Source organism: Amycolatopsis deserti (assembly GCF_014653945.1).
GTDB classification, from domain to species: Bacteria; Actinomycetota; Actinomycetes; order Mycobacteriales; family Pseudonocardiaceae; genus Amycolatopsis_E; species Amycolatopsis_E deserti.
This window is the reverse complement of the sequence record NZ_BNAU01000004.1, coordinates 173,015-228,425: the sequence shown is the minus strand read 5'-3', so window position 1 is coordinate 228,425 and position 55,411 is coordinate 173,015. Positions and strand designations below refer to the sequence as shown.

At 70.7% G+C, this 55,411-nt stretch carries 58 protein-coding genes (2 of these 58 cut by a window edge); 24 read left to right on the top strand and 34 right to left on the bottom strand.

The window, feature by feature from the left end:
- Positions 1-122: the 5' portion of an MBL fold metallo-hydrolase gene (locus tag IE290_RS19000; RefSeq protein WP_191245972.1), read on the bottom strand. The gene continues 709 nt to the left of window position 1, outside the view; only the first 122 of its 831 coding nucleotides appear in the window; it begins with the start codon at positions 120-122; the stop codon falls past the left edge of the window.
- Positions 119-694 carry a TetR/AcrR family transcriptional regulator gene (locus IE290_RS18995; protein WP_191245971.1) on the bottom strand — a complete coding sequence of 192 codons (576 nt, stop codon included), beginning with the start codon at positions 692-694 and terminating at the stop codon, positions 119-121. Before IE290_RS18995 ends, IE290_RS19000 begins: the two co-directional genes overlap by 4 nt.
- 67 nt (positions 695-761) lie before the next feature.
- On the opposite strand from IE290_RS18995, the gene IE290_RS18990 reads away from it, so the two are divergent.
- The 4 genes from IE290_RS18990 (at position 762) to IE290_RS18975 (ending at position 5,317) form a co-directional block, all read left to right on the top strand.
- Positions 762-1,670 (top strand): aldose 1-epimerase family protein, encoded by a 909-nt coding sequence (locus IE290_RS18990; RefSeq protein ID WP_191245970.1) that lies wholly within the window; start codon positions 762-764, stop codon positions 1,668-1,670.
- The gene (locus tag IE290_RS18985) at positions 1,663-2,127 is read left to right on the top strand and encodes a GNAT family N-acetyltransferase (protein WP_191245969.1); all 465 of its coding nucleotides are present in this window, start codon (positions 1,663-1,665) and stop codon (positions 2,125-2,127) included. The genes IE290_RS18990 and IE290_RS18985 overlap by 8 nt, the downstream gene beginning before the upstream one ends.
- Positions 2,128-2,431: 304 nt before the next feature.
- Complete coding sequence (locus tag IE290_RS18980; RefSeq protein ID WP_191245968.1) at positions 2,432-4,033, top strand: sialidase family protein; 1,602 nt, start codon at positions 2,432-2,434, stop codon at positions 4,031-4,033.
- 72 nt (positions 4,034-4,105) lie between these two features.
- Positions 4,106-5,317, top strand: a complete 1,212-nt coding sequence (locus IE290_RS18975; RefSeq protein ID WP_191245967.1) for an amidohydrolase — start codon at positions 4,106-4,108, stop codon at positions 5,315-5,317.
- Positions 5,318-5,360: 43 nt separating this feature from the next.
- On the opposite strand, the gene IE290_RS18970 is transcribed toward IE290_RS18975, so the two are convergent.
- A complete protein-coding gene (locus tag IE290_RS18970) occupies positions 5,361-6,497 on the bottom strand; it encodes an acyl-CoA dehydrogenase family protein (RefSeq protein WP_191245966.1) in 1,137 nt (378 codons plus the stop codon).
- A gap of 68 nt (positions 6,498-6,565) precedes the next feature.
- On the opposite strand from IE290_RS18970, the gene IE290_RS18965 reads away from it, so the two are divergent.
- The 3 genes from IE290_RS18965 (at position 6,566) to IE290_RS18955 (ending at position 9,592) form a co-directional block, all read left to right on the top strand.
- Complete coding sequence (locus IE290_RS18965) at positions 6,566-7,171, top strand: TetR/AcrR family transcriptional regulator (RefSeq protein WP_191245965.1); 606 nt, start codon at positions 6,566-6,568, stop codon at positions 7,169-7,171.
- Positions 7,168-8,088, top strand: coding sequence for a carbohydrate kinase family protein (locus tag IE290_RS18960; protein WP_191245964.1), 921 nt, complete (start codon positions 7,168-7,170; stop codon positions 8,086-8,088). Before IE290_RS18965 ends, IE290_RS18960 begins: the two co-directional genes overlap by 4 nt.
- 193 nt (positions 8,089-8,281) lie before the next feature.
- Positions 8,282-9,592, top strand: coding sequence for a citrate synthase (locus IE290_RS18955; RefSeq protein ID WP_191245963.1), 1,311 nt, complete (start codon positions 8,282-8,284; stop codon positions 9,590-9,592).
- A 489-nt stretch (positions 9,593-10,081) separates the two neighbouring features.
- Here the strand turns inward: IE290_RS18955 and IE290_RS18950 are convergent, their stop codons facing one another.
- From IE290_RS18950 to IE290_RS18925, 6 genes are all read right to left on the bottom strand, one after another.
- Positions 10,082-11,269, bottom strand: coding sequence for an ABC transporter permease (locus IE290_RS18950; RefSeq protein WP_191245962.1), 1,188 nt, complete (start codon positions 11,267-11,269; stop codon positions 10,082-10,084).
- Positions 11,266-12,174, bottom strand: coding sequence for an ABC transporter ATP-binding protein (locus IE290_RS18945; RefSeq protein ID WP_191245961.1), 909 nt, complete (start codon positions 12,172-12,174; stop codon positions 11,266-11,268). The genes IE290_RS18950 and IE290_RS18945 overlap by 4 nt, the downstream gene beginning before the upstream one ends.
- Before the next feature lie 14 nt (positions 12,175-12,188).
- Positions 12,189-12,842, bottom strand: a complete 654-nt coding sequence (locus IE290_RS18940) for a TetR/AcrR family transcriptional regulator (RefSeq protein WP_229874594.1) — start codon at positions 12,840-12,842, stop codon at positions 12,189-12,191.
- Between the two features lie 218 nt (positions 12,843-13,060).
- The gene (locus IE290_RS18935) at positions 13,061-14,245 is read right to left on the bottom strand and encodes a C39 family peptidase (RefSeq protein WP_191245960.1); all 1,185 of its coding nucleotides are present in this window, start codon (positions 14,243-14,245) and stop codon (positions 13,061-13,063) included.
- Positions 14,246-14,291: 46 nt separating this feature from the next.
- Complete coding sequence (locus IE290_RS18930; protein WP_191245959.1) at positions 14,292-14,699, bottom strand: PaaI family thioesterase; 408 nt, start codon at positions 14,697-14,699, stop codon at positions 14,292-14,294.
- A 136-nt stretch (positions 14,700-14,835) separates the two neighbouring features.
- The gene (locus tag IE290_RS18925; RefSeq protein WP_191245958.1) at positions 14,836-16,458 is read right to left on the bottom strand and encodes a long-chain fatty acid--CoA ligase; all 1,623 of its coding nucleotides are present in this window, start codon (positions 16,456-16,458) and stop codon (positions 14,836-14,838) included.
- A 260-nt stretch (positions 16,459-16,718) separates the two neighbouring features.
- Between IE290_RS18925 and mihF the strand changes: the two genes are divergently transcribed.
- Positions 16,719-17,030: an integration host factor, actinobacterial type gene (mihF, locus tag IE290_RS18920; RefSeq protein ID WP_026153534.1), complete on the top strand. Its 312-nt coding sequence runs from the start codon at positions 16,719-16,721 to the stop codon at positions 17,028-17,030.
- A gap of 82 nt (positions 17,031-17,112) precedes the next feature.
- The gene (locus tag IE290_RS18915) at positions 17,113-18,240 is read left to right on the top strand and encodes an isochorismate synthase (RefSeq protein ID WP_191245957.1); all 1,128 of its coding nucleotides are present in this window, start codon (positions 17,113-17,115) and stop codon (positions 18,238-18,240) included.
- Here the strand turns inward: IE290_RS18915 and IE290_RS18910 are convergent.
- Positions 18,221-18,925: a 4'-phosphopantetheinyl transferase family protein gene (locus IE290_RS18910; protein ID WP_191245956.1), complete on the bottom strand. Its 705-nt coding sequence runs from the start codon at positions 18,923-18,925 to the stop codon at positions 18,221-18,223. The genes IE290_RS18915 and IE290_RS18910 overlap by 20 nt on opposite strands.
- A gap of 66 nt (positions 18,926-18,991) precedes the next feature.
- Here IE290_RS18910 and IE290_RS18905 point away from each other — a divergent pair, with 66 nt between their 5' ends.
- Together IE290_RS18905 and IE290_RS18900 are read left to right on the top strand one after the other, a co-directional pair.
- Positions 18,992-19,837: an alpha/beta fold hydrolase gene (locus IE290_RS18905; protein ID WP_191245955.1), complete on the top strand. Its 846-nt coding sequence runs from the start codon at positions 18,992-18,994 to the stop codon at positions 19,835-19,837.
- 33 nt (positions 19,838-19,870) lie between these two features.
- Positions 19,871-21,040 (top strand): acyl-CoA dehydrogenase family protein, encoded by a 1,170-nt coding sequence (locus tag IE290_RS18900; protein WP_191245954.1) that lies wholly within the window; start codon positions 19,871-19,873, stop codon positions 21,038-21,040.
- Positions 21,041-21,100: 60 nt separating this feature from the next.
- Here IE290_RS18900 and IE290_RS18895 read toward each other — a convergent pair whose 3' ends face one another.
- The 8 genes from IE290_RS18895 to IE290_RS18860 form a co-directional block, all read right to left on the bottom strand.
- On the bottom strand, positions 21,101-21,430 hold the full coding sequence (locus IE290_RS18895; RefSeq protein WP_026153533.1) for a hypothetical protein: 330 nt from the start codon (positions 21,428-21,430) through the stop codon (positions 21,101-21,103).
- 43 nt (positions 21,431-21,473) lie between these two features.
- Positions 21,474-22,115 (bottom strand): TetR/AcrR family transcriptional regulator, encoded by a 642-nt coding sequence (locus IE290_RS18890; RefSeq protein ID WP_191245953.1) that lies wholly within the window; start codon positions 22,113-22,115, stop codon positions 21,474-21,476.
- On the bottom strand, positions 22,106-23,593 hold the full coding sequence (locus tag IE290_RS18885) for an ATP-dependent acyl-CoA ligase (RefSeq protein ID WP_191245952.1): 1,488 nt from the start codon (positions 23,591-23,593) through the stop codon (positions 22,106-22,108). Before IE290_RS18885 ends, IE290_RS18890 begins: the two co-directional genes overlap by 10 nt.
- A gap of 231 nt (positions 23,594-23,824) precedes the next feature.
- Entirely contained in the window at positions 23,825-24,532 is a 708-nt protein-coding gene (locus tag IE290_RS18880; RefSeq protein ID WP_191245951.1) for an enoyl-CoA hydratase/isomerase family protein, read from the bottom strand.
- Positions 24,533-25,141: 609 nt separating this feature from the next.
- Positions 25,142-25,888, bottom strand: a complete 747-nt coding sequence (locus IE290_RS18875) for an ESX secretion-associated protein EspG (RefSeq protein WP_191245950.1) — start codon at positions 25,886-25,888, stop codon at positions 25,142-25,144.
- Between the two features lie 4 nt (positions 25,889-25,892).
- The gene (locus tag IE290_RS18870; protein ID WP_191245949.1) at positions 25,893-27,137 is read right to left on the bottom strand and encodes a PPE domain-containing protein; all 1,245 of its coding nucleotides are present in this window, start codon (positions 27,135-27,137) and stop codon (positions 25,893-25,895) included.
- 41 nt (positions 27,138-27,178) lie between these two features.
- Positions 27,179-27,829 (bottom strand): DUF3558 domain-containing protein, encoded by a 651-nt coding sequence (locus IE290_RS18865; protein WP_191245948.1) that lies wholly within the window; start codon positions 27,827-27,829, stop codon positions 27,179-27,181.
- A gap of 4 nt (positions 27,830-27,833) precedes the next feature.
- Positions 27,834-28,262 (bottom strand): hypothetical protein, encoded by a 429-nt coding sequence (locus tag IE290_RS18860; protein WP_191245947.1) that lies wholly within the window; start codon positions 28,260-28,262, stop codon positions 27,834-27,836.
- A 103-nt stretch (positions 28,263-28,365) separates the two neighbouring features.
- On the opposite strand from IE290_RS18860, the gene IE290_RS18855 reads away from it, so the two are divergent.
- From IE290_RS18855 to IE290_RS18835, 5 genes are all read left to right on the top strand, one after another.
- Positions 28,366-28,809, top strand: coding sequence for a GNAT family N-acetyltransferase (locus IE290_RS18855; protein ID WP_191245946.1), 444 nt, complete (start codon positions 28,366-28,368; stop codon positions 28,807-28,809).
- 42 nt (positions 28,810-28,851) lie between these two features.
- The gene (locus IE290_RS18850) at positions 28,852-29,538 is read left to right on the top strand and encodes a metal-dependent transcriptional regulator (protein ID WP_191245945.1); all 687 of its coding nucleotides are present in this window, start codon (positions 28,852-28,854) and stop codon (positions 29,536-29,538) included.
- An 80-nt stretch (positions 29,539-29,618) separates the two neighbouring features.
- On the top strand, positions 29,619-30,431 hold the full coding sequence (locus tag IE290_RS18845) for an LLM class flavin-dependent oxidoreductase (protein ID WP_191245944.1): 813 nt from the start codon (positions 29,619-29,621) through the stop codon (positions 30,429-30,431).
- A 19-nt stretch (positions 30,432-30,450) separates the two neighbouring features.
- Entirely contained in the window at positions 30,451-31,491 is a 1,041-nt protein-coding gene (locus tag IE290_RS18840; RefSeq protein ID WP_191245943.1) for a zinc-dependent alcohol dehydrogenase family protein, read from the top strand.
- Complete coding sequence (locus tag IE290_RS18835) at positions 31,488-32,327, top strand: MurR/RpiR family transcriptional regulator (protein WP_191245942.1); 840 nt, start codon at positions 31,488-31,490, stop codon at positions 32,325-32,327. The genes IE290_RS18840 and IE290_RS18835 overlap by 4 nt, the downstream gene beginning before the upstream one ends.
- 56 nt (positions 32,328-32,383) lie before the next feature.
- Here the strand turns inward: IE290_RS18835 and IE290_RS18830 are convergent, their stop codons facing one another.
- The 11 genes from IE290_RS18830 to IE290_RS18780 form a co-directional block, all read right to left on the bottom strand.
- Positions 32,384-35,137: a PQQ-dependent sugar dehydrogenase gene (locus IE290_RS18830; protein ID WP_191245941.1), complete on the bottom strand. Its 2,754-nt coding sequence runs from the start codon at positions 35,135-35,137 to the stop codon at positions 32,384-32,386.
- A gap of 146 nt (positions 35,138-35,283) precedes the next feature.
- The gene (locus IE290_RS18825) at positions 35,284-36,453 is read right to left on the bottom strand and encodes an acyl-CoA dehydrogenase family protein (RefSeq protein ID WP_191245940.1); all 1,170 of its coding nucleotides are present in this window, start codon (positions 36,451-36,453) and stop codon (positions 35,284-35,286) included.
- Positions 36,450-37,298, bottom strand: a complete 849-nt coding sequence (locus tag IE290_RS18820; RefSeq protein ID WP_191245939.1) for a 3-hydroxyacyl-CoA dehydrogenase NAD-binding domain-containing protein — start codon at positions 37,296-37,298, stop codon at positions 36,450-36,452. The genes IE290_RS18825 and IE290_RS18820 overlap by 4 nt, the downstream gene beginning before the upstream one ends.
- Positions 37,295-38,035 carry an acetoacetate decarboxylase gene (locus IE290_RS18815; protein ID WP_191245938.1) on the bottom strand — a complete coding sequence of 247 codons (741 nt, stop codon included), beginning with the start codon at positions 38,033-38,035 and terminating at the stop codon, positions 37,295-37,297. Before IE290_RS18815 ends, IE290_RS18820 begins: the two co-directional genes overlap by 4 nt.
- Positions 38,032-39,174 (bottom strand): CaiB/BaiF CoA transferase family protein, encoded by a 1,143-nt coding sequence (locus tag IE290_RS18810; protein WP_191245937.1) that lies wholly within the window; start codon positions 39,172-39,174, stop codon positions 38,032-38,034. The genes IE290_RS18815 and IE290_RS18810 overlap by 4 nt, the downstream gene beginning before the upstream one ends.
- A 100-nt stretch (positions 39,175-39,274) precedes the next feature.
- On the bottom strand, positions 39,275-40,180 hold the full coding sequence (locus tag IE290_RS18805) for a LysR family transcriptional regulator (RefSeq protein ID WP_191245936.1): 906 nt from the start codon (positions 40,178-40,180) through the stop codon (positions 39,275-39,277).
- Between the two features lie 10 nt (positions 40,181-40,190).
- The gene (locus IE290_RS18800) at positions 40,191-40,730 is read right to left on the bottom strand and encodes a hypothetical protein (protein ID WP_191245935.1); all 540 of its coding nucleotides are present in this window, start codon (positions 40,728-40,730) and stop codon (positions 40,191-40,193) included.
- Between the two features lie 107 nt (positions 40,731-40,837).
- Positions 40,838-41,404 (bottom strand): TetR/AcrR family transcriptional regulator, encoded by a 567-nt coding sequence (locus IE290_RS18795; protein WP_191245934.1) that lies wholly within the window; start codon positions 41,402-41,404, stop codon positions 40,838-40,840.
- Positions 41,405-41,433: 29 nt separating this feature from the next.
- Positions 41,434-41,691, bottom strand: coding sequence for a glutaredoxin family protein (locus tag IE290_RS18790; protein ID WP_191245933.1), 258 nt, complete (start codon positions 41,689-41,691; stop codon positions 41,434-41,436).
- 16 nt (positions 41,692-41,707) lie between these two features.
- Entirely contained in the window at positions 41,708-42,763 is a 1,056-nt protein-coding gene (locus tag IE290_RS18785; RefSeq protein ID WP_191245932.1) for an SDR family oxidoreductase, read from the bottom strand.
- A 68-nt stretch (positions 42,764-42,831) separates the two neighbouring features.
- Complete coding sequence (locus tag IE290_RS18780; RefSeq protein WP_191245931.1) at positions 42,832-43,662, bottom strand: phosphoribosylaminoimidazolesuccinocarboxamide synthase; 831 nt, start codon at positions 43,660-43,662, stop codon at positions 42,832-42,834.
- Positions 43,663-43,760: 98 nt separating this feature from the next.
- On the opposite strand from IE290_RS18780, the gene IE290_RS18775 reads away from it, so the two are divergent.
- From IE290_RS18775 to IE290_RS18765, 3 genes are read left to right on the top strand one after another with little or no spacing between them, the layout of a single operon-like run.
- On the top strand, positions 43,761-45,155 hold the full coding sequence (locus IE290_RS18775; RefSeq protein ID WP_229874593.1) for an MDR family MFS transporter: 1,395 nt from the start codon (positions 43,761-43,763) through the stop codon (positions 45,153-45,155).
- A 9-nt stretch (positions 45,156-45,164) separates the two neighbouring features.
- A complete protein-coding gene (locus tag IE290_RS18770; protein ID WP_191245930.1) occupies positions 45,165-46,064 on the top strand; it encodes a LysR family transcriptional regulator in 900 nt (299 codons plus the stop codon).
- A gap of 60 nt (positions 46,065-46,124) precedes the next feature.
- Positions 46,125-46,589, top strand: a complete 465-nt coding sequence (locus IE290_RS18765) for a MarR family winged helix-turn-helix transcriptional regulator (RefSeq protein WP_191245929.1) — start codon at positions 46,125-46,127, stop codon at positions 46,587-46,589.
- On the opposite strand, the gene IE290_RS18760 is transcribed toward IE290_RS18765, so the two are convergent.
- Positions 46,586-47,515: an NADP-dependent oxidoreductase gene (locus tag IE290_RS18760; RefSeq protein ID WP_191245928.1), complete on the bottom strand. Its 930-nt coding sequence runs from the start codon at positions 47,513-47,515 to the stop codon at positions 46,586-46,588. The genes IE290_RS18765 and IE290_RS18760 overlap by 4 nt on opposite strands.
- A 118-nt stretch (positions 47,516-47,633) precedes the next feature.
- Between IE290_RS18760 and IE290_RS18755 the strand changes: the two genes are divergently transcribed.
- The gene (locus tag IE290_RS18755) at positions 47,634-48,026 is read left to right on the top strand and encodes a winged helix-turn-helix transcriptional regulator (protein ID WP_191245927.1); all 393 of its coding nucleotides are present in this window, start codon (positions 47,634-47,636) and stop codon (positions 48,024-48,026) included.
- Here the strand turns inward: IE290_RS18755 and IE290_RS18750 are convergent.
- Positions 48,014-48,802, bottom strand: a complete 789-nt coding sequence (locus tag IE290_RS18750; RefSeq protein WP_191245926.1) for an alpha/beta fold hydrolase — start codon at positions 48,800-48,802, stop codon at positions 48,014-48,016. The genes IE290_RS18755 and IE290_RS18750 overlap by 13 nt on opposite strands.
- Before the next feature lie 72 nt (positions 48,803-48,874).
- On the opposite strand from IE290_RS18750, the gene IE290_RS18745 reads away from it, so the two are divergent.
- The 3 genes from IE290_RS18745 (at position 48,875) to IE290_RS18735 (ending at position 52,028) form a co-directional block, all read left to right on the top strand.
- Positions 48,875-50,188 carry an aminotransferase-like domain-containing protein gene (locus IE290_RS18745; RefSeq protein ID WP_191245925.1) on the top strand — a complete coding sequence of 438 codons (1,314 nt, stop codon included), beginning with the start codon at positions 48,875-48,877 and terminating at the stop codon, positions 50,186-50,188.
- A gap of 143 nt (positions 50,189-50,331) precedes the next feature.
- Complete coding sequence (locus tag IE290_RS18740) at positions 50,332-51,372, top strand: ABC-2 transporter permease (RefSeq protein ID WP_191245924.1); 1,041 nt, start codon at positions 50,332-50,334, stop codon at positions 51,370-51,372.
- The gene (locus IE290_RS18735) at positions 51,369-52,028 is read left to right on the top strand and encodes a rhomboid family intramembrane serine protease (protein WP_191245923.1); all 660 of its coding nucleotides are present in this window, start codon (positions 51,369-51,371) and stop codon (positions 52,026-52,028) included. Before IE290_RS18740 ends, IE290_RS18735 begins: the two co-directional genes overlap by 4 nt.
- On the opposite strand, the gene mca is transcribed toward IE290_RS18735, so the two are convergent.
- Positions 52,000-52,824: a mycothiol conjugate amidase Mca gene (gene mca / locus IE290_RS18730; protein WP_191245922.1), complete on the bottom strand. Its 825-nt coding sequence runs from the start codon at positions 52,822-52,824 to the stop codon at positions 52,000-52,002. The two genes, IE290_RS18735 and mca, sit on opposite strands and share 29 nt — an antisense overlap.
- A gap of 94 nt (positions 52,825-52,918) precedes the next feature.
- On the opposite strand from mca, the gene IE290_RS18725 reads away from it, so the two are divergent.
- Entirely contained in the window at positions 52,919-53,488 is a 570-nt protein-coding gene (locus IE290_RS18725; RefSeq protein WP_191245921.1) for a TetR/AcrR family transcriptional regulator, read from the top strand.
- Between the two features lie 372 nt (positions 53,489-53,860).
- On the opposite strand, the gene IE290_RS18720 is transcribed toward IE290_RS18725, so the two are convergent.
- Together IE290_RS18720 and IE290_RS18715 are read right to left on the bottom strand one after the other, a co-directional pair.
- Positions 53,861-55,129 (bottom strand): RNA polymerase sigma factor, encoded by a 1,269-nt coding sequence (locus IE290_RS18720; protein ID WP_191245920.1) that lies wholly within the window; start codon positions 55,127-55,129, stop codon positions 53,861-53,863.
- A gap of 23 nt (positions 55,130-55,152) precedes the next feature.
- Positions 55,153-55,411, bottom strand: partial view of a YciI family protein gene (locus IE290_RS18715; RefSeq protein ID WP_191245919.1) — the 3' portion only. It continues 164 nt past the right edge of the window; the window shows 259 of its 423 coding nt (coding positions 165-423); the start codon falls outside the window, past its right edge; the stop codon is at positions 55,153-55,155.

The window sequence follows — 55,411 nt, the reverse complement described above, 5'->3', positions numbered from 1 at the left end:
CCGGTGTCGACGAGCAGGCAGTGGCAGACCAGCTCGGCGCGGTGCAGGAACCCGCCGCGGCCGTCGATCAGCCGCCCGCCCAGGGGGCGCATGGTGCCGCAGTTGAGGTGGTGGACCTTCATGTCAGCTCCCGTTCGAAGCTGGCGCGCAGGTGCTCGCCGACCGCGTGCAGCGGCGCGAGGTCGTGCTGGGTTCTGGCCAGGAGCAGGGCGCCCTCGATGGCGCTGAGCGCGATGGTGCCCAGCGTCGCCGCCGTCGCGGGATCGGCGCCCTGCCCGCTGAGGTACTCGGTGAGGACGGCGTGCCAGGACGCGTACCCGTCGGTGCAGGCTTGGCGAATCGGTTCGCTGTCCGCGGCGTCGAGCGCGACCGTCGAAATCGGGCAGCCGGACCGGTAACCCGAGTCGGCGAGGTTGCGGCCGAGCGCGTCGATCACGCGGGTGACGGCTGTCCCGGCGTCCGGTGCGGCGTCGAGCGTCGAGCGCAGCAGCGCCGCCATGTTCTCGCTGGAGAACGCGATCGCCTCGGCGGCGAGCTGCTCCTTGCCGCCCGGGAAGTGGAAGTACAGCGAGCCCTTCGGCGCGCCACCGGCGCTGACCAGCTGGTTCAGGCCGGTCGCGTGGTAGCCCTGCGTGCGGAACAGCTCCGCGGCCGAGTTGACCATGCGGCGGCGGGTGTCGGTTCTCCGGACCATGACGATCACCGTAACGCAAACTATGACGACCGGTCTAGTTAGTTTCGGAGGCGCTAAGTTCGACGGCATGGCCAACCCCACCGGACAGCAGTTCGAGATCACCCGCGGCAACGCGCGCGCCGTCGTCACCGAGATCGGTGCGGGCCTGCGGGCGTTCGAGATCAGCGGCGTGCCCTACCTGGAGACCTTCGCCGAGGACGCCCACCCGCCGAAGGGCGCCGGGCAGATCCTGCTGCCGTGGCCCAACCGCACCAAGGCCGCCCGGTGGACCTACCGGGGCGAGGAGCAGCGGCTGGAGGTCACCGAGGAGGCGCGCGGCAACGCCATCCACGGCCTGACCCGGCACCGCGAGTGGACGCTCGTGGAGCACGCCGAATCGTCGATCACCTTCGAGATCGAGGTCGAGAAGCAGCCCGGCTGGCCGGTGCCGCTGCAGGCGCGGATCACCTACGACCTGGCGCCGCGCGAGCTGACCGTCACCCACGAGATCCGCAACGAGGGCGAGTCGGCCATCGGCGTCGGGGTGGGCGCGCACCCGTACTTCCGCATCGGTGACGTCCCGACCGACGAGCTGACCCTGACCCTGCCCGCCACCCGCGTGCGGCCGTACCTCGGCGACCAGCAGCTGCCCTACGGCGACGAGCAGGACACCGCGGGCACCGAGTACGACTTCCGCGACGGCCGCGTCCTGGCCGAGGTCGACCTGGACACCGCGTTCGGCGGTCTCGTCGCCGGCGACGACGGCCGGTTCCACCACGTCCTGTCCCACGGCGAGCGCAGCGTCGACGTCTGGGCCGGGCCGGACTTCAAGTGGGTGCAGGTGTTCACGCCGGCGGACCTGGTCGGCCGCGGCCGTGCGGTCGCCATCGAGCCGATGACCTGCCCGGCCGACGCGCTCAACTCGGGCACCGACCTGATCGAACTGGAGCCGGGCACGTCGTGGACCGGCGGCTGGGGCATCCGGGTCCATGGCTGACCCGGTCAGACTCGGCGCGGCGGACGCGGGCGAGCTGCTCACCCTGCAGCGCGCCGCGTTCGTCACCGAGGCGCGGGCGCACCGGAGCTTCGACCTGCCGCCGCTGGTCGAGACGCTCGGCGAGCTGACCGCGGTGCTCTCGGATCCCGAAGTGGTGACGTGGGGCATCCGGGAGTCGGGGCGGTTGGTTGCGAGTGTCCGGATCCGTCTGCGGGGTGAGGTGGGCGAGGTCGGCCGGTTGGTGGTCGCGCCCGACCGCCAAGGCGCGGGACTCGGCTCGGCGCTGATGAAGGCCGCCGAGGACCGGCTGCCACCGGAGGTGCGGGTGCTGCGGCTGTTCACCGGTGAGCTCAGCGAAGGCCCGCTGCGCCTGTACGCCCGGCTGGGATACGTCGAAACCGGACGAACCCCCGAGGGGGATTATCAGCTCGTGCACTTTGAGAAGCGCATTTCCTGACGTAAAGTTCCTCTGCTCTTCGCCGCGCAACGGGGCGCGGCGGTCGGGGAGAGCGGCGGGCGGCACGGTGATCCCGTGCCGGAAGGGAACTTCCATGCGCCGAAATGTTCTTCGAAGAATGGTCGCCGGTTTCGCCGGATTCGCCCTGATCGCCACGCCCGGCATCGCCGGCGCGGCACCCGGGGACGTCGCCGTGACGGTCGATTCTCCTTACGTGAAAGCGAATGGCCGTCCGATCACCGGTACGGACGCGATTTCCCGCTGTGGGAACAACCGGAGGCAGCAAAACGAACCGTCGGTCGCGATGAATCCGGTCAAACCCAACATTCTGGTCGCCGGATCCAACGACTACTGCACGGTGGAACTGGCCGGTGGGACGTGGGCCGGTTTCTACCGGTCGACCGACGGGGGCGGCAGCTGGGTGAATTCACTGTTACCCGGATATCCGACCGACACCTCGCCGGAAGGGCTGGCGAGTCCCCTGCACCAGAAGGGCATCACGAACGCCGGTGATCCCGTGCAGGCGTGGGACAACCAGGGCCGGCTGTTCTACATGGGCAACGCGTTCAACCGCGAGGCGCCGCAGAACGCGTCCGTCTGGGTGGCGACCTACGACGCCGACGCGAGCCGCTACGTGCGCACCGTTCTGGTCGGCACCGGCACCCCGGCACTGACGGGGCGGTTCAACGACAAGACCGCGATCGAGGTGGACCGGGGCGTGGACAGCCCGTACGCCGGCAACGTCTACGTCGCCTGGAGCCTGTTCCAGGGCGCCGGGAACAACGCGATCTACTTCGCCCGCTCGACCGACCACGGCGCGACCTTCTCCCACCCGGTGAAGATCTCGGAAGGCAGCAAGGACAACCAGTTCGCCGACATCACCGTGTCGCGGACCGGGACCGTGTCGGTGGTGTGGCGGCAGTTCGCCACCTTCCGCGGGCAGCAGCGGGACGCCGTCATGTACGTGAAGTCGACCAACGGCGGCGCCACCTTCACCAAACCGGTCGAGGCGGTTCCGTTCACCTCGTTCGACGCCGCCGACTCGGCCAGCAACCCGGCCGCCGCCGCGGAAGCTCACGAGGAGGCGTTCGAGGCCGCCGACGGACCGGAGTCCGAAGAGTCCGCCGGCGACGCGCGCGACTGCGGATCCGGTCCGTTCGCCTGCGTCAGCGGGTTCACCTTCTTCCGCCACGACTCGCAGCCGCACGTCACCGCTGACCCGAAGGGCGACCCGAACACCCTGTACCTCGTCTACGACGGCACCAAGGCGGGCACCGCGCAGCCGTCGACGTCGACGTACAACACGGCGCCGGTCGCGCCCGACGGCACGCTCATGGTCGGGCAGGGTGCGATCTACCTGAGCAAGAGCACCGACGGCGGTGCGACCTGGAGTGCGCCGCGGCTGCTCAGCGACGTGCCGTCCGGGCACCAGTTCTTCCCGGACATCAACGCCGACGGCGGTTACCTGTACGCGGTCTGGTCGGATTCGCGCAACGACCCGTGCTACAGCGTGCAGAACCCGCCGGGCAACTGCGCGGCGAAGGACGCGTTCGGGTTCCACACCGCGAGCCCGGGCGGTGGTCTGGACGCCTACGGCGCGGTGTCCACCGACGGCGGCGCCACGTGGACCGTCACCAGGCTGAGCACGGCCTCGCACCAGCCGAACTTCGAGATGTTCGGCGACCGGCGGGTGCCGTTCCAGGGTGACTACAACTACGTGTCCAACGTCGGCGCGTCCGCTTACCGCGTGTGGACGGACAACCGGCAGGTCGTGCCTGGTGACGACCCGCGTTACGACGGCGGCGAGGGCTTCGACGTGCTCCAGTGCCGCGTGAACGGCGGTCCGGACACCTGCCCGAACGCCGGCGGACTGGATCAGGACATCTTCGGCGTCGCCACCGGATGACCCCGGCCCGGGGTACCCCCGCGGCCGAGCCGGAGGGGTACCCCGGGTGCGGTTCCGTTAGCGTGTCTAACCATGGTGAAGGCGATTGTTGGCGGATACGTGGTGCCGGTCGAGGGTGACCCGATCGACGGCGGCACGGTCCTGATCGAGAACGGCAGGATCACCGCGGTCGGCACGGCCGCGGAGGTCGACGTCCCGGAGGACGCGGAGCTGGTCGACGCCTCCGGCACCTGGGTGCTGCCCGGGTTCGTCGACGCCCACACCCACCTCGGCGTGCACGAGGAGGGCGAGGGGTGGGCCGGCAACGACACCAACGAGATGACCGACCCCAACGGCGCCCGCTTCCGCGCCCTCGACGGCATCGACCCGTTCGAAATCGGCTTCGACGACGCCCTGTCCGGCGGGGTCACGAGTGTGGTGATCAAGCCCGGTTCCGGCAACCCGATCGGCGGGCAGACGGTCGCGGTGAAGACGTGGGGCCGCACCGCGCTCGACATGGTCTTCGACGAGGCGGTCAGCGTGAAGAGCGCGCTGGGCGAGAACCCGAAGCGCGTGTACGGCGACAAGAACCAGACGCCGTCGACGCGGCTCGGTGTCGCGGCGATCATCCGCGAGGCGTTCACCAAGGCCCGCAACTACGCCGCCCAGCGCGACCACGCGCGCGCCGAGGGCAAGCCGTTCGACGTCGACCTGACGCTGGAGACCCTGGCGAAGGTCCTCGACGGCGAGCTGTACTGGGACCAGCACACCCACCGCGCCGACGACATCGTGACCGCCATCCGGCTGGCCGAGGAGTTCGGCTACAAGCTGGTGGTCAACCACGGCACCGAGGGGCACCTGATCGCCGACGTGCTGGCGGAGAAGGGCGTCCCGGTGATCCTCGGGCCGCTGTTCACCACGCGGTCGAAGGTCGAGCTGCGGAACCGGACGCTGCGCTCGGCCGGGATCCTGGCCCGGGCCGGGGTGCGGATCGCGATCACCACGGACCACCCGGTGGTGCCGATCAACTTCCTCGTCTACCAGGCCGCGCTCGCGGTGAAGGACGGGCTGGACCCGGAGACCGCGCTGCGGGCGCTGACGGTCAACCCGGCGGCGATGCTGTCGCTGGACGACCGGATCGGCTCGCTGAAGCCCGGCCTGGACGCCGACATCGTGCTGTGGTCCGGCGACCCGCTGGACGTGATGAACCGCGCCATGCGCGTCTTCGTGCGCGGCCGGGAGGTCTACCGCTTCGACGACGCCAGCGGCGAGGGCGTGGTCGCCCCGCGCCGCTACGCGGAGTAGACCCCGCCGGCGCCGCCCCGCCCGGGGGCGGCGCCGCGGTGGCTCACGCCCGCTTCAGGTGCCGCGCGATGATCATGCGCTGGATCTGGTTGGTGCCCTCGAAGATCTGCGGCACCTTCGCCTCCCGCATGTAGCGCTCCACCGGGAAGTCCCGCGTGTAGCCGGCGCCGCCGAGGACCTGGACGGCGTCGGTGGTCACCTTCATCGCCGCGTCGGTCGCGATCAGCTTCGCGACCGACGCCTGGCGGCCGAACGGCATCCCGCGGTCCCGGCGCCGCGCCGCGTCGAGGTAGGTCGCGCGGGCCGAGTCGACCGCGGCGGCCATGTCGGCGAGCAGGAACTCCAGCCCCTGGAAGTCGATGATCGGCTTGCCGAACTGCGTGCGCCCCTTCGCGTACGCGACGGCCTCGTCCAGCGCCGCCTGTGCCAGACCCACCGCGCAGGCGGCGATCCCGAGCCGTCCGGAGTCCAATGAGGACAGCGCGATCCGCATCCCGGCGCCGGCCGGGCCGATCAGCCGGTCGGCGTCCACCCGGGCGTCGGAGAAGATGATCTGCGCCGTGGTCGACCCGGTGAGCCCCATCTTCCGCTCCGGCGGCGCCGCCGACAGCCCCGGCGTGTTCCCGTCGATCAGCAGGCAGGAGATCTCGTCCTCGCCCGTGCGGACCATCGTCGTGTAGAAGTCCGCCTGGCCGCCGTGCGTGATCCACGCCTTCGTGCCGTTGACGACGTAGTGGTCACCGTTCAGCCGCGCCCGCGTCGACAGCGCCGCCGCGTCCGAGCCGGCGTGCGACTCCGACAGCGCGTACGCGCCCAGCAGCTGCCCCTCGAGCATGCCCGGCAGCCAGCGGTCGCGCTGCTCGTCCGTGCCGTAGTGGGCCAGCGCGAAGCAGGACATGGTCTGCACCGACAGCCCGACGCCGACCGACATCCACGCGGCCGCGATCTCCTCCAGGACCTGCAGGTACACCTCGTACGGCACGTCGCCGCCGCCCCAGCGCTCGGAGTACGGCAACCCGAGCAGGCCCGACTTGCCGAGCAGCCGGAACTGCTCCCGCGGGAAGCGCTCGGCCTCCTCGTACTCCGCGGCGAGCGGCTTCAGCTCGTCGCGGGCCAATTCCGTCGCCAGCGCGAGCAGATCCGCGTACTCGCGGTCCGGGAGCAGGCGGTCGACCGGCATTGTTGCCTCCGTGTGTACTCAAAGCAGTACTCTGTAACGGTCTCCAGTACAGCACATACGGTGGACCGATGACCAGTCGCGAGGCGCTACGGCCCCCGGGCGGCAAGACGCTGACCGCCCGGCAGCGGGCGCTGCTCGACGAGCTGGAGGAGCTGTTCCTGGTCGAGGGCTTCGTCCACTTCACGCTCGACGACCTGGCCGCGAAGACGCACTGCTCGAAGTCGACGCTGTACGCGCTGGCGCCGAGCAAGGAGCAGCTCGCCGTCCGCGTGGTGGTGCACTACTTCAAGAGCTCCGCCGACATGCTCGACGAGCGGATCGCCGGCATCGACGACGCGCGCGAGATCATCGGCGTCTACCTGACCGGGATTGCCGAGTGCCTGAACCGGGCGTCCGTCGCGTTCATGCGGGACATCGGCGACTTCGCCCCGGCCCGCGCGGCCTACGAGCTGAACAGCCGGGCTGCGGCGGCGAAGATCCGGTCGTTCATCGCCAAGGGCGTCGCGGACGGGGTGTTCCGCGAGGTGCACGCGACGCTCATCGCGGAGATGGCCACGGTGCTCGTGGAGGCCATCCAGACCGGCGTCATCGGCTCCCGGACCGGGGTGTCGGACGCGGAGGCCTTCACGGCGCTGTCTGAGTTGTTGCTCGGTGGCTTAGCATCACGCCCGTGATCGTGGTGGGTGGCGAGGCGCTGGTCGACCTGGTGCCGGGTGCCGAGAAGACGAACGACGGCCTGACGTCCTTGGTGCCGCGCCTCGGCGGCGGCCCGTACAACGTGGCCCTCGCGGCCGGGCGGCTCGGCACGCCGACGGCGTTCCTGTCCCGGATCTCGACCGACCGGTTCGGTCAGGCCCTGCGCGACCGGCTGACGGCCTCGAATGTCGACATATCGATGGTCCAGGAGGGTCCGGAGAACACGACCCTCGCCGTCGTGGCCCTCGCGCCGAACGGATCGGCGAGCTACACCTTCTACACCGAAGGCACCGCCGACCGGCTCGTCGCCGACCCGGGACCGCTGCCCGAGGACGTCACCGTGCTGTGCCTGGGCACCCTCGGGATGGTCCTGGAGCCCGGCGCCACCAGCTACGAGACCGTGCTGCGCCGCGAGGCCGCCCGGGGCGTGCTGACCGCGCTCGACCCGAACATCCGGGCCGACCTGATCGCCGACGCCGACGCCTACCGCCGCCGGTTCGCCTCGTGGCTGCCGGACGTGCGGCTGCTGAAGCTGTCCGACGACGACGGGGAGTGGCTCGCCGGCCCGGCCGGGCTGGACGCGGCGATCAAGTCGTGGCTCGACGCCGGGGTGGACGCCGTGGTGCTGACCCGCGGCGGCGACGGTCTGGCCGTCCACACCGGATCCGTGACCGTTTCGGTACCGTCCGCACCCGCCGAGCTGGTGGACACGATCGGTGCCGGCGACACCGTGCAGGGCGCCCTGCTGTCGTGGCTGCACGACCGGAATGTGGGGACGCTCACCGACCTGGGCGAGTCCGGCTGGCGCGAGGCCTTGACTTTCGCCGCCAAGGCCGCGTCCATCACCGTGTCCCGGAGTGGCGCGGAACCGCCCACCGCGGCTGAGATGGTGTGAACCTGATCCCAACGGTTTGCTCTAGGTAACACAACGGCTGCGCGAAGGCCCGTTGTTCGACTAGCGTAATGGGAGAATTAATACCCCAGCGGGGCGGTGTGCGCGGACGATTTCCGGTCACGCGCGATCACAAAGCTGCCTGTGTGACCTGCAGGAGCTGCCGGCCCGTGTGACCGTGAGAGGGACGACCTGCATGTCCGACGCGACTGCGGCGACCGGTGGCGGCACCGTATCGCTGCGCCTACCGACTGGCGAGCACGAGCTGAAGGTTGTCAATGCCGTCGAGGGTGCTCCCGGCATCGAGCTGGGGAAGCTGCTGGCGTCGACCGGGTACATCACGTATGACCCTGGTTTCGTCAACACCGGGTCGTGTTCCTCGGCCATCACCTACATCGACGGCGACGCCGGGATCCTCCGTTATCGCGGCTACCCCATCGAGCAGCTGGCCGAGCGTTCCAGCTTCCTCGAGGTGTCCTACCTGCTGATCTACGGCAACCTGCCGACCCAGGCGCAGCTGGACGACTTCACGCAGAAGATCAACCGGCACACCCTGCTGCACGAGGACCTCAAGCGCTTCTTCGACGGCTTCCCGCGTGACGCGCACCCGATGCCGGTGCTGTCCTCGGCGGTGGCCGCGCTGTCCACCTTCTACCAGGACTCGCTGAACCCGTTCGACGAGCCGAACGTCGAGCTGTCCACCGTCCGGCTGCTGGCCAAGGTGCCGACGCTGGCCGCGTACGCGTACAAGAAGTCCATCGGCCAGCCGTTCCTGTACCCGGACAACTCGCTGGGCCTGGTGGAGAACTTCCTGCGGATGACGTTCGGCCTGCCCGCCGAGCCGTACGAGGTCGACCCCGAGGTCGCCAAGGCCCTGGACCTGCTGTTCATCCTGCACGCCGACCACGAGCAGAACTGCTCCACGTCGACGGTGCGCCTGGTGGGTTCGTCCGAGGCGAACCTGTTCGCGAGCATCTCGGCCGGCATCATGGCGCTGTTCGGCCCGCTGCACGGTGGCGCCAACAGCGCCGTGCTGGACATGCTGAACGGCATCAAGGCCGACGGCGGTGACGTGGCCAACTTCGTCAACCGCGTGAAGAACAAGGAAAAGGGCGTGCGCCTGATGGGCTTCGGCCACCGGGTGTACAAGAACTACGACCCGCGCGCCAAGATCATCAAGCGCACCGCGGACCAGATCCTGGGCAAGCTCGCGCCCAACGACGAGCTCCTGGACATCGCGAAGCGCCTCGAAGAGACCGCGCTCTCGGATGACTACTTCATCGAGCGCAAGCTCTACCCGAACGTCGACTTCTACACCGGGTTGATTTACCGTGCGCTCGGGTTCCCGACGCAGTTCTTCACGGTGCTGTTCGCGCTCGGCCGGCTGCCCGGCTGGATCGCGCACTGGCGCGAGATGATCAACGACCCGCAGACGAAGATCGGCCGCCCGCGGCAGATCTACATCGGCGAGAAGGAGCGCGAGTACACCGCGATCTCCGAGCGCTGAGTCAATTTTCGGCGTTTTCCGACGGCGCGTCCCGGCACGGGGCGCGCCGTTTTCGCGCAGCCGGGGCTGACCACCCAGCTCCCACCTCGCCAAGGTGACGTGCCTGCATTCCCCGTCATCCCGGAGCCTGCCCGTCCGGCGAGGACATCTTTTGATCTTTAAAGCCGCGCCGCCTTCGGCAGGCGAAGAGTCCGCCCTGCGGGCGGGTCGCCCTGCGGGCGAAAGCGCCTTACGGCGCCGAAAGGTCACCTTACGACCACCCCCGCCCCCGCTCCTTGATTGTGTTTCGGTCGCCGAGCAGGCGTGTCAAGGCGGGAAAGAGTACCTTGACACGCCTGATCGGCGACCAAAGATCGGCTGTGGATCGGGGGCGGGGGAGGTCTGGTTGGGGTAGTCGGTGGCGTTGCGTTGCCGGCCGCCGGTTGGTGAGGTGGAGTGCGGCCCGGGTTGGGGCCGGGCCGCTGCCGTCGCCGGCCGCCGGTGCCCTGTCTAGAACCGCAGCGCTGCCCGCAGCCGTACCCGGCTTCCGGTCTGCAGCACCGCGTTCCGGTACACCCGCCCGCTCACCCAGGTCAGCAGCGCCCCGAACACCACCGTCAGCACGAGCGCCACCGCCACCTCCCATGGCGCGGCCACCCCGGCGGCGATCCGGCCCGGCATGAGGATCGGCGAGAACACCGGGATCAGCGACAGCACCTGGGCGCCAGTCGAATCCGGGTCCTGGATCAGCACGTTGAACCCCGCCACGAAGCCGACCATCAGCGTCATGCTCACCGGCGTCACCACCGATGCCGTGTCCTCCTGCCGTGACACCAGCGAGCCGGCCGCCGCGTAGACCGTCGCGTACAGGAAGAATCCCAGCAGGTACCACAGCAGGCCCCAGGCGACCGTGCCGATCGCGACCCCGCCCAGCGTCAGCACCCCGCTGCCGACGGCCATCGCCAGTCCGGCCACCGCCAGGACCAGCAGCTGCACCAGGCCGACCAGCCCGAGTCCGATCACCTTCCCCAGCATCAGCTGCCACGGCCGCAACGTGGACAGCAGGATTTCCACGACCCGGCTCGCCTTTTCCTCGACCACGCCCTGCGCGACCATGCCGCCGTAGGCCTGGATCGCGAAGAACATCAGGAACACGATCACCAGCCCGACCGCGAGCCGCTGGCCGGCGTCGGCGTCGCGGGGTTCCAGCTCGGTCAGCCGGACCTGCGCCTGCCCCACCTCGCGCATCACCTGCGCCGGGTCGAGGTCGGCCTCCAGCAGCTTCGCGTTCAGCACCTGCTGCTGCGCGATCCCGTTCAGCACCGCCCGCAGCTGCTGGTCCAGCTCCGATTTCACGACCACCCGCAGGTCGGCGGCGCTGCCCGAGACCAGCGCGTCCAGATCGCCGTCACGCACCTGCCGCTCACCCTGCTCCGGGCTCGCCACCGGCACCGTCTCCACCTGCGAGCCGACCGCCTCGGCCGCCTCGCGCAGCTGTTCGGCAATCCCCGTGGTCTGCCCGGTCAGCCCGACCTTCGACGTCTCCGCATCCTTGATCAGCGTCGCCTGCAGCAACAGGTACCCGGCCAGCACCAGCAGGATCACCACGGTCCCGACGACGAACGACCGGGTGCGCAGGCGGGTGTTGAGCTCCCGCCGCGCGACCAGGACGACACCCTTGATGGGCGAGACCGTCATTCCCCGCTCCCCGTGACCACGTTCCGGAACAGCTCGGCCAGGCTCGGCCGCCGCCACCGGAATTCTCGCACCGCGCCGGTCGCCAGCGCGGCCGACAACACGTGCTGGTCGTCCACCCCTGGATCCAGCTCCAGCACGGTCCGGTCCGGTTCCTCGGCCACCACCCGCACTCCGGGCAGCTCCTTGGCCCACCCGGGCGCGGCCTCCGGCGCGGACACCACCAACCGCGACCCGGCCGCGTCGGTCAGCTCGGCCACCGTCCCGCACGCGACCATCCGTCCCTTTTGGATGATCCCGACGCGGTCGCACAGCCGTTCCACCAGATCCAGCTGGTGGCTGGAGAACACCACGGGCACCCCGGTGGCCGCCTTTTCGCGCAGCACCTCGCTCATCACGTCGACCGCGATCGGGTCCAGCCCGGAGAACGGCTCGTCCAGCACCAGCAGCGCCGGATCGTGCACGAGCGCGGCGGCGAGCTGCACGCGTTGCTGGTTGCCCAGGCTGAGCTTCTGCACCTCGTCGCGGCGCCGCTCCCGCAACCCGAGCCGCTCGATCCAGCCCTCGGCCGCCTGGTGCGCCCGCGTGTTGTCGAGCCCGTGCAGCTCGGCGAGGTACACCAGCTGGTCGAGCACGCGCATCTTCGGGTACAGGCCGCGTTCCTCGGGCATGTACCCGATCCGCGTCCGGGTGGCGAGCGTGACCGGCTCCCCGCCGAACCGCACCTCACCGCGGTCCGCCGCGAGCACGCCCAGCACGATGCGCATCGTCGTGGTCTTGCCGGCGCCGTTGCTGCCGACGAACCCGAACAGCTCACCCGGCCCGACCTCGAAGGAGATCTCGTCGAGGGCCACCACGGGTCCGTAGCGTTTGGACACCCGGTCGATGGTCAGGGCCGGTGCGGGCAAGGACGTCCTCACGGTCACAGCGGCCGCAGGGCCGCGTTCAGGTGGTGGGCCAGTTCGCCGAGCAGTGCCTCGGCCGCGACGTCCGCGGTCGCCGGCCGCAGCGACAGCACGAACGACTGCACCACGAGCAGGACCGACCGCGCCTGCGCCGCCGTGGACGCGCGCCGGATCGAGCCGTCCCGGTGCCCGGCCTCCAGCAGCGCGACGATGAACTTCTCGCCGAGCCGCTGGGTGCCGCCAAGCCGTTCCAGCACGTAGGGCACGACCAGCGCGGTGTCCACGTCGAGGACTGTGCGCATCAGCGGGTCGGCGTTGAGCAGCCGCACCGCCGCCACCGAGCTGCGCACCAGGCGCGCGCGGGCGGTCGGGGCGTCGGCCCCGCTCACCGTCGCCTGGTGCAGCAGCGCGCCGAACTCACGGGTCATCAGCGCGGACAGCACGCTGCGCACGTCGGGGAACCGCCGGTAGAGCGTCATCCGACTGACCTTCGCCGTCCGCGCGATCTCGGCCAGCGTGGTGCGCCGCAGCCCGGAGGCGAGCACGCACCGGCGTGCCGCGTCGAGCAGGACGTCGGCGGACACGCGTGCGGCCGTGGGACGTCCGCGGGCGTTCGCGAGCGCGCTGGGAGGCCGGGCCTCGCCGATCACAGCGCGACTTTCATCGTCCATGGGTCGCACTGCAGCCCGTTGCCGCCATTGTTGACCACCATGCCTCATGGTTCGTCTGCCCCCACCGGTACCGAGAGTATCGGGAAATCCGGTGTGAGGCGCGGTGCCTTTTGTAGGCGGGCGATATTAGACGATCGCGCACGAGGCCACGGCCGTGACCCGAACGGGTTCACCAGTTACCAGTAAGCGCTCTGACCTCGATGTCCCCGTTCGCGCGGTCAAGGGGTGATCAGGTAGACGACGCCGCCCGGACCGCTCGCGACCGAACCGTCGGCGGTGTGCCGCTTGGTGCGCTGCCAGATGTTCTCGAACTGGGCCCGCGGGTAGATCGTGCGCACGTTGTCGTTGCTGTTCGCGGCCGGGTCGTTGGCGATGACGTCGCCCTGCTCGGTGAACCCGACGACGACCATGATGTGCCCGGCGGTGCCGTAGCCCGCGCCGTCGAGTTCGTCCGCCCGGAACGACTGCGACGTGATGACGGGGATGCCGCGGGCGATGTAGTCCTCCAGTTCGGTGAGCGAGTGCAGCCGCGTGACGTGCCCGCGCAGGCCGAAGGTGGCCGCGTAGGCGGTGTTGAACGGCCAGTTCCCGGTGCCCTGGTAGGCGTAGTCGTAGGTCTGGCGGGCCGCGTGGTCGACCGTCCGGTCCGGGTAGCCGGCCGGGATCCAGGTCATTTCCTCCTCGCGCGGGCGGCGGCCCCAGTACTCGACCACCATCTCCGTCGACGTCGGGCTGCACCAGCTCTCCCCGCCGCCGCCGTACTCCGGGAAGTGTCCCTTGTGGAGGTTCTGCGCGTACGCCGGGACCGGCAACTCGATGCCGGATGCCTTGCCGGGCCGGGAAACCGGCACCTCGAACCGATCCGGCACGTTCGACGTCATCGCGCCCACCGCGCTGACCGTGGCCGTCGCGCGCGTGCCCGGGACGCGGTAGAGCGAGACCCGCAGCCGGTACGAGCGCAGCAGCACGCCGGGTTTCATCACGAGCGTGTCGACCGAGACCTGCGCGTGCGCGTCGTCCTGGCCGTCGACGCTCGTCCGCCGGATGTCCCCGTTTCCGCTCGCCCAGCGGCCCATCACGTACCACGCGGTCTCCTCGCCGCTCGCGGTCCGGGCCTGGGCCTCGATCTGGATCCAGGTGCCCGCCGGGGTCCGGGCGTTCCACGACGCGATCAGCTCGGTCGCGTCGAAGCCGGGCGCGTGGAACGGCGAGGTCCACTGTGCCCGCTCGTAGTCCCGGCCCGCGTAGGACTCGACACCGGCGGGCGCGAACGGGCCCGCCGGCGCCCATTCGTGGTAGTCGATCGCCTCGTCGCCGGCGCGGCCGGGGGAGGCGGACGCGGGTTGCACGGTCACCGTCACCATCATGGCGGCGGCCAGCACGGCGAGCAGAGCGCGGGTCATCGGCAAATTCTCACCCGCGGCGGCGGTGGTGTAAACCAGTTACCGGCTAAAGGACGGACTGGCTCTGCGTCACCTTCGCGACGAGCTTGCCGGCGTCGTCGTGCAGTTCGGTCTCCACCACGACCACCTTGCGGCCGGCGTGCAGCGGCCGGGCCGTCGCGGTCACGTGCCCCTCGCGCACCCCGCGCAGGAAGTTCGTCTTCGACTCGATGGTCGAGGTGCCCTGCGCGCCCTCGGGCAGGTTGAGGAACGCGCACACCGCGCCGGTCGAGTCGGCCAGCGCCATGAGCGCGCCGCCGTGCAGCACGCCGCCGATCGTGCACAGGGTCGCGTCCCACGCCAGCCGGGCCCGGACGACCTCCTTCGAGTGCTCCAGCACCTCGATGCCGAGCCGCTCCGAGAACGGCATCGACTGGTGGAACAACGCCGTCCCGGCCTCGTCGAGCTGAGTCATGATCCGTTCCTACCGCACGGGGTGGACCGGCAACAACTCCTTGTTGTTGCCTGGCCCGAGCCGGCTGTCTTCTGTGGACGGTGGCGCCTGAAGGCCACCCGCGTCGAAACCGACACGGATGGCCTCCGGGCGAACATCAGAAGTGCGTCACGTCGAGCTTGCCCTGCGAGTGGAAGGCGCGCAGCCGCTTCTTGTCGAACTTGCCGACGCTGGTCTTGGGCACCTCGTCGATGAACGTCCAGTGCTCCGGCAGCTGCCACTTCGCGACCTTGTCGGACAGGAACTCGCGCAGTTCCTCGGCGGTCACGCTCTGGCCCTCCCGGACCACGACCGCCACCAGCGGCCGCTCGTCCCACTTCTCGTCCGGCACGCCGATCACCGCGGCCTCGGCGACCGCCGGGTGGCTCATCACGGTGTTCTCCAGGTCGACCGAGGAGATCCACTCGCCACCGGACTTGATGACGTCCTTCGCGCGGTCGGTCAGCGTCAGGTAGCCGTCCGGGCTGATCTTGCCCACGTCACCGGTGCGCAGCCAGCCGTCGTGGAACTTCTCCGGGTCCGCGCCGCCGTGGTAGCCGCCCGCGATCCACGGGCCCGCGACCTCCAGCTCGCCGACGGACTCATTGTCCCACGGCAGCTCGTTGCCGTCGTCGTCGATGAGCCGGGCGCGCACCGACGCCGGGAACCGGCCCTGCGTGTAGCGGTACTGCCAGGCCTCCTCGCCGGTCGCGCCGGCCGGCGGGCGCGCCACGCTGCCCAGCGGGGACGTCTCGGTCATGCCCCACGCGTGCAGGATCGGCACGCCGTAGCGCTCCTCGAAGGTGTGCATCAGCGCGGGCGGGCAGGCCGACCCGCCGACCACCACCTCGCGCAGGTGCGAGATGTCCTGCGGCTCGGCTTCGAGCTGCTGCAGCAGGCCCTGCCAGATCGTCGGAACCGCGCCGGCGAACGTCGGCTTCTCCGAGGCCAGGATCTGCGCGAGCGGCTTCGGCTGCAGGAAGCGGTCCGGCATGATCAGCGACGCGCCGACCATCATCGCCGCGTACGGCATGCCCCACGACATGGCGTGGAACATCGGCACGATGACCAGGGCCTTGTCGGCGGGCGAGAGCTGCATGCTGTCGGTCATGCAGACCTGCATCGAGTGCAGCCAGATCGAGCGGTGCGAGTAGACGACACCCTTCGGGTCACCGGTCGTGCCCGACGTGTAACACATCGCGGCCGCCGAGCGCTCGTCGACCTCCGGCCAGTCGAAGGTGTCCGGCTGGGCGGCCAGCAGCGCGTCGTAGGAGTGCACCTCGACCCCGGACGGCGCCTGCAGCGTCGCCGGATCGCCGTTGGCCACGATGACGTGCCGGACCGTCTTCATCTCCGGCAGCTGCTTGGCCAGCAGCGGCACCAGCGAGCCGTCGACCAGCACGACCTGGTCCTCGGCGTGGTTGGCGACGAACGTCAGCTGCTCGGGGAACAGCCGGATGTTGAGGGTGTGCAGCACCGCGCCCATCGCGGGGATCGCGAAGTAGGCGGCCAGGTGCTCGGCGTTGTTCCACATGAACGTGCCGACGCGCTGGTCCCCGGTGATGCCCAGACTACGGAGCGCATTCGCCAGTCGCGCAGCGTTACGGCCCAGATCCGCGTACGTCTCGCGGCGGGGACCCTGGTCGGTCCAGGTCGTCACCTGACTGGTGGCATGCACCCGGCTTCCGTGTTTCAGCAGGTTGGCAAGGGAAAGCTGTCCGTCCTGCATCGTGCTCAGCATGGGCACTCCCGCGCGGTGAAGTTCGGCGATGAACGTGTCTGCGGTCACTCTAAGTGGAAGACGCCACCCGTCGCCAGAACCGGCCGCCCCCGCCCCGACCGGGGGTTTCCGCGCGTGTCGGTGTCGCGGCATCGGCCCAGGTGGCGTTTACTGGGCGCGTGGACCAGACGGCCTGGCCAGCGCTTGCGTGAGCAAGCACCTCGCTGGGTGCCAGCCGTCGCCGCGAGAGCGGATATCCGACACACGGAAGGACTACTACGTTGGCTCTGCCCACGTTGACCCCGGAGCAGCGTGCGGAGGCCCTGGCCAAGGCGGCCGAGGCCCGGAAGGCTCGCTCCGAGCTGCTCGCGTCGATCAAGTCCGGTCAGCAGTCCATCGACACGGTGCTGTCGAAGGCGAAGGACGACAAGACGATCGGCAAGACCAAGGTCACCCAGCTGCTCAAGGCGGTTCCCGGGCTCGGTGCCGTCAAGGTGGCCGCGCTGCTGGAGAAGGCCGGGATCGACCCGGACCGGCGGGCCGGCGGCCTCGGCGAGCGCCAGCGCGCGGCACTGATCGACGCCCTCAAGTAACGCGTTTCCGCAGGTCGGCGGCGAAGTGTTGCGCCTGTGACACTTCCGCTCGCCGTCGGTCGAGCGGGAGCACAATGGGGGTGTGGATGCCGCAGAGACGCTCGAGGAATACACGCCAGGCGACTTCTTCTTCGCCACCTCACGGCACACGATCTTCGGGTCCGGCTCTCGGCTGACCTTCACCGACACCGACGTGTCGGCACTCGGTGACGCGGTCCCGGCCGCCCTGGCCGGGACCCCGGGGTCGCTCGCGGTCGGTGTCCTGCCCTTCGACACCACCGCGACACCCGGGCACCTCGTCGTGCCCGAAACGGCCTACGTGGCCGCCCCCGCGCACCCCGGCGCCGCCGACCTGCCCCGGATGACCGTCGACGGTCCGGACGCCGTCCGGGCCGTGCCCGAACCCGTCGCCCACGTGGAGGCGGTCGCCCGTGCGGTGCGGGCGCTGACCGAGCGCGGCATGCGCAAGGTCGTGCTCGCGCGTGCGCTCGACCTGGAGTTCCCCGGCGAGGTGCCGGTCCAGGCCGTGCTGCACAACCTCGTCAAGGACAACCCGCACGGCTACACGTTCGCCGCGGCCCTGCCCGGGTCGCGGTCGCTCATCGGCGCGACGCCGGAGCTGCTGCTGTCCCGCAGCGGCCGGCGGGTCGTGTCGCACCCGCACGCCGGTTCCGCGCCGCGCTCGGCCGACCCGGTCACCGACCGGGACAACGCCGAGCGGCTGGCGTCTTCGCGCAAGGACCACATCGAGCACGAGGTCCTGACCGAGGCGATCGTCGAGACGCTGCGGCCGTTCTGCCGCGACCTGCAGGTGCCGCGGACGCCGTCGCTGGTGTCGACGCCGACGATGTGGCACCTGAGCACGATGGTGACCGGGGAGCTGGCCGACCCGGACGTCACGGCCCTGCACCTGGCCGGCGCGCTGCACCCGACGCCGGCGATCTGCGGCTCACCCACCGAGGACGCGCGGCAGCTGGTCGGCGAGCTGGAGCCGTTCGACCGCGGGTACTACGCCGGGACGGTCGGGTGGATGGACGCCCAGGGCGACGGCGAGTGGGCGGTGTCGATCCGGTGCGCTGAGGTGTCCGCATCGCGGCTGCGGCTGTACGCGGGCGGGGGAATCGTGCCGGCGTCGGATCCGAAGGCCGAGCTGGACGAGACGTCCGCGAAGTTCCAGACGCTGCTGCGGGCTATGGGGTTGGAGCTGTAGGGCTCCACCAGCGCTCGGTGACTTTGAGGTCCTCGTCGGCCAGCACCGCGATCGCCGCGCGGTAGCCCTCGCCCGGGTCGAGGTCGGCGAGCCGTGTGCGCGCCGGGTCGAGCGCGGGGTCGTTGGACGCGACCAGGCGGGGCGGCTCGTCCGGGCCGGCCAGCGTGATGCTCCGCAGCGGGATGCGCAGACCCCGGCCGGTGGCCTTCATCAGCGCCTCCTTGCCGGTCCAGTACCGGAAGAACGCGGCCACCCGCTCGGCCTCCGGCAAGCCGTCCAGGCCGTGCTGTTCGGTGTCGTTCAGCGCGTAGGCGATCAGCGAGTCGTCCACCCGGCGGGTCGCGGTCTCGACGTCCAGGCCGACCGGCACGTCGCTGGTCACCGCGACCCCGATCCGCTCGCCGGAGTGCGAGATGGACAGGTCGAACCCGGCGCCGGGCACGCGCGGCCTGCCGTGCGGCTTGCCGCAGTCGTCGCAGGTCGCGTCGAAGGCCACGTCGGCGGGCGCGCGGCCGAGCAACTCCGCGGCGACCGTCTTGGCCAGCACCCGGCCGGTGAGGAACCGCCGCTGGTCGATCTCCTGCCGGTAGGCGCGGTGGCGGCCGCGCTCCACGTCGTCCAGGAGGTCGAGGTACCCGGGCTCGTTCGGCAGCGGCACCGCCCACCACACCGCACACTCGATCACGCCCCCAACCTACGCGGTGCGCGAACACGGGCGTGAGGCTCCGATGAACCTCCTAGGTTGGCCGTCATGAACCTGGTTCACGTCAACGGGGCCGACCTGGCCTACGACGAGGCCGGCGCGGGGCCGGCCGTGATCTTCGTGCACGCGGGCGCGGCCGACCGGCGCATGTGGGCCGCCCAGTTCGACGGGCTCGCCGATACGCACCGGGTGATCCGCTACGACCAACGCGGCTTCGGCGGCTCGGGGGACGCGGCCGGCGAGTACCGCCACTACGAGGACCTCCTCGGACTGATGGACGCGCTCCACGTCGACCGGGCGACCCTGGTCGGCTGCTCGATGGGCGGGTCGTACGCGCTGGAGGCCGCGCTCGCGGCCCCGGACCGGGTCGCCGCGCTGGTGCTGATCTGCTCGGGCCTGTCCGGGCGTGAGTGGCCGGAGTCGATGCGGGCCCGCGCGGCTCGCGAAGTGCACAGCGCGGTGCCCGCCGACCGGTTGCGCGCCTACGCGTCCCGGACCCGGGAACCCGACCCGGCCGACGTCGAAGCGATGGCGCTGGCCCAGGCGCGCTTCCTCGTGCCGGAGCCCGCCGAACTCGTCCTCGACATGCTCCGCGGCGTCTTCCGGCGCACCTGGACCGGGCCGCAGCGGACCGAACGTCATTTGGAACCCGGCCCTGCCGCCCGGCTGGGTGAGGTCGTGGCTCCCACCCTGGTGATCAACGGCTGCCTCGACGTGCCCGAGATCCAGGAGGTCTCCGGCCTGCTCAGCGACGGTACTCGCGGATCGGTCCGTCTCGACGTGCCGGACGCCGGGCACCTGCCGCCGGTCGAGCGGCCGGCCCGGGTCACCGCCGCCCTGCGCGGGTTCCTCACCGAACTCCATTCCGGTGACGCGCCGGGTGCGCTAGCCTGACAGGTAAGCAACCGCTTAGTAGGAGGGCCGACGATGGACTTCAGCTTGAGCACCGAAGAGCGGGAAGTGCGCGACTGGGTGCGCACCTTCGTCCAGCGTGAGCTGATGCCGCTCGAACAGGAGGTGCTGCGCCGCGAACGCCGTGGCGAACCCGGCCTCACCTCGGACGAGCTGACCGCGCTGCAGCTCAAGGCGAAGGAGTCCGGCTTCTGGGGCGTGCAGACCCCCGAGGAGTACGGCGGGATGGGCCTGTCGGCCGTGATGACCGCGCTCCTGGAGGCCGAGCTCGGCCGCACGTTCGTGCCCTTCCGCTTCGGCGGCGCGGCGGACAACATCCTGTTCCACGCCAACGACGAGCAGAAGGAGCGCTACCTGCTCCCGACGATCTCCGGCGAGCGCAAGTCGTGCTTCGCGATCACCGAACCGGGCGCCGGGTCGGACGCGAAGAACATCCGCACCACGGCCCGCAAGGACGGCGCGGACTGGATCATCAACGGCGAGAAGACGTTCATCACCGGCGGCAACGAGGCCGACTTCGTGATGGTGTTCGCGGTCACCGATCCGGAGAAGGGCGCAAACGGCGGCGTCACCTGCTTCCTGGTCGACCGCGACATGGGCTGGAAGTCCGAGCCGATCGACACCATGGGCGAGTGGGGCCCGGCGTCGCTGGTGTTCGACAACGTGCGCGTGCCGGAGAGCCAGATCCTCGGCGAGGAGGGTCAAGGCTTCGCGCTGGCGATGCAGTGGATCGGCCGCGGCCGCTACCTGCTGCCGGCCCGCGCGATCGGGTCCTGCGAGCGGCTGATCTCGATGGCGATCGAGCACGCCAACACGCGCGAGACGTTCGGGGCGCCGATCGCGACCCGGCAGGCGATCCAGTGGATGATCGCGGACTCCGGCGTGGAGCTGGAAGCGCTGCGCTGGCTCGTGCTGCACGCGGCCTGGCAGGTCGATTCCGGAATGGACTCCCGCCACGCGCAGTCGATCGCGAAGCTGTACGGCGGCATCAAGGCCAACGAGATCGTCGACCGCGTCCTGCAGATCCACGGTGGCATGGGTTACACCCGGGAGCTGCCGATCGAGCGGTGGTACCGCGAGCTGCGGCTGCTGCGCATCTACGAGGGCACCGACGAGATCCAGCGGCGCACCATCGCCCGCAACCTGTTGAAGGGTCACGTCAAGATCGGCGGCGCGCTGGGTTGAGAACAACCCTTAGGGCCGCCCCCGTTTCCGGAGGCGGCCCCGAGGGATCTGACAACTGACTCAGGATTCGTTGGCGGCGTCCCGCAGTGCGCGCGGCGCCCCGGCCAGGTCCTCCTCGTTGCAGAGGAGCTTCAGGTCGTAGTACGGCGCGCCTTCGCGGTCGTCGTAGTCGAGGTGGATGGAGACCACATCCACCGGCTCGCCCAGCCACTCCTGTGCCGACCTGAGCCAGTGCGCGCAACGCTCGAGCGCGGTGGGCAGGTCGTCGTCACGGAACTGGACGGGGCGGTAGGGCACATCGTGTACATGATCCTGAGGGTGGGACGGGGCAGGGAGGCCCAGTGCGAGACCCTGCTCATCCAATTCCAGTTGGATCGTTCGCTCAGTCACCCTTCGAGGGTCCCTCAGCCCGGCCGAGTCGGCAAGACCCCAGCTAGGGCCGTATGCGCCACACCTGGGCGGCGACCTCGCGGGCCCGTTCGGCGGCCGTCCCACGCGGGGGTGACGGGCTGCCCAGCATGCGCAGCGCGAGCTGGGCATATCGGGCGGCGAGGCGGTCCAGCGGCAGTGGACCACGTGGTGAGTACCAGCGGGCGACGCCGGTGCACATCTCCAGCAGGGCGAGCCTGGTCACGGCCGGTTCCGGGGCGTCGAACACGCCGGCCGCGACGCCCTGGTCGATGGTGGTGGCCCAGATGTCCTCGTACTCGTCCCGCAGGCCGACGATCCGCCGCCGCGCCGGGCGGGACAGGGCGCTGACCTCGTGGTCCACCACCCGGGTTTCGTCGGGCTGGGCGGCGTGGGCCATGACGTGCAGCGTGACCAGGGCGGACAGCGCGTCGGCCGGGTCGTCCAGGCTGTCCAGCGTCCGGCGCGCGGCCAGCAGGAGCCGGTCGAGGCACTCCCGCATGATGCCGACGAGCAGGTCCTCCTTGGTGCCCATGTAGTGGTAGAGACTGGCGCTGGAGATTCCCGCCGCCTGGGCCAGGTCGCGGATGCCGGTGCCGTGGAACCCCTTGGCGGCGAACAGCTTGACCGCGGCGCGGCGGACGCGTTGCTCGGTGGTCAGAGCCATGTCTGTGCCACCCGGTCGTAGGTCGGGGTGTCCAGTGCGGCGAGCTTGCCCTTGGCGATGCGTTCCGACGGGGTGCGCGGCAGGTCCGCGGTGAGGGACCAGTAGCGCGGGACCTTGAAGTAGGCGAGCTGGGTGGCGCAGAACTCGGCCAGCTCGTCCGGGGTGGTGTCGGCGGCCGGCACGATGAAGGCTTTGACCTCTTCGCCCCGCAGGTCGTCGGGCACGGCGATCACGGCCGCCAGCTCGACGGCGGGGTGCTGCAGGAGGGCGCGCTCGACCTCGTCGGCCGAGATGTTCTCGCCGCTGCGGCGGATCATGTCCTTGGTGCGGCCGACGTAGTGGATCCGGCCCGCGGCGTCCATTGTGGCCAGGTCGCCGGTGTGGAACCAGCCGTCGCGGAAGGCGTGGGCGGTGGCTTCGGGGTCGTCGTGGTAGCCGTGCATGAGGCCGACGCCGCGGATGAGCAGCTCACCGGCGCTGCCGCGGGGCACCGGTTTGCCCTCCTCGTCGGCGATCATCGCTTCGCGTTCGCGGATGGGGCGGCCGATGCAGCCGCTGCCCGGCCGGTGGTCTTCGGGGCGGTCGCGGATGTCGCCGCCCGTTTCGGTCATGCCGAACGCCTCGTACCACGGGACGCCCCACCGGGCCTCCAGGTCGGCGTGCAGGTCGCGGGGGATGGCGGAGGCCATGACCGAGCGGACGCGGTGGCGTTCGTCGTCGGGGTGCGCGGGCTGGCGGAGCAGGAGCGCCGGCATGAGGCCGAGGCAGTAGAACCAGGTGACGCCGTGCTCGCGGACCTTGGGCCAGAAGGTCTTGGGGTGGAAGCGGTCCAGCACCACGAGCGTCGCGCCGGCGGCGAGCCCGGCCGCGACGTTCCACTGTGGATCGATGTAGTGGAACGGTTGCGCGGTGAGGATGGTGTCTTCGTCGGTGAGGTGGGGGAAGTCGTCGACGAGGCTGCGGGCCAGGGTGGTCCAGTAGCGGTGCGGCAGGACGCAGCCCTTGGGGGCGCCGGTGGTGCCGGAGGTGTACTGGATGTTGGTGGGTGCTTCGGCGGCCGGGCGGTGCTCGGGCGGTGCTCCGGCGGGCAGGGCGTCCGGGGTGTGGACGTCGATGCCGATGCGGGTGAGCAGGTCGGTGAACTCGGGCGCGGCGATGGCGAGGCGGGCGCCGGAGTGGCGGATGACGTGGGCGCCGTCGAGTTCGCGGTAGTTGGTGTTGACGGGGACGAGGACCGCGCCGAGTTTCGCGAGGGCGAGCCAGAGCAGGGGAAAGGCGGGCTCGTTGCGAAGCATCACGGCGACGCGGTCACCGGGGCGGATGCCGAGAGCGTGCAGGCTGCCGGCGAGGCGATCGGTCTCGCGGTCGATGTCGCCGAAGGTCAGGGTGGTGCCGGTTTCGTCGAAGAGCCAGGCGGTTTTGTCCGGCCAGAGGCGCGCGGCCCGTTTCGTGAGGGCCACCAGGTCATCGGGAATCATGCGCGGCTGCCCGGGGTGGTGTGGCTGGTTGTGCGTGGTCATACGTGGCTGCCGGGTGTGGGCGTGTGTGGTCTGGCGGGTCGCTGGGCGGTGTGGCGCGGAGCGTGCGGCGCTGCGGTGGTCATGTGGTGCTGCCGAGGGTGGTGCGGGTGGTTGTGGCGTGGCTTGCCGGGCTGCGTGTGGTCATGCGTGGCTTACCCGGGCTTTCGGCGGCGTTCGGAGCTGTGGTGATCATGCGCGGCTGCCGAGGGCGTTCTCGGGCAGGTGCTCGGTGATCAGGGCGTGGCTGACCTCGAGTTCGAGGGCCTGTTCGAGGGCGCTGTCGATGCCCGCGTCGAGGGCGCGCTTGGCGAGCGTGGCGGCCGGGTGGGCCGGGATGCGGCGGGCCCAGTCGAGCGCGGTGGCGTGCACGTCGGGGACGACGGCGTTGACGAGGCCGAGCGCATGGGCGGTGCGGGCGTCGATGCGTTCGCCGAGGAGGAGGAGCTCCTTCGCCTTGAGCGGCCCGACGATGAGCGGCAGCAGGCGGGAGGCAGCGCCGGTGACGCTGAGCCCGAGGCCGGCCTCGGGAAACGCGAAGACGGCGTCCTCGGCGGCGAGCACGAGATCACACCCGAGAGCGAACTCCGCCCCGGCGCCGATGGCGTACCCGTGCACTGCGGCGATGACGGGCTGCGGGATCTTCCGCAGGCGACGCGTGACGTCCTGGAGCCGTTCGATGCGGGCGCGGGAGTCGCCGGTGGGCGTTTCCTTGAGGTCGTGGCCCGCGCAGAAGGCCCGCCCACGCCCCCCGAGCACGACGGCTTTCGTGCCGTCCACCCGGTCCAACGCGGAGAGCAACTCATCGACAAGCACTGGCGCGACGGCGTTCAACCGCTCCGGCCGATTGAGCCAGATGCGCGCGACACCGTCGTCGATCTCGAGGTCCACCGAGGTCATGGAAGGAGGGTAGCCGACCGATCGATCGATCGGCTACGGCTGTTGGCGCCTACCTGTCGTTCGCCCACTCGGGCCCTCAGCAGGAGGGCGCTTCTCGCGCAGGCACGAAGCGCCACTCACCCCACCGCGACCCGCCGCTCAACGCCCCAAGCCCCACCCGCGCCCAAACTTGCGCGACTGTGCCTCTCGCGCCGCACGAAAGTGCCATTTCGTGCCACCGCGACTGCCGACAAGGCTGTCTCGATCCCCACCCGCACCCGACACCCGCGCGACTGTGCCTCTCGTGCCGCGCGAGAGTCCCACTCGTGTCACCGCGACTGCAGCACAACGCCCTCGGTCTCCGCCGTCGAGACCAGCACCTGCGCCACTGTGACTCTCACGCCGCGCGAAGGTGCTTCTCGTGCCGCCGCGACTGCGGCATTGGCTGGCCAGTCACCTCTGGGAGCCGGCGCGTGTGCGAGTGGGCATCTCGCGCCGTCGCGACAGCGTCTCTCGCGCCGTCGCGACCTGCTACCACCGTCATCCGCTCCGCTCGGTCCGGCGCGGCTGGGCCGCTCGTGACGTTCACGAAAGTGCCACTCGCGCGACCGCGAGGTGCGGGGCCGGCCGTCAGGTCAGCTCACGGCGGAGGTCGTCGAGTCGGTCGGCCACGTCGGCGGCCGTGGCGGGTGCGAAGTGGAGCAGCTGGTCGTCGTAGTGCGGTTTCGTGAGCACAGTCCAGCGGCCCTCGGCATTGTCGTACACCCGCAGCGGGAAGCGCGGGTGCCGCGGCTGGCCGCTGTGGTCGCGAACCTCCGCATGCAGCTCGGCGATGAAGTACGGCTCGAGGGACGCCAGGTAGTCGGCGCGCATCACCGCCCGGCTGGGGCGCGTGCCGTTCATCTCCGCCTGCCGCGCGCCCCGGACCTCGCTCCGCAGCACGGTCAGCGACGGCTCCGGCGACTTGCGGACGTCCTGCGGGAGGACGTCGGCGAGCACCTTGCTGAGCCGGTCGCGCTGGAAGGTCCGGACCGAAATCTCCGGCCCCTCCCGCACGGCGACGACCCCGAACCGCTGGTCGGCGGCGACGAGCGTGGAGATGTTGACGCCGGTCGTCGTGTCCGACAGCCACCCGAACCGGGCCTCCGCGGGGGTGGTCAGCAGGCGCGCGAGATCGGCGAACGTCGGCTCGTCGCGGGTGGGCACGTCGTAGCGCGCGAGGGCGGCTTCGACGGCGCGATCGAAGGCGAGGCGGGCGTCGTCGGGGCGCCACACGGCCTGCGGTGCGAGCGCGAGGTGCAGTTCGGCGCCGGTGACCTTGGCGACCATGGCCGCGAGGAGGTCGGCCGGGAACCGTTCCGGTTCGGCGAACCACATGGCGTTACTGGCCGAGGACCGGCGGGGAGACGGTCAGGCCCGTGATGGGGTCGACGGCCTTCTCGCCCTCGGCGGTGAGCTGGAAGTGCTCGTCCTCGTCGACGATGTACTTCCGCTGGTGTTCGCCGTCGTCCTCGCCCTTGCCCCGGTTGCCCGCGCCGGCGCCCATCGCGCCCGGGCTCCCGGCAGCACCCGCACGACCCGACGCGCCGCCGCCTCGGGCGAACGACTCACCGGCCGCGGCGGGGTTGCCGGCGCCGAAGCGCTTGGCCTCGCTGAGCGGGTTGCTGCCGGGACCGAAGCCTGCTCCCGCGCCACGGCCCGCTCCACCGGCGCCGAAGCCCCGGCCGGAGCCGACGCCGCCGCCCCGGCCCGCGCCGCCGCCGGTGCCGACCCCGAACCGCCCGCCGGCTGGGTTGGCGCCGCGGTACCCGGCGGTGTTCCCGTAGCCGGGAACGCCGTACGCGCTACCGCCGGGCGTGCCGTAGCTGCTGCCGCCGCTCGGCTGAGGCGGGTTGTAGGACGCCGCGGCGGGCGGCGCGTAAGCCGCGTCCGAGGCGACGGTGCGCCCGTCGGGCGGGATCTGCCCGGTGGGGGCCTGGTAGGGCCCCGACAGGGACGAGGTGCCGCCGGTGACACCGCCGCCGCCTCGGGAGGCACCCCCAGCGCCCCCGAAGCTCGGCCCGTCACTGGTCGGCTTGTTCTGGATGTCGACGCTGCCGCCGGGCTGGGCGCCCTGGGACACGCCGAGCACGCCGGCGTCGAGGGTGCCGTAGGTGGTCGGCATCCGGGCGCCGTTGTCGCCGGAGGTCGTCGACCAGGCCTGCATGGCCTCGACGTTCTGCTTGGCAGCCGCGTTGGCCGCGGCGATCTGGGCCATCTGGGTGAGGCTGTTGTCCTGGAAGATCTGCTGCGCGAGCGTCGGAGGGGTCTGAGGAGCCTCCGGCACGGGGACGACCTTGTTCTTGGTGTCGAAGAAGGCCTGACTCTGACTCTCGATCAGGTCGTTGGCCGTCTTCATGGCGGCAGCAGCACCCGAATGGGCGACGGCCAGAGGTCCGACACTACGGACAGCAGCGTTGGCGGCGTCGCCGGTCCAGCCTTCCTCCATTGCGCCGGCGAGCGAGGTCACCTGTTCGGCGCGCACCTCGTACTTCTTCATCACCATGCGCAGGTGGTGCTGTGCCTGTTGAAGCTCGCCAGGCCCAGGCGCATTGTGGAAATTCTCGTAAATCTGTTGGCCCGACATAGCGCCGAGTGACGCGGTGGAACCGAGCACTGCACCAGTCATCATTGCCCCCCGGCTTTGATGGTATCGATGACATCGGCCGCGACAACTGATGTGGCTTGGCAGTTGTCCTCGTTCGCCGGACCACGCACTGTCACGTGAAGGATGATCGCATCGCTGATGCCGACGCTCAAGTCGCAGGTACCGCCGGGGCGTAAGTCGACGGGGTTGCTGTAGACGGCCGGATAGTTGCCCACCGTGGTGGGCTTGAAATAGCCATCCTTGTACCAGCCCGCAGCGTTTTGCTTGTAGGTGTTCTCCAAGCCCTTGCCGTCAGGAGTGGCGAACAAGCCCACCTGCACCACATATTCCAGATTCGGGCCGAAACGCCAACTGCATCCGTCGTCCCCATTTTGCCTACCCGACTGGTTTATGCCGAGCTCTGACGTTTGCTGTTCGGTCAAGGTGCTGCAGGCGTCCTTCGCGAACCGTTCGGCTGGGAGGGGATTCTCGATCTGGGGTGCGAGAGTGTCCTCGCCATTCGTATTAGTCGAAGGCGTGACAGTGGATGAAGGCGTGGTGGCGGTGCCCAACGTTTTGCCGTCTGAGTCAGAGCAACCGGTGAGTGCCAGCGCGGCGATCGTCAAAACCGTGATCCCGAGGCCGAAGTTGAATGATGTGGCTGCGATCCCACGGGTGGCGTGCATGCCCATCGACTCAGTCCGTCCTTCCGTAGAGACCTTTGCCAGTGTGGTCTTCGTGCTCGACGTAAGTGCCATTCGCAAGTCGCAGTGTGTTGATCCAGTCCCGTGCATACTGCTTCATCCGCTCGTTGTGCGTGATAGCGGCCTGGATCGACGCCTTCGTCTGATCCGCGTTCTGGCGGGCTGGTTGATCGGCCGTCGGTGGTGTGGCAGAGCTCAGCGCTCGTTGGAGGTCCTGGTAGTCATCGTCGATGTCCTGCAGGAACGCCTCCCACTTCGGGATCAGCGCCGCGATCTGGTCCGGGTCGAAGCGGTACCCGCCCGCTCCGACGAAGCTCAGTCCGGCGCCCACCATCGGCCCGATCCGCGCAGGCCCCTGTGCGGTGCTGATCGCCGACTGGATCTCGCTCTGGGCCTGCCTGCTCCGGTTGCCCTCCGTCATCCGCTCCCCACCCCCTGTGTCGAACGCAGTTCAAGCAGAGACTAGCGCGACCGGATCATGCGCGGCCTCCGGTTGGTCGAAATCCCCGCATAGCATGGGTCACATGCCCGTACGAGAAGCCGAGGTCGGCGACGTCGAGGAGATCTGCGCCCTCATCGAGGAGCACGCCCGCTACGAGGGCAACGACACCCTCGCCCTGGACCGTGCCGAGATGACCAAGCACCTGTTCGGTCCGGAGCCCAAGGCGTGGGTCCTCATCGCGGAACCGCCCGAATCCAACGCCGTCGCGGGGATGGCCTTCTGCTCCTGGAACTTCTCCACCTGGGAGGGCCGCCCGGGCATCTGGCTGGACGACCTCTACGTCCGCCCCGAACACCGGCGCCACGGGCTGGGCAACGAACTGCTCACCGCCCTGCGCGCGCGCACCGACGGGCGCGTCGAGTGGGACATGCAGGCGGGCAACGAACGCGCGGCGGCCTTCTACGCCCAGCTCGGCGCCCAACCGGTCCCCGGCTGGATCCGCTACCGCTGGTCACCGGCCAGTTAGGCAAGGCTGACTCGCGCCGGGACCGCACGTAGAGTTATTGGCATGCCTGACAGTCCGCACCGCTCGCCCTCCTCGTCGATCGAGGACTACATCCGGGTCATCTACGGCCTGGTCGAGCGCGGTGAGGCCGTCACCAACACGACCCTGGCCGGCCGCCTCGAGGTGAGTCCCTCGTCGGCGTCCGGCATGGTCACCAAACTCGCCCAGCAGGGCCTCGTCGAGCACGTCCCCTACCGCGGCATCGAGCTGACCCCCGAGGGCCGCCGGCTGGCACGCGGCGTGCTGCGCCGCCACCGCCTCATCGAGACCTACCTGGTCCAGGAACTGGGCTACACCTGGGACGAGGTCCACGGCGAGGCCGACGCGCTCGAGCACGCGGTCTCCGACCGACTCATCGAGCGCATCGCGGCCAAGCTCGGCAACCCGGTCCGCGACCCGCACGGCGACCCGATCCCGGCGGCCGACGGCAGCGTCGAGGAGGTGCCGACCCGCCTGCTCGACGAGATGGAGCCGGGCGCGGTCGGGCAGATCGTGCGCGTGTGGGACACCGACCCGGACATGCTGCGCTACCTCGCCGACCACGCCATCGCGCTCGGTGAGCGGATCGAGGTCGTGGAGCGGCAGCCGTTCGGCGGCTCGCTCGTGGTCAAGGTGGGCTCCGGCACCGAAGCGGCGACCCACGCCCTGGGCAAGGAAATCGCGCAGGCGTTGAGCGTGGCCGTCTTCTGACGGTGCGCTTCCCGACGTAGTCCGCAGAGCCGACAACCGACGGACGCGGTGACCAGCCCCGCCGGTTCACCATCGACCGCATGACCGACAAACCCTTCCGCTTCGGCCTCGTAGCCGGCCAGATCACCCACCTCACCGACTGGACCGCCCTCGCGCGGCGCACCGAGGTCCAGGGCTTCGACACGCTCCTGTCCCCGGACCCGCTCGGCGGTCTGGACCCCTTCACCACCCTGTCCGCCGCCGCGGCCGTCACCACCGAACTGCACGTCGGCACCTTCGTCGCCGTCAGCAAGTTCCGCGACCGGCGCCTGCTGGCCTGGCAGGCGGAAAGCCTGCACCAGCTCACCGGCGGCCAGTTCGAACTCGGCCTGGGCACGGGACGCCCGGGCGCCGAAGGCACACTCGAGCGGCTCGGCATCGAATTCGGCACGCCCGGCGAACGGGTCCAGCAGATCGCCGAGACCGTCGCCCACCTCAAGCAGCAGGACGACCGCCCCAAGCTCCTGCTCGCCGCCGGCGGCCCGAAGATGATGGCCCTCGCCGGCCGGGAAGCCGACATCGTCACCCTGGCCTGGTGGCCCCGCACCACCGAGCCGGAAGCCCGGGACCTGGTCCGCACCGTCCAGGACGCCGCCGGTGACCGCGACGTCGAGCTCGCCATGAACCTGCTCGCCGTCGGTGACGAACCGGCGCCGTGGCTCGAGCGCTACATCGGCACCACCGTCGCCGACCTCGCCGCGAACGGCTCCGTAAGCGTCCTGCCCGGCAGCACGCGCCAGGCCGCCGACACCCTCCTCCGCCGCCGCGACGAGCTGGGCATCTCCTACGTCACGATCAACTCCGGGTACGCCGACCGGTTCGCCCCGATCGTGGAGCTGCTCAAGGGCCGCTGACGCCACGTAGGGTGTCGGGGTGCGCGCAGTCGTCTTCACCGAGTTCGGAGCAACACCGCAGGTCCGCGACCTGCCCGACCCGTCACCCGCCCCGCACGGCGTGGTCGTCGCGGTCGAGGCGACCGGCGTGTGCCGCAGCGACTGGCACGGCTGGCGCGGTCACGACAGCGACATCACCCTCCCGCACGTGCCCGGTCACGAACTCGCCGGCCGGATCGTCGCGACCGGCGACCGGGTGCGCCGCTGGACACCTGGTGACCGCGTCACCGTCCCGTTCGTGTGCGCCTGCGGCTCGTGCGAGCAGTGCGCCACCGGCAACCAGCAGATCTGCGCGAACCAGACCCAGCCCGGGTTCACGCACTGGGGATCCTTCGCCGAGCTGGTCGCCCTCGACCACGCCGACGTCAACCTCGTCCGCCTCCCCGACAGCCTCGGATCCAACACGGCCGCCGCGCTCGGCTGCCGCTTCGGCACCGCGTTCCGCGCCGTCCTGCGGCAGGGGCGGACGACCGCCGGCCAGTGGGTCGCCGTGCACGGCTGCGGCGGTGCGGGCATCTCGGCGGTCATGCTCGCCGTCGCCGCAGGCGCGCGGGTCGTGGCCGTCGACCTCTCGTCGGAAGCCCTCGCGCTGGCCACGAAACTCGGCGCCGAGGCCACCGTCGAGGCGACCCAGGACACCGCCGCCGCCATCCGCGACATCACCGGCGGCGGCGCGCACGTGTCGCTGGACTGCGTCGGCCTGCCGCAGACCTGCGCGGCCTCCGTGGCGAGCCTGCGCCCGCGTGGTCGCCACGTGCAGGTCGGGCTGATGCCGCCGGGGCAGGGCGTGCCGCCGATCCCGATGCACCGGGTGATCGCCGACGAACTGGAAATCCTCGGCAGCCACGGCATCCAGGCCCACGAGTACCCGGAGATGCTCGCCATGGTCGAGCGGTCCACGATGGACCTGGACGCGCTGATCGGCCGCCGGATCACGCTGGACGAAGCGCCCGGAGCGCTGATGGCGATGGACGATCCGGTCGGCGGCGCCGGGGTCACCGTCGTGGAGTTGCGCGTGTGAAGGCCCCCGGGAGCTACCAGGAGCTGGCGGAGCTGCTCCGGAGCCGGTTGCCGAAACTGGCCTCGGGGCAGCTGCGCATCGCCCACCTGCTGCTCGCCGATCCGGAGGGCACGGCCTACCGGGGCATCACCGAGGCCGCACGGCTGCTGGAGGTGCGCGAGTCGTCGGTGACGCGGTTCGCGAACTCACTGGGACTGCCCGGATATCCCGACATCATGGAGCTGTGCCGCGCGTGGCTGGCCGAACAGGCGCAGGTCGCGCGACGCGCCGAGCACGCCGGTGAAGCGGAGCCGGGCGGCCTGCTCTCCGCGACGCTGGAACAGGAACAGACCAACCTGGCGCGCACGTTCGGCCACCTGGAGCGGGCGTCGTGGCTTCGGGCGGTGGAACTGGTCGCGCGGGCGCCACGCGTGCACGTGATGGGTCTGCGCGAGTGCCGTCCGGTGGCGGACCTGGCGGCGCAGCGGCTGGGCGAGATCCTGCCCGCGGTGCACCGGCTCGGCGGCGGCTCGCTGCCCGACGAGCTGAAGGAGCTGTGCGAGGACGAGCTGCTGGTGGTGTTCTCGGTGCGCCGCTACGCCGCGGACACCGTGCGGGTCGCGAACTACGCCAAGGAAACCGGGCTGCCGGTGGTGGCGCTGACCGACAACGCCGCGTCGCCGCTGGTGGAGTCCGCGGAGGTGGCGTTGTTCGCGGAGACCAGTGGCGTCTCGCACCGGCGGTCGCTGACCGCGCTCACCGCGCTCACGCAGGCCCTGATCACCGAGGTCGCGATCGAGCTGGGCGACCCGAAGCCGGACCACCGGCTGCTGGACACCCTGCACTTCTACTACTGAGCAACGAAAAACCGCCCTCCCCGCGGCAGCGAGGAGGGCGGTCTTCCTACCGGAACTCAGTACCGCCGGTCGACGACGGTCCCGTTCGGGTACCACTGGATGTAGCCCCACTGGAAGTTGTTCCGCCGTCCACCCGCCGAGGCGAACTCGCCCGTCGTCGGGTAGCCGAGGTAGGACTTCTCCCAGCCCAGGGCCGCCCACCGCGCCCGGATCGCGCCGTAGATCTCGTGCGCGCCGGTCGACGGCGAGAAGTAGACCGACCCGTCCTTGCTGAAGTGGTTGTACCGGCCGATGCCGTCCGGCGTGATCAGCTCGTCGGTGATCGGGTAGCCGAGCGGCCCGGCCTCCCAGCCGGTCTGCTGCCACACCTGCCGGATCAGGCCCCAGATCGAGTGGGCCCCGTTCGCCGGCGTCCAGTAGATCGACCCGTCCTTGCTGAAGTGGTTGTACCGGCCGATGCCGTCCGGCGTCACCAGCTCATCGGTCGTCGGGTAGCCGAGCGGGCCGGCCTCCCAGCCCTTCTCCGCCCACTTCTCGCGGATCACACCCCAGATGGCGTGCGTTCCGGTGTTCGGCGAGAAGTAGATCGACGCCGTCAGCGTGCCGGGCGTGCCGATGTAGTGGTTGTACTTGCCCACCCCGTCCGGCGTGGTCAGCTCATCGGTCGTCGGCGCGCCGAAGCGGGTGTGACCGCCCAGCTCCAGGAACTTGCCCAGGATCGCGCCGTGCACCTCGTGCACGCCGGTCTGCGCGGACCAGTACATCCGCCCGTTCTGGTACACCCGGTAGTTGACGTTGCCGTCCTGCACCTCGGGCGCGGTCGGGGCGCCGAGCAGCGCCCGCACCGCGGGGTCGCTGTTGTAGCGCTGGTCGATCGCCGTCGCGTAGGTCGCGGTCAGCGTCAGGTCCGAGGTGACCGTCAGCGTCCGCGTCCGGCTGGTCGACCCGTTCTCCCAGGCGGAGAACTTGGACGCGCCGTCGGACGCGGTCTCCGCGGCCACCACGTCGAGCGTGACGCCCTCGGTCACCAGCGCGCTGTTCACGCCGCCCTCGGACGGGATCTGCAGCGACGCCGGCACGTTCGACTTCAGGGTCAGCCGGTGCTGACGCGGCCAGGCCGTGTAGCTGGTGCTGGTGGACACGCCCGCGCTGTCGGTGGTCGTCGCCGTCAGGATCATCCGGGAGTCCGGGTGGTCGGTGAACGGGACGCTGAAGGTCGAGCCGCTCGCGCCCACGCCGGGGTGCGAGTGGCAGGTCTCCTCCTCCGGGCAGTGCAGCACGATGCTGGTCCAGTCGACCTGCAAAGCGCCGTCCTCGGCGTCGGTCGCGGTCGCCGACAACGAGACGGACTCACCGATCGCGAAGTTCTGCGCGGTCGGCTCGGTCAGCGTGATCACCGGCGTGTGGTTGGCCGGCGCGACGGTGAACGACGTGGTCCCGGCCTTGTTGAGCGGGTCGCGCACGGTCAGCGTCGCGGTGAACGGGCCGTCGGCGGTGTAGGTGTGCGTGGTGGTCACACCGGTGCCGGTGGTGCCGTCGCCGAAGTCCCACGTGTAGGTCAGCGCGTCACCGTCGTAGTCGGTGGACTCGGACGCGTCGAAGGTGACGGTGCGGGTCGCCGGGTCCGAGGTGGTGGTCGCCTTCGCCACCGGGGTCGAGTTGCCCGTCACGTAGCTCAGGCGGCGCAGCTTGCCGGTGTAGATGTCGGCGTAGACCACGTCGCCGTTGGGGGCCGCGGCGAACTTGACCGGGCCGCCGATGTCGGTGGCCAGCGGGGGGTCCTGCGGTGCCTGGGTCAGCGTGCCCGCGGTGTTCCAGCGCGCGGTCCACAGCTTCTTGCCGACGTAGTCGCCGAAGAAGAACGCGCCCTGGTACTCGGCCGGGTAGCTGGATCCGGTGTAGACGATGCCGGCGGTGATGCTGTTGCCCTGGTTGGAGGCGTCGCCGTGGTGGTACTCCCACAGCGGCGCGCTGTTCGTCACCGACGCGCAACCGGGCAGATCCGCGTAGCCGGGGGTGCGGTGGTTGCCCTCCCAGCACGGCCAGGCGTAGTTGCGGCCCGGCTGCACCAGGTCCAGCTCTTCCCACTCGTTCCAGCCGACGTCACCGACGACGGGCAGGCCGCTGCTGGGGTCGAGCGCGAACCGGAAGGGGCTGCGGAACCCGCTCGCGAACACCTTGCTGCGGGTGGCGGTGGGGTTGGCCGCGTCGTAGTACGGGTTGGTCGACACGCCGCTGCCGTTGGCGTTGATGTGCAGGACCTTGCCGTTGAGGGCGTTGACGTCCAGGGTCTTCAGCGCGTTCTCGTCGACGCGGGTGTAGTCGGCGTTGTCACCGATCGACACCCACAGCGTGCCGTCGTCGGCCGCGATCAGACCGGTCATACCGTGCACATCGGACCCGCCGGGCATGTCGATCAGCGTCTGCTCGCCGGTAATGCCGGTGGGGTCGGGCGAACCGGTGACCGTCCACTTCGCCAGGCGCAGCGTGAACGAGGTCGCGTTGGGCACCGAGCGGATCAAGTAGATGGCCTTCGACGTGGCGTAGTCGGGCGCCACGGCCACGCTGACGAGACCCAGGTCACCCTGGTTGCGCACGGACAGGGTGCGCAGGGTCCGCGTGGTGTTGCCGTCGGTGGAGGTCCAGTTGAGCTTGCCGCCCTTGCCGGTGCTCAGGTAGCTCCCGTCCGGCAGGTAGGCGAAGTCGGTGAGGTCGAACGCGTTCTGACCGGTCGGCTGGTCGAGCAGCACGAAGCCGGGCGGTGGCGCGGCGGCGGCCGACGGGGCCGACAGGGCCGTGACCAGGCCCAACGTGATCAGGCCCGTCCCGATGAACGCAAGTAAGCGTCTGGCTAACCACCGAGAGTGCATGTATCCCCCTTCCAGGCGTACGACTTCTCTTCGCCTGAAAGGGGGATTTCGTTGCTGACAGTTACTGATCTGTAATGCGAGATCGACTACACGAACGCGCTCCGGCCGGTGATCGCCTTCCCGACGATCAGGGTGTTCATCTCGCGGGTGCCCTCGAAGGAGTAGATGGCCTCCGCGTCGGCGAAGAACCGCGCCACGTCGTAGTCCAGGACGATCCCGTTGCCGCCGAGCAGCTCACGGCACCAGGCCACCACCTCGCGCATGCGCGCGGTCACGAACGCCTTGGCCAGCGACGACTGCTCGTCGCGGAAGATCCCGGCGTCCTGCAGCCGGGCGAGCTGGACCAGCATGCCCCACGAGGCGGTGATGTTGCCCAGGCTCTTGACCAGCAGGTCCTGCACGAGCTGGAAGCCGGCGATCGGCTTGCCGAACTGCTCGCGCTCGCTCGCGTAGGCCAGCGCCGCCTCGTACGCGCCGATCATCACGCCCAGCGCCTGCCAGGCGACGCCGCCGCGGGTGGCGCGCAGGATCTCCGCGACGTCCCGGAACGAGCGGATGTTGTGCAGCCGGTTCGCCTCGGGCACCCGCACGCCGGTGAGGGTGATCTCGGCGTTCTCCACGATCCGGAACGCGACCTTGTTCTCGATCTTCACCGGCACGAACCCCGCGGCCGGTGTCTCCACGACGAACCCCTTGACGCGGTTGTCGTCGACGTCGCGGGCCCACACGATCACCAGGTCGGCGAAGGTGGCGTTGCCGATCCAGCGCTTGGCCCCGTCGAGCACCCAGGTGTCGCCCTCGCGCTTGGCGGTGGTGCGCATGCCGCCGGCCACGTCCGACCCGCCGAGCGGTTCGGTCATCGCGAACGCGCCGATCTTGTCCATCGCGGCCATGGCGGGCAGCCAGCGGTCCCGCTGTTCCTGGTCACCGCCGGAGTACACGCTGTACATCGCCAGTCCGTTGTGGACACCGAAGAAGGTCGCCACGGACGGGTCGACGCGTGAGTACTCCGCGGCGAGCATCCCGGTCAGCAGGTGGCTGCCACGCGGCAACGGGTCGCCGTAACCCTCGTAGGCCACCCCGGCCAGTCCCAGCTCGCGGAACTTGCCGATCAGCTCGCGCGGGAACTCGCCGCGTGCCCAGTACTCGTTGACCAGCGGCTTGACCTCGGTCCGCAGGAAGTCGCGGGCCTTGAGCAGCGTCTTGCGCTCCTCTTCGGACAGCAGGTCCTCGTAGCCGTAGAAATCGGCGCTCATTTCCCGTCTCCTTGTCCGCGGGCGGCGAGGATCGCGAGCTGCTTGCGGTCGCGCTCCGCCGCCAGTTCGGTGTATTCCCGGTCGCCGTAGGCCTTTTCCACGGCTTCGATCACGCGCTCGGTCGCTTCGGGATCCGGCTGCCCCGGCGTGATGCGCTGCATCGACGCGCCGATGTGCGTCGCGAGGTGCCGATACCCGCCGGGACCGCCGCCGAGGTGCGCGCCGAGGAACGGCCCGACCGCCGCCCAGCGCAGCCCGAGCGAGTTGACCACGACCTCATCGAGCCCGGCCGGATCGACCACGCCCTCCTGCACCAGGTGGACCGCCTCGCGCTGCAGGGCGTTCTGCAGCCGGTTGCCCACGAAACCGGGCACTTCCTTGCGCTCGACGACCGGCACGCGGCCCAGCGAACGGTAGAACTCCACCACTCGCCGGACGGATTCCTCCGAGGTGCGCTTCCCGGGAACCACCTCGACCAGCGGCATGATGTGCGGCGGGTTGAACGGGTGTCCGATGAGGACACGCGAACCGTCGATGTCCGTGGTGAACTCGCTCGACGGGATCGCCGAGGACGAGCTGAGCAGCAGCGCGTGCCCGGGTGCTTCGGCGACGAGCCGGGCGAACAGGTCGCGCTTGAAGTCGAGGCGCTCGGGGCCGTTCTCCTGCACCACGTCCACGTCACGCACGGCGTCGCTGACCGAATCGGCGATGTGGACGTCGAGGTCGCCCAGCGCTTCCGCGAGGTCCGGCCGTGGATCGCTCACGCGCACCTCGTGGCCGTGTTCGGCGAACAGCGCGGCCCAGGACAGGCCGATCGTGCCGGCGCCGATCACCGCGATCTTCATGACGCCTCCAGGTAGTCGTGCACCGGGCTGACCGGCGCGAGGGTGAGATCGGTCAGCACGTGGCTCGCCGAGACGACCTCCCGCACGGGCAGATCGGCCAGCGGGGCCAGCACGTGCTCGAACAGTTGCAGCCGCGCGGGGCCGGTCCACGACTGCTTGACCGTCACGTCGGTGATCCGCGTGCGGACCAGTTCGGCGACGCGGGGACGGCCGTCGTAGCCGGGGATGATCTTGAGCATGAACGTCGGGACGGCGATCTGCTCGCGGGCTTCGTCGAGGTCCAGGCGGTGGTGCTTGTAGCCCATGGTCGCGGTGGCGACCCGCAGCGTGCCGTAGTCGAGCGTCCCGACGAGCGCGCCGTGGTCGACGTACAACCGTGGCGCGCCAACGGTTTTCGGGTAGGCGCTGACCTCCCGGCCGGACGCGGTGGCCGGGAAGTTGTCCAGGTACATCGCGTGCAGGTACTCGCCGCGCTCGTCGCCCAGCCGCACCGGGATCGCCTGCCCCGCCTCGGTGTACGGGCCGTACCCGCTCACATCGCCCATGCGCATCACCTCGAAGCGCACCAGCGGCTCGTCGATCTCCAGCGGTTCCGGGACGACGGCCCGCAGCGCGTCGCGATCGGTGCGGTAGACGATGTTGAGGTACTCGCGATCGGTGAACCGCGGCACGGTCGGTGCGTAGGCCGGGCTGGTCAAGGGAGTCGTGCTGTGCCGCACGACGTCGGTGGCCTTCATCGTCCACGCACCTCACACAGCACCTCTTCGGTGTCCGCGCCCGGGGTCGACGGCAGGCGGCGGATCACGGCCGGTGTCTCCGAGAACCGCACCGGGATGCCGGCCGTGCGGATCGCGCCCTCGGTGGGGTGCTCGACCAGCTGGATCAACCCGCCGTCGCGGACGTAGGGGTCCTCCTCGGCCCGGTCGAGCTCCAGCACCGACGCCATCGGGATGCTGTGCTTCGCGCACACCTCGGCCCACTCCGCGGTGGTCAGCGCCGGCGCGCACTCCTCGATCAGGTCGGCCAGCGCGTCCTTGTCCGCCGCGTCCACGTAGTCGCCGTTCACGCGCGGGTCCTCGGCCAGCTCGGGCCGCCCGGCCGCGGCGAAGAAGTCCCGGAAGTTCCGCGGGTTGTACGGGATCACGCACGCCAGGCCGTCCTTGGTGCGCACCGCGCGGTGGCCGCGTCCCATCGACAGCGGGAACCCGGTGGGCGCGGACGGCGGCTCGAACGTGTGCCCCGCCAGGTGCTCGACCAGGTTGAACGCGATCAGCGTGTCCGTCATCGGCACCTCGACGTGCTGGCCGCGCCCGGTCTTCCGCTGGTGCAGCAGCGCGGCGAGCACCGAGTAGGCGATGGTCAGCGCGGACACCTTGTCACCGAGGATCGTCGGCAGGTACACCGGTTTGCCCAGCGCGCGGTTCGCGATGTCGACCAGCCCGGACGCGGCCTGCACTGTCTCGTCGTAGGCGGCGTGGCCCGCGCGGTCGGAGTCACCGCGGAAACCCTGCGCGTGCGCGTAGACCAGCTTCGGGTTGCGCCGGGACAGCTCGTCGTAGGTGAGGCCCAACCTGCCGAGCGCGCCGGGCCGCATGTTGGTGATCAGTGCGTCCGCGGTGTCGATCAGCTCGAGCGCCCGCGCACGCTGCTCGTCGTCCTTGAGGTTGAGGGCCACGCTGCGCTTGTTGCGGTTCACGGCCATCGCCAGCGCGGTCATGCCCGGCGTGGTGCGGTAGTGCCCGTTGCGGGCCGAGTCGCCGGGCGCCTCGATCCGGATGACGTCCGCGCCCAGGTCGCCGAGGATCTGCGCGGCGTAGGGGCCCATCACCACCGTGGAGAGGTCGATGACCCGGATCCCGTCGAGTGGACCACTCATTCCTGCTCCTCGTTCTCGTCCTCACCTGACAATTCGACGGTAGGACCGATAACGGGGAAACGGAATGATCAATGGGCGAACAATGGTATGACCACAGCGGTCATACCATTTGCCGGAAAACCTCCCTGGCGTCCGCGACGAGCCGGGCCAGCTCGGCACCGTCGCATGCCCGGTCGCTCCGCCAGATCAGACCGGTTCGCAGCTCGGGGTGGAAATCGGTGATCGGAAGCACGGCCACGTTCTCGACGCTGTAGTTGCGCATCGGGCTGCGTGGATCGAGCATCGAGACGGTGAACCCGAGTCCGCTCGCGACGATCTCGGCGACTCCGGAATAGTCGGTCTGCGGCGGCTTGAGGCGTTTCGTCACGCCCGCCGCGCGCAATTCCTGGTCCAGTTGTTCGAAATACACCGGCTGGGCTTCCGGCGGCACCGGCACGTAGGGCAGGTCGGCGAGGTCGGTGAGGCTCAGCGAATCGCGGCCGGCGAACCGGTCGGCGGGCACGACCGCGCCCAGCGGTTCCGACAGCACCGGCACGACCTCCAGCGCGGGGTCGTTCACCGGCAGCCGGACCAGCGCGAGGCTCAGGCGGCCGTCGTGCACCGCTTCGATCAGATCGCTGGTGCGGCCGGGCCAGCGCTTGAGGTCGAACCGGTCGCGGCAGCGTTCCTCCAGCTCCTGCACGCGGACGCGCAGGTCGGGGTGCAGCCCGGCGGGCACCCCGATGAGCGCCATCCGGTGCCGGGGCCCGAGGGCCTCCCGCAGGCGCCACGGGATGGAGTTGAAGTGTTCCAGGGCTTCGCGCGCCAGCGGGAGCAGCGCGGCGCCGGCGTCGGTCAGCTCCACGTGGTGCGTGCTGCGCCGGAACAGCTGGTGCCCGAGCTCGTGCTCGAGGTCCTTGATGCGCTGGCTCAACGGTGACGCGGCCATGTGGAGCTTGCGGGCGGCCTGGGAGAAGTTCAGCTCCTCGGCCACCACGACGAAGTAGCGCAGGTGAAAGATCTCCACCCGGCCGAGCTTACGGGCGGCAGATGATGATCAGGACGCAGCTGGGAGGCGTGCGCGACGGGGTGGTGGTCGTGGTGGTGCCGCCGGTCGCGGTGCCGGTCTGGCTCGGGGCGGTCGACCCGGGCGGCGCGCCCGGATCGGTGTTCGAGGTCGGCGGCAGGTTCGAGTCGGTGACCGTCACCGTTTCGGTGGCGGTGCTGGTGTGCGGCTTCGTGGACCACGGGATGCCGTTGCCGGGGGCGTCGGCATCGGTGGCCTGGTTGGTGACCACCACCCGGGACGAGCTGTTGGTGCGCTCGGTCGTGCGCGGGTTTTCCGGGACACCGCCGCCGGCGAGGCCGCCGGTCGGCCCGGACGGGAGGCTGAACAGCGCGGCGTCGTCGGTGGGCTGGGTGTCCGCGCCGACCTTGACCAGGATCGCGGCGAGCCCGCACCCCAGGACGACGGCCAGCATCACGGCCATCACCTGGAACCGGGGTCTCGGCGCGCGCCGCTGTTCCGTCCAGCCCTCGCGCTCGAGCAGTTCGGCCACCGACACTTCGTCGTTCACCGGACCCACCTTTCGGACGCGAAGGCATACCGACAGTTGCGCGCATTTGTACCGCAACCGGGTGACGGAGATGCAGGCGGGGCTGGAAAACGGCGTCCAAATTACGTTCAGTGTTGGGAAATCGCTCCTAGCAACTTCCGCACCCCGTCAATCGCACGTTCGAAGGGTTCCGGGGAACTCGCCGCCCGGGCGAGCACGTACCCGCCCTGCACGACCGCGGCGACGGTGGCCGCGGTGTCCTCCGGATCCAGGTCCGCCGGCAGCTCGTCGCGCGCGACGCCGTCCGCGAGGACCTCGGCGAGCCGGTGCCGGAGCCAGTCGAAGGTCTCGTGCACCGGCTGCCGCAGGTCGTCGCTGGCGATGATGTCCGGGTCCTGGGCCAGCCGCCCGACCGGGCACCCGCGCAGGACGTCCCGCTCCCGCCGGAGGTACTTCTCGATCCGCTCCAGCGCGGTGCCGCCACCGCCGAGCGCGACCTCACTCTCGGCCCGCAGTTCCTCGGCGCTGCGGCGGATCGCGGCGAGCGCGAGGTCCGGCTTGCCCTTGAAGTGGTGGTACATGCTGCCCTGGCCGGCCTGTGCCCGCTGCTGGATGGCCTTCGGGCTGGTGCCGACGTAGCCGCGGTCCCACAGCAGCTCCTGGGTGCTGCGGATCAGCCGCTCCGAGGTGTCCACGGCTCCACTGTACCTACCGGTAGGTCGGGTCAGAGCAGCTCGGGAGCGTGCTCGCGCACCGCGTCCAGCACCTCGTCCACGGTGGGGTTCACCATCGCCGTCGGGCCGACGAAGACCGTCGGCACCGTCTCGTTGCCGTTCGCGGCCTCGCGGACCCGTTCGGCCGCTCCCGGCTCCTCCCAGATGTTCACCTCGGTGAACGGCAGGCCGGCCCGCTCCAGGCCGGCCCGCAACGCCATGCAGAACCCGCAGCCGGGGCGCCAGTAGAACTCCACGGGAGTGCTCATGCGTTCAGGTTAGCCGTCACGGGATCACTTTACGCTTGCGCAGCTCGTCGAAGATCGACAGGAACATCTCCTCGGTGTCGACGAACTCGTGGAACCCGAACCGGCGCGCCTTCGACCCGTCGGCGATCACGTCGTAGTCCCAGCCGAAGACGAAGTCGCCGAAGCGCCACGAGGACACCTCACCGAACGACGGCTCCAGCCCGTACCGCTCACGCATGGAGTTCCACAGCGGCTCCTTGTCCGCCATGACCGTCTCCAGCGACATCTGCAGCGGCGGCGCCACCTCCAGGTCGAACCACCGGGCCAGCTTCGGCCACAGCTCGCTCCACCGGAACAGGTCGCCGTTGTTGATGTTGAACGCCTGGTTGCCGCAGCGCTCGTCGGTCGCCGCCCACACCGTCGCCTTCGCGAGCAGTCCGGCGTCGGTCATCTCCAGCAGCGACGTGTACGCGCCGGGCTTGCCCGGGAACCGCAGCGGCACACCGAGTTCCTTCGAGATCGACGCGTAGACCGCGATCACGGTCGCCAGGTTCATCGGGTTGCCGAGCGCGAACCCGCACACCACCGACGGCCGCAGCGCCGACCACGTCCACGCCTTGCCCTGCTGCCGCTGCTCCAGGAAGTTCTGCTGGTCCACGTTGAACTCCGGCGGCAGGTGCCCGGCGTCGTCCTCGCGGGCCGGCGTCTTGAACGGGCCGAGGTGCGCGCCGTAGACCTTGTAGCCCTGCATGAGGCTGATGTGCCGCAACCCGCGCGCGACCGGCTCGATCGCGTCCACGAGGTTGACCAGCATCCCGACGTTCGGCGCGACCAGCTCGGCCCACGTCGGCTTGTCCTGGTAGGCCGCGTAGAAGACGTGCGTCACGTCGGTCAGCCCGCCGAGCTTGTCCCGCGCGTCGGCCGGGTCGAGCAGGTCGACCGCGAGGTGGCGGACGCGGCCGCGGTCCGCCCCGCCGCGCCGGGAGAGCCCGATCACCTCCCAGTCCCCGAGCGAGACCAGGTGGTCGACGAGATTGCGGCCGATGACCCCGTTCGCCCCGGCGACCAGGGCGACTTTGCGTTCCGTGCTCATGAGCCCAGGTTCCGCCCGGCCCGGCGATAAGTCCAAGTCCCGTTGGTACCGGGACCCATGAACGCTCTTTATGCCGTCCAGGTCCGCCCGGTGATCCGCTCGTAGACCTCGATGTAGCGGGCGCGGGTGGTGGCCACCACGTCGGCCGGGATCTCCGGCGCGGGCGGGGTCTTGTCCCAGCCGGTGCCGCTGACCCAGTCACGCACGTACTGCTTGTCGAACGAGAACTGCGGGCGGCCCGGCTGCCAGCGGTCGGCGGGCCAGAACCGCGACGAGTCGGACGTCAGGACCTCGTCGCCGAGGGTCAGCACGCCGTCGGCGTCCCAGCCGAACTCGACCTTGGTGTCCGCGACGATGATGCCGTTCTCGGCCGCGCGCTCGGCGCCCGCGCGGTAGATCGCCAGCGTCAGCTCACGCAGGCGCTCCGCGGTCTCGCGGCCCTCCTGCGCGATCACGTCGTCGAACGTGATGAACTCGTCGTGGCCCTCGGTCGCCTTGGTGGTCGGCGTGAAGATCGGCTCCGGCAGCTTGCTGCCCTCGACCAGGCCCGGCGGCAGCTGGACGCCGGAGACGGTGCCCTGCTTCTGGTACTCCTTGAGGCCCAGTCCGGTCAGGTAGCCGCGCGCGATGCACTCGACCTGCACCATCTTCAGCGGCTTGACGCGGATCGCGCGGCCGGCGAACTCCTCGGGCACGTCGGTGGACACGACGTGGTTCGGCACGATCTCGCTGAGGTGCTCGAACCACCACAGCGACAGCTGGGTGAGCAGCTTGCCCTTGTCCGGGATCGGAGTGGGCATCACCACGTCGTAGAGCGAGATCCGGTCGGAGGCGACCAGCAGGATGTCGTCCCCGTCGGAGTAGAGCTCCCGGACCTTGCCCGCGTAGATGTGCTTCATCGTCCCGTCCCGTGTCGCCGGATTTCGCCGCGCCCATCCTACGGTGCTGCTCAGCGACCATTGACCTCGACGTTACTTGAGGTTCTAGCTTCGAGATCGTGGAACGGATTCCCTGGCCCGTGTGGCGGATCTCCCTGGTGATCGTCTTCGGCGCCTTCGTCGGCATGCTGGACTCGTCACTGGTCAACGTCGGACTCGACCGGATCGGTACGGACCTGAACGCCTCCCTCGACCAGGTGCAGTGGGTGTCGACCGCGTACCTGATCGCGCTCGCGGTGTCGCTGCCGCTGTGCGGGTGGCTCGGCCGCCGGGTCGGTGTCGGGCGGCTGTGGCTGGGCGCGTTCGCGGCGTTCGTCGTCGCGTCCGGGCTGTGCGCGCTGGCCGGGGACATCGGGTGGCTCGTCGCGCTGCGCGTCGTGCAGGGCCTGGCCGCCGGGCTGCTGACCCCGGCCGGGCAGACGATCCTCGGCCAGGCCGTCGGCCCGGAGCGGCTGGGGCGGGTGATGAGCATCCTCGGCATCGCGGTGAGCAGCGCGCCCGCGATCGGCCCGACCGTCGGCGGGGTGCTGCTGGACTCGCTGTCCTGGGAGTGGCTGTTCCTGATCAACCTGCCGATCGGTGCGATCGGGATCGCGCTGGGGCTGAAGTACGTGCCGCGCGGTGAGCCGGGTGGCGCCGGGCGGCTGGACTGGACCGGGTTCGCGCTGGTCGGGCTCGGGTTGCCGCTGTTCGTCCACGCGCTCACGTCGGTCGGCGAGGGCGGCGGCGGGATCGGCCCGTCGGTGCTGGTGTCGCTGGTGCTGGGCGCGGCCGGCCTGGTGGTGTTCGCGCTGCGGTCGTGGCGGCGCGAGCGGCCGCTGCTGGACCTGCGGCTGTTCGGCAACCGCGTGTTCGCCGCGGGCACGGTCTCCAGCCTGTTCATCGGCGCCGCGATGTTCGGCGCGATGCTGCTGTTCCCGCTGTACTTCCAGATCCTGCGCGGCGACGACGTGGTGACGACCGGGCTGTCCCTGCTGTCGCTCGGCCTGGGCACGATGGTGGTGCTGCCGCTGGCCGGGTGGCTGACCGACCGGTACGGCGGCGGGATCGTCTCGCTCGCCGGCGGGGTGTTCACCGTGCTCACCACGGCGCCGTTCGCCCTCCTCGGCGCGGACGCGGACCCGGTGCTGCTGCAGGCGTTGCTGTTCCTGCGCGGGATGGCGCTGGCGCTGTCGGCGTCCCCGGCCGGGACCGCCGCGTTCGCCTCGGTGCGGCGCGACCAGCTTCCGGACGCCACTACGATGCTGAACATCCTGATGCGGGTGGGTGGCGCGGTCGGCGGCGCGATGTGCGCGATCGTGCTGTCCCGGTTGCTGCCTGCCGGCGCCGAGCACGCCTTCCAGGTCGCGTTCTGGTGGCTGACCGGCGCCTCGGTGATTGCGGTGGCCGCCGCCGGGTGGCTGTGGCAGGTGCAGCGGCATGAGCGGGTGCGGGCGGTTCCGGTCCCGGCATAAGCTGCGTTCATGACCTTGCGCCAGCTGGAGTACCTGGTGACGATCGTCGACGCGGGCTCGTTCACGCGGGCGGCCGAGCTGCTGCACGTGACGCAGCCCGCGTTGTCGCACCAGGTGCGGGCGCTGGAGCGGGCGACCGGCGGGCCGCTGCTGGAGCGGCTGCCGCGGTCGGTGCGGCTGACCCCGATGGGCCGGGCGATGCTGCCGCACGCGCGGGCCACGCTGGCCGCGGCGCGGAAGTCGGTGTCCGCCGCGCGGCAGGCGGCCGGGCTGCAGTGCGGCGAGATCATGGTCGCGACGGTGTACTCGGTGAGCCTGGGGGTGCTGCCGCCGGTGCTCAAGGCGTGGCGGCGCGCGCATCCGGACGTGCACGTCCGGCTGTTCGAGCACCGGCACGCCGACGAGCTGGCCGACGCGATGGCCCAGGGGCAGGCCGATCTCGCCGTCGGGCCGCCACCGTCCGATTGGGACGGTCCGGTGCACCCGCTCGGCGAGGAGGAGTTCGTCGTCGTGGTGCCGCCCGACGATCCGGCCGCGGACGGGACGCGGGTGCGCCTCGCCGACCTCGCCGACCGGGAATGGGTGCACTACGCGCCCGGCAACGGGCTCGCCGATCTGCTCGACCAGGCGTGCGCGGCGGCCGGGTTCCAGCCGCGCGCCGCGGTGCGCACCGAGCAGACGGCCGCGGCGCCGTCGCTGGCCGCGGCCGGTCTGGGCCCGGCGCTGGTGCCGGCGAACGTGCTGCCGCCCCGGTTCCCCGGGCACCTGCTGCGCCCGGACCCACCGGTGCGGCGCCGATTGGCGGCTTACACGCGCCCGGGTGGCGATCCCGTTTCCTCGGCGTTCACCGAAATCCTCCGCCGCAAGGCCGTTCTGGTTCCCGGCCACGTGGAGCGGTGCCTGAATTGACCCGGTTCACCGCCCCCGATCGGCTATATTCCAGCCTCTGCCGATCAACTGGGAGGGTCCATGCGGGAGACCCACGGGCTGTCCGATGACCAGCTCCGGGCCTGGGTGCACTACCTGGGCGCGCAGACCCTCGTGCAACGCGCGCTCGAGCGGCACCTGCACGAGGCCGCCGGGATTTCCCATGCGGAGTACGAAATCCTCACCAGGCTGGACGGCGCGCCGGGCCACCGGATGCGCATGGGCGAGCTGGCCGCTGTGCTGTTCTCGCCGGGCAGCAGGCTGAACTACCGGATCACCCGGCTGGCCGGTCTCGGCTGGGTCCGCCGGGAACAACACCCGACGGACCGCCGCGGCCTGTACGCCGTGCTGACCACCGAGGGGGCCGATTTTCTCCACCGCGTGACACCCGGCTACCGCCAGGCCGTGCACGATTCGGTGATCGCCCCCCTCAGCGACGACGAATTCGCCGAGCTGGGCCGGATCAGCCGGAAACTGTTCCAGCACCACCTCGCGCGGGGCGATTAGGGCACCAGGACCAGCCGCCCGCGCAGACCGCCGTCCCGCAGCCGGGCGGCCGCTTTCGCCGCGGCTTCCAACGGAAGGGTGTCGGCCACCCGCAGCGTCAGGCGACCCGCGGCGGCCAGCCGGGACAGCCCGGTCAACGCGACGCCGTCGGCCTTGATCCGCACCGGCCGGATCCGGATGCCGCGGTAGTTGTCCGGGCCGTTCCCGATCACCGCGGCGAACGCGCCACCGTCCCGCACCGCGTCCAGCGCCGGGTACCCGAGCACGGCCGCGTCGATCGCGCCGTCGACCCCGCCCGGCACCCGCTTCCGCACCCCCTCGGCGAGGTTCTCCGTGCGCGGCACGAAGAACTCGGCTCCGAAACCACGCACGGCCGCCTCGTCGCTCGCGCTCGCGGCCGCGACGACCCGCAGTCCGCGCAGGGCCGCGAGCTCGACCGCGAACCCGCCGACCGCGCCCGCCGCGCCGGTCACCAGGAGCGTCTGTCCCGTCCTCAGGTCCAGGGCGTCCAGAGCCTGCAGGGCGGTGAGCGAGTTCAGCGGCAGCGTCGACGCCGCCACCGGGTCGGCGCCGTCCGGCGCCGGTGCGACGGCGTCCGCATCGAGGACGATCTGCTCCGCCCACGTGCCGAGCGGGTCGGCCAGCCTGGACCGCAGCCCGATGACCGCGTCCCCGGGCGCGAACGCCACCCCGGCGCCGGCCTCCTCGACCACCCCCGCGACGTCCCAGCCGATCGCCGTCGGGCCGGTGGCGCCGGTGACGCCCATCTCGGCGAACAACCCGGCCGCCGTGGCGACGTCCACCGGGTTGACCGCGGCGGCCGACACCCGGATCCGCACCTGCCCCGGCCCGGGCACCGGAACCGGAACGTCCACGACCTCCAGCACCTCGGGCCCGCCGAACTCCCGCACGACCACTGCACGCATTTCGCGCCTCCTCGGAATGAATCGATGACGTCTGCAGTCGTTCAGAACCGGAGGCGCGGCACCGCGCATCCCATGGCGAGGCACGCACTTTCAAGTGCGTAGGACACCCGGAGGTGCGATGGCCACCCTGACCGCCGCGCAACGCAGGCAGCACGACCGCCAGGCGTACGACGCGTTCCTGGCGGCTTGCCCCGCGCGCAAGGTGCTCGACCGGATCAGCGACAAGTGGGTCACGCTCGTGCTGGCCGCGCTCGGCGACGGGCCGAAGCGTTACAGCGACCTCAGCCGGATCATCGCCGGCGCCAGCCAGAAGATGCTGACCCAGACGCTCCGCTCGCTGGAGCGCGACGGCCTCGTCTCGCGCACGGTGACGGCGGGCGTCCCGGTCCGCGTCGACTACGAGCTCACCGATCTCGGCCGCGGCCTGCACGCGGTCGTGCGGCAGCTCAAGGAGTGGGCGGAGGGGCACATCGAGGAGATCGAGCAGGCGCGCGCCGCCTACGACGCCTGAGGCAGCTTCGCCAGGAAGTCCGCGAGGACGGCGTTGAACTCCGTGCTGCGTTCGAGGTTCGGCATGTGCGCCGCGCCCTCGATGACCGCCAGTTCGGCGCCGGCGATGCGCGCGTGCAGGAACTCGGCCTCGGCGACCGGGGTGTACTCGTCCTGGTCGCCGACGACGACCAGCGTCGGCACCCGGATGCCGGCCAGCGTCGGCACGTAGTCCGGGCGCTCGGCCCGGCCGCGCAGCGCCGCCGCCGCGCCCTCCGGCGAGGTCTCGCGCATCATGCGGTGGACGTGCTCGGCGAGGTCCGGCATGGCGGCGACGTTGGCGGGCGCGACCATCTTCGTGAGGACCTCGTCGGCGTACGGCCGGAGCCCTTCTCGGAGCAATCGCTCGGCCATCTCGGTGCGATTGCGCTTGCCCGCGTCGGTCTCGGCGCGCGGTGAGGTGTCGGCGAGGACCAGCGCGCGGATCCGGTCCGGGAAGAGCCGGTGGCACTCCATCACGATCTGCCCGCCCATCGACAGCCCGCCGAGGACGAACTCGCCGACGCCGAGCCGGTCCAGCAGCGTCTCCAGGTCGCGGGCGAACACCTCCAGCGGCGTCTTGCCGGGCACCACGGTCGTTTCGCCGTATCCGCGCAGGTCGGGGACGATGACGCGCCAGCCGCGCTCGCTGAAGTGGTCCAGCTGCGGCCGCCACATCGAGCGGTCGAACGGCTGGCCGTGGACCAGGACCAGCGCGGGGCCGGAGCCCTTGTCGTCGAAGGCGATGTCGATCGTCATGCCCCGACCGTAGATCCGCTGATATGCTCGGTGCAATACCAAGATTGCTCTCGGTGCAATGTGGAGGCAGGGATGGACTACCGGACGATCGCGGACGCGGTCGCCGCCGATGTCGCCGCCGGGCGACTCCGGCCGGGGGACCAGCTGCCTCCGCAGCGCCGGTTCGCGCGGCAGCGCGGGATCGCGGTGTCCACCGCGGCCCGGGTCTACGGCGAGCTGGTCCGGCGCGGCCTGGCGGTCGGCGAGACCGGGCGGGGCACGTTCATCCGCGCCGCGCCGAAGCCGGAGTCGGCGCTGGCCGAACCCGCGGCCGCGACGGTCGACCTGGAGCTGAACTTCCCGGTCCTGCCGGAGCAGCCCGCGTTGATCGCCGCGAGCCTGGGGCCGCTGCTGCGGCCGGACCTGCTGGTGCAGGGGCTGGGACCGTCCGTGGTGACCGGGAGCGCCGAAGCGCGGGCGGAGGCCGCGCGGGTGCTGGGACGGGGCGAGTGGGCGCCGGACGCGTCCGAGGTGTTGTTCACCGGCAACGGCCGCCAGGCGATCGCCGCCGCGATGGCCGCGCTGGTCCCGGCAGGGGAGCGGCTGGGGGTCGAGGCGCTCACGTACCCGGTGGTGAAGGGCATCGCGGCGCGGCTCGGGGTCACGCTGGTGCCGCTGGAGATGGACTCGTCCGGCGTGGTGCCCGACCTGCCGCCGCGGTTGCGGGCGGTCTACCTGCAGCCGGCGCTGCACAACCCGCTGGGCGTGACGATGCCCGCGGCGCGGCGGGCGGAGCTGGCCGAGGCGCTGCGGGAGCGGGACCTGCCGGTGATCGACGACGGCATCAACGGCTTCCTGCGGCCGGACGTCGCGCCGCTGGCGGAGATCGCGCCGGAGCGGACGATCGTGCTGGACAGCCTCTCCAAGCGGCTCGCGCCCGGGATGACGCTGGGTTTCGTGGTGGCGCCACCGGTTCTGCGTGACCGAGTGGCCGCCGCGGTGCGGTCGGGCGGCTGGGCGGCCGCGCAGTTCCCCCTGGTGGCGGCGACGCGGCTGATGGCGGACGGCACGCTGGCGAAGATCGAGTCCGCCAAGCGCGACGACGCGATGGCGCGGCAGTCGCTGGTCCGCGAGCGGCTGGCGGGGTTCTCGGTGCGGGCGGATCCGCGGGCCTACCACTGCTGGTGGCAGCTGCCGGAGCCGTGGCGAGCGGAAACCTTCGTGGCGGCGGCCGCCCGGCGCGGGATAGCGGTCACCCCGGCCGCCGCGTTCGCCGTGAGCCCCGGCTGGGCCCCCACCGCCGTGCGGCTCGCACTGGCCTCCCCACGGATCGACGTACTGGCCGGGGCGCTGGACACGCTGGCCGCGCTGGCACGCTCGAGCCCGGAGGACAGCGGAATGGAGTGACCGCCGGGGTGCCTCCGCCCCGCGGGCCTGTTCGCCACCCGGTGTGTGGCGCGGTTGCTCAATTCCCGAGGCGACCGCACTTGAGCCGGGATCGAGTGAAGCCTCGCCGCGCGCGGAGGCTCCACCGCGCCTAGGTTCGGGCCATGACCAGCGACGAAAGCAGCCCCCGAGGCCTCGCCGGTGATTTGCGGGACGCGATCGCCCCGCGGACCGTTCTGCTCGTCCTCGGCGTGCTTCTCCTGCAGCTCGGCTTCATCCTGTCCTACGTCGGCGCCTTCCACAGCCCCGCGCCGCACCGGGTCGCCGTCGCCGTCGTCGGTCCACAACAGACGGTCGACCGGATCAACGCCGTCGACGGCACCCCGATCGAGGCGTCACCCAGCCCGGACGCGGCCGAGGCGCGCCAACGGGTGCTCGACCGCGACGTCGAGGCGGCCTACGTCATCGACACCGCGGGCACCACCGACACCCTCCTGGTCGCGACCGCCGCGGGCCCGGCCCTCGCCACCGCCGTCGAGCAGGTCTTCACCCAGCTCGACGCCGCGCAGAACCGCACCCTCACCGTCACCGACCTCGTCCCGCCACAGCCCGGCGACGCACGAGGGCTGACCGCGTTCTACGCCGTCGTCGGCTGGCTCGTCGGTGGCTACCTCGCCGCCGCCGCGCTCGGCATCGCGAAGGGCGCCCGGCCCGCGACCCTGCGCCGCACGGCGATCCGCCTCGCCGCGATGGTGCCCTACGCGATCGTGTCCGGCCTGGGCGGCGCGCTGGTCGTCGACCAGGTCCTCGGCGCGCTGACCGGGCACTTCCTGTCCCTGTGGTGGATCGGCGCGGCCCTCACCTTCGCCGCGGCGACCGTGACGATGGCATTTCAGGTGCTGTTCGGCGTCATCGGCGTGGGCATCACCGTGCTGATCTTCGTGATCCTCGGCAACCCCAGCGCGGGCGGCGCCTACCAGACCGAACTGCTGCCGCCGTTCTGGCGCGCGATCGGCGACTGGTTGCCCAACGGCGCGGGCACCGAGGCGATCCGCGACGAGGTGTACTTCGGCGGCAACGCGACCGGCGGCCCGATCGTGGTGCTGGTGGTGTGGGGCGTCGCCGGGCTCGTGGTGACCCTGCTCGCCTCGGCGTTCCGGATTCGCCGGGAAAATGCCGCGAATTCCATTACCCTGGCCGGATGAAGGAACGCCCGCTGCCCAGTGGCGCCGAAGCCCAGGCCATGATCGCCGAGGCGCGCAAGGCGCTGTGGGTCATGGTCGGGTTCCTCGCCGTCATCTGGATCGTGCAGATCGTCAACTGGGCCACCGACTACGCGCTCAGTTTCGACTTCGGGATCCGCGCCCGGGAACTGAGTTCGCTGCCCGAGGCGCTGACCGCCCCGTTCCTGCATTTCAGCTGGGGACACATCGAGAGCAATTCCGGGCCGTTGTTCATCTTCGGGTTCCTCGCCGCCTACCGCGGGGTGCGGAAGTTCTTCGGTGTCACGGCGCTGATCGTGATCGGCAGCGGGCTCGGCGTGTGGCTGGTGTCGCCGGCGAACGGCGTGACGGCCGGCGCGAGCGGCGTCGTGCTGGGTTATTTCGGCTACATCATCGTGCGTGGTCTGTTCGACCGGCGGCCGATCGACATCGTCATCGGGCTGGTGATGGCGTTGTGCTTCGCCTACCAGTTCACCGCGCTGCTGCCCGCCGAGGAGGGCATCAGCTGGCAGGGGCACCTGTTCGGGTTCGGGGCGGGCGTGATCGGCGGCTGGGTGTTCCGGGAGCGGCGGCGCAAGCAGGTCGAGCCCGCGCCGGCGGACCCGACGGTCATGCTGGATCCGCCGAAACAACCCTGATCCCGGCGAACAGGTCGTCCTCCGGCAGGTCGGCCGGGACCAGCGAGCGGGCCAGGACGTAGTCCTCGGTGGGCCACACCTCGCGTTCGACCTCGCGCGGGTGGCGCAGGAAGCCGTGGTCGGGGTCGATCTGGGTTTCGTGGGCGAGCAGGGCGCGGTCGCGGACGTCGAAGTAATCCGCGCAGTGGATCCGCGTGGTGAACGGGATTTCGGTGTCCGGTAGTTCGGCGAGGACCTCGCCCATGGCGGAGTCGAGGCCGCGTGCGGTGAGCGCGTCGTGCATGGCCTGGAACCACTGGCGGCTCAGAGTGGCGAGGTAGTAGAGCTTCGCGATCTGCCAGGGAGTGCCCGCGACGGCGTCGAACGCGGCGACGGCGACCTCGTGGGTGCGGATGTGGTCGGGGTGCGGGTAGCCGCCGGTTTCGTCGTAGGTGACGAGCACGTCGGGGCGGAACTCGCGGATGACCTCGACGAGCCTGCGCACGGCGGTCTCGAGGGGTTGCCGGGCGAAGCTGTCGACGGGCGGGTCGTCGGTCAGGCCGGAGTCGCGGAAGCCGAGGAACTGTTGCCGCACACCGAGGATCTCGCGTGCGCGGGCCATCTCCCGGCGGCGGATCGCGGGCAGGTCGGCGCGGATCTCGGGGGTGTCCAGGCGCGGGTTGAGGACGTCGCCGCGTTCGCCGCCGGTGCAGGTGACGACCAGGACTTCGGCTCCTTCCGCGGCGTAGCGCGCCAGTGTGGCGGCGCCCTTGCTGGACTCGTCGTCGGGGTGGGCGTGGACGGCCATGAGCCGCATCGGTACCTCCGTGGGGTCGGGGTTCTAGATTAGGTCGGACCTAAATTTAGGTCAAGCCTAATTCCTGCGGTAGGGTGGGTTCGTGGAGCGCGGGTTGAGGAAGCAGCGGACGCGGCAGGCGATCTCCGACGTGGCCACGCGGTTGTTCATCTCGCGGGGCTTCGAGGAGGTGACGATCGCGCAGGTCGCGGAGGCGGCTCAGGTGGCGAAGATGACGGTGACCAACCACTTTCCGCGCAAGGAGGACCTGGTCTTCGACGTGCACGAGTCGTTCGTGGCGAGCCTGGCCGAGGTGCGGGGGCGGCCGCTGGTCGCCGCGTTCCGGCGGGCGTGGCGGGCCGGCCTCGAGCGGCGGGACGCGTTGTTGGGCTTCTCGGGGCCGGAGTTCGCCCGGATGGTCGTCGAGAGCCCGACGCTGCTCGCGCGGTTGCGGGAGCTGCACGAGGAGCGGGAGAAGGCGCTGGCCGCCGCGCTTGTCGACGAGCTGGATGCCGTCACGGCGCGCGCGGTGGCCGCCCAGATAGGCAGCGTGACACGCCTGCTCTTCGACGAGGTCCTGAGGCGCACTGCTGATGGCGAGCCGGAGGCGCAGGTGGTGGCGGCGGTGGGACGCGCTGGGGAGCGGATGTTCGACTTGCTGGAGTCGGGGTTGGGGTCGCTGTAGTGCTTTTGGGGCGGCGGTTCGATGAATGGCCCGTTCACGGGTTCGCGACCGGACCGATGGTGGCGCAACGAACGGCCCATTCACGAGGTGACGAACGTGCTGGTGGTGGTGCGATGAATGGTCCGTTCATGCCTTCGCGAGTGGTCCAGTGGTAGCCCGGTGAACGGTCCGTTCACCGCTTCGCCGCTGATAACTCCACGAACTGTCCAGTCATGCGCCGACGGGTGGTCCAACCATGCCGGGATGAATGGTCCATTCATGCCGCACCCGGGGCGACGAACTGCCCACTCATCGACCTACGAAGAGCCCACGTGTGCCGGAAACCCCGGAACCCCCAGCACTCAAACCCCAACCGTCCAACGCAACCCCCCCTCAACCCCCAGCCGCCTGCTTCGCTCGTGCCAGCAGCACATCCCGCTCCCGTGCGTTCCGCGTCAGCGAAGCCGCCCGCTCGAACTCCGCCCGCGCCTCCTCCAGCCGCCCGACCTTCACCAGCAAATCACCCCGCACGGTCGGCAACAGGTGGTACCGCGCCATGGCCGGCAACTCCGCCAGCGCGTCCACCAACGGCAGAGCCGCCTCCGGACCAGATGCCATCGACACCGCCACCGCCCGGTTCAGCTCCACCACCGGCGACGGCGTCACCTCCGCCAGTTCCCCGTACAGCGCCGCGATCCGCGCCCAGTCGGTGTCCTCCGCCGCCCGCGCCCGCGCGTGGCACGCCGCGATCGCCGCCTGCAGCACGTACGGCCCGCGCACCTGCGACAACTTCTCGGCCCGCTCCAGGGCGGCCAGCCCGTGCGCGATCAGCAACCGGTCCCACTTCGCGCGGTTCTGGTCCAGCAACAGGATCGGCTCACCGTCCGGCGTCACCCGCGCCCGCGACCGCGACGCCTGCAACTCCATCAACGCCACCAACCCGAACACCTCGGGCTCCTGCGGCGCCAGGCCGGCCAGGATCCGCCCCAGCCGCATCGCGTCGGCGCACAGCTGCGGTCTCATCCAGTCGTCGCCGGCCGTCGCGGAGTAGCCCTCGTTGAAGATCAGGTACACGACCTCCAGCACGGACCCCAACCGCTCCGCCAGCTCCGGCCCGGCCGGCACCTCGAACGGCACCTTCTTCTGCGCCAGCGTCCGCTTCGCCCGCACGATCCGCTGCGCCACCGTCGGCTCCGGCACCAGGAACGCCCGCGCGATCTCCTCGGTCGTCAGCCCGCCCAGCAGCCGCAACGTCAGCGCCACCCGCGCCTCCGTCTTCAGCACCGGGTGACAGGCCGTGAAGATCAACCGCAGCAGGTCGTCGGGCACCTCGTCCGGCTCGACCTCAATCGCCTGCTGCGTCGTCTCCAGGTCGAGCCCGATCTCCTCGTGCTTGCGCTCGGCCATCTTCAGGTGCCGGAAGTGGTCGATCGCGCGGCGCTTGGCGATCGTCATCAGCCACGCGCCCGGGTTGGACGGCACCCCGGACGACGGCCACTGCTCCAGCGCCGCCACCAGCGCGTCCTGCGCCAGCTCCTCGGCCAGCCCCACGTCGCGCACCATGCGCGACAGCGCCGCGATCAGCTTCGCCGACTCGATGCGCCAGACAGCGTCGATCGTGCGGTGTGCCTCGGTGACCGTCACGGTCACCGAGCACACCACCTCACCGCGGCGAGGGCAAGGTCTTACTGACCGTGCTGCTCGGCCACCTGCTTGCGCATCCGCTCCTCGGCCTCACGCAGCTCCGGCGTGAGCGCCTCACCGAAGTCCTCGGCCTCGAACACCTGCCGGATCTCGATCTCGGTGTCCTGGAACGGCGCCCGCTTGAGCCACTCGACGGCCTCCTCCTTCGACTTCACGTCGAGGATCCAGAAGCCCGCGATCAGCTCCTTCGATTCGGCGAACGGGCCGTCGATCACCGTGGTGCCCTCGCTGGAGTACCGC

Coding starts and splice junctions, on each gene's coding strand:
- IE290_RS18885 (WP_191245952.1), bottom strand. CDS start 23,593: ATGATTCCCGATGACCTGGTGGCCCTCACGAAACGGGCCGCGCGCCTC.
- IE290_RS18815 (WP_191245938.1), bottom strand. CDS start 38,035: ATGAAGGCCACCGACGTCGTGCGGCACAGCACGACTCCCTTGACCAGC.
- IE290_RS18985 (WP_191245969.1), top strand. CDS start 1,663: ATGGCTGACCCGGTCAGACTCGGCGCGGCGGACGCGGGCGAGCTGCTC.
- IE290_RS18955 (WP_191245963.1), top strand. CDS start 8,282: ATGTCCGACGCGACTGCGGCGACCGGTGGCGGCACCGTATCGCTGCGC.
- IE290_RS18965 (WP_191245965.1), top strand. CDS start 6,566: ATGACCAGTCGCGAGGCGCTACGGCCCCCGGGCGGCAAGACGCTGACC.
- IE290_RS18990 (WP_191245970.1), top strand. CDS start 762: ATGGCCAACCCCACCGGACAGCAGTTCGAGATCACCCGCGGCAACGCG.
- IE290_RS18975 (WP_191245967.1), top strand. CDS start 4,106: ATGGTGAAGGCGATTGTTGGCGGATACGTGGTGCCGGTCGAGGGTGAC.
- IE290_RS18865 (WP_191245948.1), bottom strand. CDS start 27,829: ATGGGCATGCACGCCACCCGTGGGATCGCAGCCACATCATTCAACTTC.
- IE290_RS18930 (WP_191245959.1), bottom strand. CDS start 14,699: ATGACTCAGCTCGACGAGGCCGGGACGGCGTTGTTCCACCAGTCGATG.
- IE290_RS18755 (WP_191245927.1), top strand. CDS start 47,634: ATGGCCACCCTGACCGCCGCGCAACGCAGGCAGCACGACCGCCAGGCG.
- IE290_RS18950 (WP_191245962.1), bottom strand. CDS start 11,269: ATGACGGTCTCGCCCATCAAGGGTGTCGTCCTGGTCGCGCGGCGGGAG.
- IE290_RS18890 (WP_191245953.1), bottom strand. CDS start 22,115: ATGGCTCTGACCACCGAGCAACGCGTCCGCCGCGCCGCGGTCAAGCTG.
- IE290_RS18850 (WP_191245945.1), top strand. CDS start 28,852: ATGCCTGACAGTCCGCACCGCTCGCCCTCCTCGTCGATCGAGGACTAC.
- IE290_RS18825 (WP_191245940.1), bottom strand. CDS start 36,453: ATGAGCGCCGATTTCTACGGCTACGAGGACCTGCTGTCCGAAGAGGAG.
- IE290_RS18785 (WP_191245932.1), bottom strand. CDS start 42,763: ATGAGCACGGAACGCAAAGTCGCCCTGGTCGCCGGGGCGAACGGGGTC.
- IE290_RS18940 (WP_229874594.1), bottom strand. CDS start 12,842: ATGGACGATGAAAGTCGCGCTGTGATCGGCGAGGCCCGGCCTCCCAGC.
- IE290_RS18780 (WP_191245931.1), bottom strand. CDS start 43,662: ATGAAGCACATCTACGCGGGCAAGGTCCGGGAGCTCTACTCCGACGGG.
- IE290_RS18735 (WP_191245923.1), top strand. CDS start 51,369: ATGAAGGAACGCCCGCTGCCCAGTGGCGCCGAAGCCCAGGCCATGATC.
- IE290_RS18905 (WP_191245955.1), top strand. CDS start 18,992: ATGAACCTGGTTCACGTCAACGGGGCCGACCTGGCCTACGACGAGGCC.
- IE290_RS18855 (WP_191245946.1), top strand. CDS start 28,366: ATGCCCGTACGAGAAGCCGAGGTCGGCGACGTCGAGGAGATCTGCGCC.
- IE290_RS18970 (WP_191245966.1), bottom strand. CDS start 6,497: ATGCCGGTCGACCGCCTGCTCCCGGACCGCGAGTACGCGGATCTGCTC.
- IE290_RS18925 (WP_191245958.1), bottom strand. CDS start 16,458: ATGCTGAGCACGATGCAGGACGGACAGCTTTCCCTTGCCAACCTGCTG.
- IE290_RS18790 (WP_191245933.1), bottom strand. CDS start 41,691: ATGAGCACTCCCGTGGAGTTCTACTGGCGCCCCGGCTGCGGGTTCTGC.
- IE290_RS18745 (WP_191245925.1), top strand. CDS start 48,875: ATGGACTACCGGACGATCGCGGACGCGGTCGCCGCCGATGTCGCCGCC.
- IE290_RS18770 (WP_191245930.1), top strand. CDS start 45,165: ATGACCTTGCGCCAGCTGGAGTACCTGGTGACGATCGTCGACGCGGGC.
- IE290_RS18860 (WP_191245947.1), bottom strand. CDS start 28,262: ATGACGGAGGGCAACCGGAGCAGGCAGGCCCAGAGCGAGATCCAGTCG.
- IE290_RS18880 (WP_191245951.1), bottom strand. CDS start 24,532: ATGACCTCGGTGGACCTCGAGATCGACGACGGTGTCGCGCGCATCTGG.
- IE290_RS18760 (WP_191245928.1), bottom strand. CDS start 47,515: ATGCGTGCAGTGGTCGTGCGGGAGTTCGGCGGGCCCGAGGTGCTGGAG.
- mca (WP_191245922.1), bottom strand. CDS start 52,824: ATGCGGCTCATGGCCGTCCACGCCCACCCCGACGACGAGTCCAGCAAG.
- IE290_RS18980 (WP_191245968.1), top strand. CDS start 2,432: ATGAATCCGGTCAAACCCAACATTCTGGTCGCCGGATCCAACGACTAC.
- IE290_RS18765 (WP_191245929.1), top strand. CDS start 46,125: ATGCGGGAGACCCACGGGCTGTCCGATGACCAGCTCCGGGCCTGGGTG.
- IE290_RS18820 (WP_191245939.1), bottom strand. CDS start 37,298: ATGAAGATCGCGGTGATCGGCGCCGGCACGATCGGCCTGTCCTGGGCC.
- IE290_RS18810 (WP_191245937.1), bottom strand. CDS start 39,174: ATGAGTGGTCCACTCGACGGGATCCGGGTCATCGACCTCTCCACGGTG.
- IE290_RS18995 (WP_191245971.1), bottom strand. CDS start 694: ATGGTCCGGAGAACCGACACCCGCCGCCGCATGGTCAACTCGGCCGCG.
- IE290_RS18845 (WP_191245944.1), top strand. CDS start 29,619: ATGACCGACAAACCCTTCCGCTTCGGCCTCGTAGCCGGCCAGATCACC.
- IE290_RS18875 (WP_191245950.1), bottom strand. CDS start 25,888: ATGTGGTTCGCCGAACCGGAACGGTTCCCGGCCGACCTCCTCGCGGCC.
- IE290_RS18750 (WP_191245926.1), bottom strand. CDS start 48,802: ATGACGATCGACATCGCCTTCGACGACAAGGGCTCCGGCCCCGCGCTG.
- IE290_RS18870 (WP_191245949.1), bottom strand. CDS start 27,137: ATGTCGGGCCAACAGATTTACGAGAATTTCCACAATGCGCCTGGGCCT.
- IE290_RS18935 (WP_191245960.1), bottom strand. CDS start 14,245: ATGACCCGCGCTCTGCTCGCCGTGCTGGCCGCCGCCATGATGGTGACG.
- IE290_RS18900 (WP_191245954.1), top strand. CDS start 19,871: ATGGACTTCAGCTTGAGCACCGAAGAGCGGGAAGTGCGCGACTGGGTG.
- IE290_RS18740 (WP_191245924.1), top strand. CDS start 50,332: ATGACCAGCGACGAAAGCAGCCCCCGAGGCCTCGCCGGTGATTTGCGG.